This window comes from Allobosea sp. OK403 (assembly GCF_900113835.1).
Taxonomy (GTDB): Bacteria; Pseudomonadota; Alphaproteobacteria; order Rhizobiales; family Beijerinckiaceae; genus Allobosea.
In genome coordinates this window covers 278,757-332,943 of sequence record NZ_FOQV01000002.1, presented here as the reverse complement: position 1 = coordinate 332,943, position 54,187 = coordinate 278,757, and the positions used below count along the sequence as shown (strand labels likewise).

Annotated in this window: 59 protein-coding genes (2 of these 59 only partly in view); 28 read left to right on the top strand and 31 right to left on the bottom strand. The window is 66.0% G+C overall.

Annotation, left to right across the window (positions count from 1 at the left end):
* The 3 genes from BMZ97_RS07460 to BMZ97_RS07450 form a co-directional block, all read left to right on the top strand.
* Nucleotides 1–1,429, top strand: the 3' portion of a protein-coding gene (locus tag BMZ97_RS07460) for an elongation factor G (RefSeq protein WP_092167176.1). The gene continues 650 nt to the left of window position 1, outside the view; the window shows 1,429 of its 2,079 coding nt (coding positions 651–2,079); the start codon falls outside the window, past its left edge; its stop codon occupies nt 1,427–1,429.
* A gap of 152 nt (nt 1,430–1,581) precedes the next feature.
* Entirely contained in the window at nt 1,582–3,303 is a 1,722-nt protein-coding gene (locus BMZ97_RS07455) for an AMP-binding protein (RefSeq protein ID WP_092167175.1), read from the top strand.
* 110 nt (nt 3,304–3,413) lie between these two features.
* The gene (locus BMZ97_RS07450) at nt 3,414–4,520 is read left to right on the top strand and encodes a sulfite oxidase (protein ID WP_092167173.1); all 1,107 of its coding nucleotides are present in this window, start codon (nt 3,414–3,416) and stop codon (nt 4,518–4,520) included.
* An 8-nt stretch (nt 4,521–4,528) separates the two neighbouring features.
* Here the strand turns inward: BMZ97_RS07450 and mtaB are convergent, their stop codons facing one another.
* On the bottom strand, nt 4,529–5,803 hold the full coding sequence (gene mtaB / locus BMZ97_RS07445) for a tRNA (N(6)-L-threonylcarbamoyladenosine(37)-C(2))-methylthiotransferase MtaB (protein ID WP_092167171.1): 1,275 nt from the start codon (nt 5,801–5,803) through the stop codon (nt 4,529–4,531).
* Nucleotides 5,803–6,687 (bottom strand): diaminopimelate epimerase, encoded by an 885-nt coding sequence (gene dapF, locus BMZ97_RS07440; protein WP_092167170.1) that lies wholly within the window; start codon nt 6,685–6,687, stop codon nt 5,803–5,805. Before dapF ends, mtaB begins: the two co-directional genes overlap by 1 nt.
* 141 nt (nt 6,688–6,828) lie before the next feature.
* Between dapF and BMZ97_RS31185 the strand changes: the two genes are divergently transcribed.
* Entirely contained in the window at nt 6,829–7,692 is an 864-nt protein-coding gene (locus BMZ97_RS31185) for a GyrI-like domain-containing protein (RefSeq protein ID WP_175525465.1), read from the top strand.
* Nucleotides 7,693–7,936: 244 nt separating this feature from the next.
* Here BMZ97_RS31185 and BMZ97_RS07425 read toward each other — a convergent pair whose 3' ends face one another.
* The 5 genes from BMZ97_RS07425 to BMZ97_RS07405 form a co-directional block, all read right to left on the bottom strand.
* Nucleotides 7,937–8,995 (bottom strand): MBL fold metallo-hydrolase, encoded by a 1,059-nt coding sequence (locus BMZ97_RS07425; protein WP_092167166.1) that lies wholly within the window; start codon nt 8,993–8,995, stop codon nt 7,937–7,939.
* 90 nt (nt 8,996–9,085) lie between these two features.
* Nucleotides 9,086–9,685: a class I SAM-dependent methyltransferase gene (locus BMZ97_RS07420; protein ID WP_092167164.1), complete on the bottom strand. Its 600-nt coding sequence runs from the start codon at nt 9,683–9,685 to the stop codon at nt 9,086–9,088.
* A 10-nt stretch (nt 9,686–9,695) separates the two neighbouring features.
* Nucleotides 9,696–10,322 carry a LysE family translocator gene (locus tag BMZ97_RS07415; RefSeq protein ID WP_092167162.1) on the bottom strand — a complete coding sequence of 209 codons (627 nt, stop codon included), beginning with the start codon at nt 10,320–10,322 and terminating at the stop codon, nt 9,696–9,698.
* A gap of 63 nt (nt 10,323–10,385) precedes the next feature.
* Nucleotides 10,386–10,952: a CAP domain-containing protein gene (locus BMZ97_RS07410; RefSeq protein ID WP_175525464.1), complete on the bottom strand. Its 567-nt coding sequence runs from the start codon at nt 10,950–10,952 to the stop codon at nt 10,386–10,388.
* A gap of 71 nt (nt 10,953–11,023) precedes the next feature.
* Nucleotides 11,024–11,422 (bottom strand): hypothetical protein, encoded by a 399-nt coding sequence (locus BMZ97_RS07405; RefSeq protein ID WP_244546292.1) that lies wholly within the window; start codon nt 11,420–11,422, stop codon nt 11,024–11,026.
* 292 nt (nt 11,423–11,714) lie between these two features.
* On the opposite strand from BMZ97_RS07405, the gene ffh reads away from it, so the two are divergent.
* From ffh to trmD, 6 genes are all read left to right on the top strand, one after another.
* Nucleotides 11,715–13,301, top strand: a complete 1,587-nt coding sequence (gene ffh, locus BMZ97_RS07400) for a signal recognition particle protein (RefSeq protein ID WP_092167158.1) — start codon at nt 11,715–11,717, stop codon at nt 13,299–13,301.
* Nucleotides 13,298–13,561 (top strand): hypothetical protein, encoded by a 264-nt coding sequence (locus BMZ97_RS07395; RefSeq protein ID WP_069692704.1) that lies wholly within the window; start codon nt 13,298–13,300, stop codon nt 13,559–13,561. Before ffh ends, BMZ97_RS07395 begins: the two co-directional genes overlap by 4 nt.
* 43 nt (nt 13,562–13,604) lie before the next feature.
* Complete coding sequence (rpsP, locus tag BMZ97_RS07390; RefSeq protein ID WP_069692703.1) at nt 13,605–13,964, top strand: 30S ribosomal protein S16; 360 nt, start codon at nt 13,605–13,607, stop codon at nt 13,962–13,964.
* Between the two features lie 151 nt (nt 13,965–14,115).
* Nucleotides 14,116–14,640 carry a ribosome maturation factor RimM gene (gene rimM / locus BMZ97_RS07385; protein ID WP_092167157.1) on the top strand — a complete coding sequence of 175 codons (525 nt, stop codon included), beginning with the start codon at nt 14,116–14,118 and terminating at the stop codon, nt 14,638–14,640.
* Entirely contained in the window at nt 14,630–15,301 is a 672-nt protein-coding gene (locus BMZ97_RS07380) for an HAD family hydrolase (RefSeq protein WP_092167155.1), read from the top strand. Before rimM ends, BMZ97_RS07380 begins: the two co-directional genes overlap by 11 nt.
* Nucleotides 15,302–15,304: 3 nt before the next feature.
* Complete coding sequence (trmD, locus tag BMZ97_RS07375) at nt 15,305–15,991, top strand: tRNA (guanosine(37)-N1)-methyltransferase TrmD (protein WP_092167153.1); 687 nt, start codon at nt 15,305–15,307, stop codon at nt 15,989–15,991.
* 65 nt (nt 15,992–16,056) lie between these two features.
* On the opposite strand, the gene BMZ97_RS07370 is transcribed toward trmD, so the two are convergent.
* Nucleotides 16,057–16,275, bottom strand: coding sequence for a hypothetical protein (locus BMZ97_RS07370; RefSeq protein ID WP_092167151.1), 219 nt, complete (start codon nt 16,273–16,275; stop codon nt 16,057–16,059).
* Nucleotides 16,265–16,465 carry a hypothetical protein gene (locus BMZ97_RS07365; RefSeq protein WP_092167150.1) on the bottom strand — a complete coding sequence of 67 codons (201 nt, stop codon included), beginning with the start codon at nt 16,463–16,465 and terminating at the stop codon, nt 16,265–16,267. The genes BMZ97_RS07370 and BMZ97_RS07365 overlap by 11 nt, the downstream gene beginning before the upstream one ends.
* A 128-nt stretch (nt 16,466–16,593) precedes the next feature.
* Here BMZ97_RS07365 and BMZ97_RS07360 point away from each other — a divergent pair, with 128 nt between their 5' ends.
* On the top strand, nt 16,594–17,433 hold the full coding sequence (locus BMZ97_RS07360) for a DUF6502 family protein (protein WP_092167148.1): 840 nt from the start codon (nt 16,594–16,596) through the stop codon (nt 17,431–17,433).
* Nucleotides 17,430–18,602, top strand: a complete 1,173-nt coding sequence (locus BMZ97_RS31180) for a hypothetical protein (RefSeq protein WP_175525463.1) — start codon at nt 17,430–17,432, stop codon at nt 18,600–18,602. The genes BMZ97_RS07360 and BMZ97_RS31180 overlap by 4 nt, the downstream gene beginning before the upstream one ends.
* Nucleotides 18,603–18,649: 47 nt before the next feature.
* On the opposite strand, the gene BMZ97_RS07350 is transcribed toward BMZ97_RS31180, so the two are convergent.
* Nucleotides 18,650–19,777, bottom strand: coding sequence for a PQQ-dependent sugar dehydrogenase (locus BMZ97_RS07350; RefSeq protein ID WP_092168710.1), 1,128 nt, complete (start codon nt 19,775–19,777; stop codon nt 18,650–18,652).
* Nucleotides 19,778–19,876: 99 nt separating this feature from the next.
* Nucleotides 19,877–20,851: a Bug family tripartite tricarboxylate transporter substrate binding protein gene (locus BMZ97_RS07345; protein ID WP_092167147.1), complete on the bottom strand. Its 975-nt coding sequence runs from the start codon at nt 20,849–20,851 to the stop codon at nt 19,877–19,879.
* Nucleotides 20,852–21,010: 159 nt separating this feature from the next.
* Between BMZ97_RS07345 and BMZ97_RS07340 the strand changes: the two genes are divergently transcribed.
* Nucleotides 21,011–21,823, top strand: a complete 813-nt coding sequence (locus BMZ97_RS07340) for a crotonase/enoyl-CoA hydratase family protein (protein ID WP_092167145.1) — start codon at nt 21,011–21,013, stop codon at nt 21,821–21,823.
* 109 nt (nt 21,824–21,932) lie between these two features.
* On the opposite strand, the gene BMZ97_RS07335 is transcribed toward BMZ97_RS07340, so the two are convergent.
* A complete protein-coding gene (locus BMZ97_RS07335; RefSeq protein WP_092167143.1) occupies nt 21,933–22,412 on the bottom strand; it encodes a YaiI/YqxD family protein in 480 nt (159 codons plus the stop codon).
* A gap of 160 nt (nt 22,413–22,572) precedes the next feature.
* Between BMZ97_RS07335 and BMZ97_RS07330 the strand changes: the two genes are divergently transcribed.
* Nucleotides 22,573–22,932, top strand: a complete 360-nt coding sequence (locus BMZ97_RS07330) for a DMT family protein (protein WP_092167141.1) — start codon at nt 22,573–22,575, stop codon at nt 22,930–22,932.
* On the top strand, nt 22,929–23,690 hold the full coding sequence (locus tag BMZ97_RS07325) for a class I SAM-dependent methyltransferase (protein WP_092167140.1): 762 nt from the start codon (nt 22,929–22,931) through the stop codon (nt 23,688–23,690). Before BMZ97_RS07330 ends, BMZ97_RS07325 begins: the two co-directional genes overlap by 4 nt.
* A gap of 116 nt (nt 23,691–23,806) precedes the next feature.
* Here BMZ97_RS07325 and BMZ97_RS07320 read toward each other — a convergent pair whose 3' ends face one another.
* Together BMZ97_RS07320 and BMZ97_RS07315 are read right to left on the bottom strand one after the other, a co-directional pair.
* Nucleotides 23,807–24,253 carry a rhodanese-like domain-containing protein gene (locus tag BMZ97_RS07320; protein ID WP_092167138.1) on the bottom strand — a complete coding sequence of 149 codons (447 nt, stop codon included), beginning with the start codon at nt 24,251–24,253 and terminating at the stop codon, nt 23,807–23,809.
* Between the two features lie 6 nt (nt 24,254–24,259).
* Nucleotides 24,260–25,462: a pyridoxal phosphate-dependent aminotransferase gene (locus BMZ97_RS07315; protein ID WP_092167137.1), complete on the bottom strand. Its 1,203-nt coding sequence runs from the start codon at nt 25,460–25,462 to the stop codon at nt 24,260–24,262.
* A 236-nt stretch (nt 25,463–25,698) separates the two neighbouring features.
* On the opposite strand from BMZ97_RS07315, the gene BMZ97_RS07310 reads away from it, so the two are divergent.
* A complete protein-coding gene (locus BMZ97_RS07310; protein WP_092167135.1) occupies nt 25,699–26,514 on the top strand; it encodes a transglutaminase-like domain-containing protein in 816 nt (271 codons plus the stop codon).
* Nucleotides 26,515–26,529: 15 nt separating this feature from the next.
* Here the strand turns inward: BMZ97_RS07310 and BMZ97_RS07305 are convergent, their stop codons facing one another.
* The 4 genes from BMZ97_RS07305 to BMZ97_RS07295 form a co-directional block, all read right to left on the bottom strand.
* A complete protein-coding gene (locus tag BMZ97_RS07305; RefSeq protein ID WP_092167133.1) occupies nt 26,530–26,724 on the bottom strand; it encodes a hypothetical protein in 195 nt (64 codons plus the stop codon).
* Nucleotides 26,721–26,852: a hypothetical protein gene (locus tag BMZ97_RS31720; RefSeq protein WP_280141730.1), complete on the bottom strand. Its 132-nt coding sequence runs from the start codon at nt 26,850–26,852 to the stop codon at nt 26,721–26,723. Before BMZ97_RS31720 ends, BMZ97_RS07305 begins: the two co-directional genes overlap by 4 nt.
* 521 nt (nt 26,853–27,373) lie before the next feature.
* Nucleotides 27,374–27,607 (bottom strand): hypothetical protein, encoded by a 234-nt coding sequence (locus BMZ97_RS07300; protein WP_092167132.1) that lies wholly within the window; start codon nt 27,605–27,607, stop codon nt 27,374–27,376.
* A 10-nt stretch (nt 27,608–27,617) separates the two neighbouring features.
* Complete coding sequence (locus tag BMZ97_RS07295) at nt 27,618–27,803, bottom strand: hypothetical protein (RefSeq protein ID WP_139221170.1); 186 nt, start codon at nt 27,801–27,803, stop codon at nt 27,618–27,620.
* A gap of 453 nt (nt 27,804–28,256) precedes the next feature.
* Between BMZ97_RS07295 and BMZ97_RS07290 the strand changes: the two genes are divergently transcribed.
* The 6 genes from BMZ97_RS07290 to BMZ97_RS07265 all read left to right on the top strand — a co-directional run bounded on the left by BMZ97_RS07290 (nt 28,257) and on the right by BMZ97_RS07265 (nt 34,854).
* Nucleotides 28,257–29,435 (top strand): lytic murein transglycosylase, encoded by a 1,179-nt coding sequence (locus BMZ97_RS07290; protein ID WP_210188219.1) that lies wholly within the window; start codon nt 28,257–28,259, stop codon nt 29,433–29,435.
* Between the two features lie 99 nt (nt 29,436–29,534).
* Nucleotides 29,535–29,921, top strand: a complete 387-nt coding sequence (locus BMZ97_RS07285; RefSeq protein ID WP_092168708.1) for a RidA family protein — start codon at nt 29,535–29,537, stop codon at nt 29,919–29,921.
* A 121-nt stretch (nt 29,922–30,042) separates the two neighbouring features.
* Entirely contained in the window at nt 30,043–31,632 is a 1,590-nt protein-coding gene (locus BMZ97_RS07280) for an ABC transporter substrate-binding protein (protein ID WP_092167126.1), read from the top strand.
* 223 nt (nt 31,633–31,855) lie between these two features.
* Nucleotides 31,856–32,965: a 3-isopropylmalate dehydrogenase gene (gene leuB, locus BMZ97_RS07275; RefSeq protein ID WP_092167124.1), complete on the top strand. Its 1,110-nt coding sequence runs from the start codon at nt 31,856–31,858 to the stop codon at nt 32,963–32,965.
* A gap of 143 nt (nt 32,966–33,108) precedes the next feature.
* Nucleotides 33,109–34,065: a protein-methionine-sulfoxide reductase catalytic subunit MsrP gene (gene msrP / locus BMZ97_RS07270; RefSeq protein WP_092167123.1), complete on the top strand. Its 957-nt coding sequence runs from the start codon at nt 33,109–33,111 to the stop codon at nt 34,063–34,065.
* A gap of 225 nt (nt 34,066–34,290) precedes the next feature.
* Nucleotides 34,291–34,854 (top strand): methylated-DNA--[protein]-cysteine S-methyltransferase, encoded by a 564-nt coding sequence (locus BMZ97_RS07265; RefSeq protein ID WP_092168704.1) that lies wholly within the window; start codon nt 34,291–34,293, stop codon nt 34,852–34,854.
* A 681-nt stretch (nt 34,855–35,535) separates the two neighbouring features.
* Here BMZ97_RS07265 and BMZ97_RS07260 read toward each other — a convergent pair.
* The 3 genes from BMZ97_RS07260 to BMZ97_RS07250 all read right to left on the bottom strand — a co-directional run bounded on the left by BMZ97_RS07260 (nt 35,536) and on the right by BMZ97_RS07250 (nt 38,620).
* Nucleotides 35,536–36,426 (bottom strand): LysR family transcriptional regulator, encoded by an 891-nt coding sequence (locus tag BMZ97_RS07260; protein WP_092167121.1) that lies wholly within the window; start codon nt 36,424–36,426, stop codon nt 35,536–35,538.
* A 142-nt stretch (nt 36,427–36,568) separates the two neighbouring features.
* Complete coding sequence (trxB, locus tag BMZ97_RS07255) at nt 36,569–37,534, bottom strand: thioredoxin-disulfide reductase (RefSeq protein ID WP_092168701.1); 966 nt, start codon at nt 37,532–37,534, stop codon at nt 36,569–36,571.
* 87 nt (nt 37,535–37,621) lie between these two features.
* Entirely contained in the window at nt 37,622–38,620 is a 999-nt protein-coding gene (locus BMZ97_RS07250) for a mitochondrial fission ELM1 family protein (RefSeq protein ID WP_348272098.1), read from the bottom strand.
* A 150-nt stretch (nt 38,621–38,770) separates the two neighbouring features.
* Here BMZ97_RS07250 and BMZ97_RS07245 point away from each other — a divergent pair, with 150 nt between their 5' ends.
* Nucleotides 38,771–39,235: an Lrp/AsnC family transcriptional regulator gene (locus BMZ97_RS07245; protein ID WP_092168696.1), complete on the top strand. Its 465-nt coding sequence runs from the start codon at nt 38,771–38,773 to the stop codon at nt 39,233–39,235.
* A 7-nt stretch (nt 39,236–39,242) separates the two neighbouring features.
* The gene (locus BMZ97_RS07240; RefSeq protein WP_092167118.1) at nt 39,243–39,692 is read left to right on the top strand and encodes a GNAT family N-acetyltransferase; all 450 of its coding nucleotides are present in this window, start codon (nt 39,243–39,245) and stop codon (nt 39,690–39,692) included.
* Between the two features lie 122 nt (nt 39,693–39,814).
* Here the strand turns inward: BMZ97_RS07240 and BMZ97_RS07235 are convergent, their stop codons facing one another.
* The 7 genes from BMZ97_RS07235 to BMZ97_RS07205 form a co-directional block, all read right to left on the bottom strand.
* Nucleotides 39,815–40,294 carry a hypothetical protein gene (locus BMZ97_RS07235; RefSeq protein ID WP_092167116.1) on the bottom strand — a complete coding sequence of 160 codons (480 nt, stop codon included), beginning with the start codon at nt 40,292–40,294 and terminating at the stop codon, nt 39,815–39,817.
* Between the two features lie 115 nt (nt 40,295–40,409).
* A complete protein-coding gene (locus tag BMZ97_RS07230; protein WP_092167114.1) occupies nt 40,410–40,925 on the bottom strand; it encodes a hypothetical protein in 516 nt (171 codons plus the stop codon).
* Between the two features lie 163 nt (nt 40,926–41,088).
* Nucleotides 41,089–43,296: a xanthine dehydrogenase family protein molybdopterin-binding subunit gene (locus tag BMZ97_RS07225; protein ID WP_092167113.1), complete on the bottom strand. Its 2,208-nt coding sequence runs from the start codon at nt 43,294–43,296 to the stop codon at nt 41,089–41,091.
* The gene (locus BMZ97_RS07220; protein ID WP_092167111.1) at nt 43,293–43,760 is read right to left on the bottom strand and encodes a (2Fe-2S)-binding protein; all 468 of its coding nucleotides are present in this window, start codon (nt 43,758–43,760) and stop codon (nt 43,293–43,295) included. The genes BMZ97_RS07225 and BMZ97_RS07220 overlap by 4 nt, the downstream gene beginning before the upstream one ends.
* 194 nt (nt 43,761–43,954) lie before the next feature.
* Nucleotides 43,955–44,431 (bottom strand): transcription elongation factor GreA, encoded by a 477-nt coding sequence (gene greA, locus BMZ97_RS07215; protein WP_092167109.1) that lies wholly within the window; start codon nt 44,429–44,431, stop codon nt 43,955–43,957.
* Between the two features lie 114 nt (nt 44,432–44,545).
* On the bottom strand, nt 44,546–47,908 hold the full coding sequence (gene carB, locus BMZ97_RS07210; RefSeq protein WP_092167107.1) for a carbamoyl-phosphate synthase large subunit: 3,363 nt from the start codon (nt 47,906–47,908) through the stop codon (nt 44,546–44,548).
* 144 nt (nt 47,909–48,052) lie between these two features.
* Nucleotides 48,053–49,270 carry an MFS transporter gene (locus tag BMZ97_RS07205; RefSeq protein ID WP_175525462.1) on the bottom strand — a complete coding sequence of 406 codons (1,218 nt, stop codon included), beginning with the start codon at nt 49,268–49,270 and terminating at the stop codon, nt 48,053–48,055.
* Nucleotides 49,271–49,361: 91 nt separating this feature from the next.
* On the opposite strand from BMZ97_RS07205, the gene BMZ97_RS07200 reads away from it, so the two are divergent.
* The 3 genes from BMZ97_RS07200 to BMZ97_RS07190 all read left to right on the top strand — a co-directional run bounded on the left by BMZ97_RS07200 (nt 49,362) and on the right by BMZ97_RS07190 (nt 51,577).
* Nucleotides 49,362–49,766: an ArsR/SmtB family transcription factor gene (locus tag BMZ97_RS07200; protein ID WP_244546290.1), complete on the top strand. Its 405-nt coding sequence runs from the start codon at nt 49,362–49,364 to the stop codon at nt 49,764–49,766.
* A gap of 157 nt (nt 49,767–49,923) precedes the next feature.
* Nucleotides 49,924–50,985, top strand: a complete 1,062-nt coding sequence (locus BMZ97_RS07195; protein ID WP_092167104.1) for a class I SAM-dependent methyltransferase — start codon at nt 49,924–49,926, stop codon at nt 50,983–50,985.
* Nucleotides 50,986–51,154: 169 nt separating this feature from the next.
* Nucleotides 51,155–51,577, top strand: coding sequence for a GtrA family protein (locus tag BMZ97_RS07190; RefSeq protein ID WP_092167102.1), 423 nt, complete (start codon nt 51,155–51,157; stop codon nt 51,575–51,577).
* 107 nt (nt 51,578–51,684) lie between these two features.
* Here BMZ97_RS07190 and BMZ97_RS07185 read toward each other — a convergent pair whose 3' ends face one another.
* The 3 genes from BMZ97_RS07185 to BMZ97_RS07175 form a co-directional block, all read right to left on the bottom strand.
* Nucleotides 51,685–52,380, bottom strand: a complete 696-nt coding sequence (locus tag BMZ97_RS07185; RefSeq protein WP_092167101.1) for an aspartate/glutamate racemase family protein — start codon at nt 52,378–52,380, stop codon at nt 51,685–51,687.
* A 112-nt stretch (nt 52,381–52,492) separates the two neighbouring features.
* A complete protein-coding gene (locus tag BMZ97_RS07180) occupies nt 52,493–53,200 on the bottom strand; it encodes a class I SAM-dependent methyltransferase (protein ID WP_244546289.1) in 708 nt (235 codons plus the stop codon).
* Between the two features lie 169 nt (nt 53,201–53,369).
* Nucleotides 53,370–53,633 (bottom strand): PilZ domain-containing protein, encoded by a 264-nt coding sequence (locus BMZ97_RS07175; RefSeq protein WP_280141734.1) that lies wholly within the window; start codon nt 53,631–53,633, stop codon nt 53,370–53,372.
* A gap of 203 nt (nt 53,634–53,836) precedes the next feature.
* On the opposite strand from BMZ97_RS07175, the gene BMZ97_RS07170 reads away from it, so the two are divergent.
* Nucleotides 53,837–54,187: the start of an SAM-dependent methyltransferase gene (locus BMZ97_RS07170; RefSeq protein WP_092168687.1), read on the top strand. Its footprint extends 906 nt past the window's final position; the window shows 351 of its 1,257 coding nt (coding positions 1–351); the start codon lies at nt 53,837–53,839; the stop codon falls past the right edge of the window.

Here is a 54,187-nt window from a genome sequence, read left to right as displayed (position 1 = left end):
GCGCTTCTCGATGCTGGAGAAGCTCGCCGATTACGATGACGCGCTGATGGAGGATCTGCTCGGCGACATGGAGCCGCCGCGCGACCGCATCTTCGATGATCTCGCGCGGGAATTGCAGCACCGCCATGTCGTGCCCGTCCTGATCGGCTCGGCCGAGCGCGGCAATGGCGTGACGCGCCTACTCAAGGCGCTGCGGCACGAGGCTCCCAGCCTCGGCGAGACGCGCGGACGCATCGGCGTCGTGGCCGAGGGCGTTCCGCTCGCGCAGGTGATGAAGACCTGGCATTCCGGCCAGGGCGGTAAGGTCTCGCTTGCCCGCATGCTGCGCGGCAAGCTGGCCGAGGGCGATGTCGTGACCTCCTCGGGCGGCGTCGAGGCGCGGATCGCCGGCGTGCTCACGGTCAAGGGCATGGAGCAGACACGCAAGCCGGCGGCGGAGGAGGGCGAGATCGCAGCTTTCGCGCGGCTCGAAGGCGTGGTGACCGGGGACGCGCTGACGCTCGGCAAGCTGCGCGCGAGCTTAGTGAACTCGGTCGCGCCGCCCGAAGCGGTGCATGCGCTGGCGGTCTCGGTGAAGGACCGCAAGGACGATGTCAGGCTGGCGGCGGCGCTGGCGCGATTGGCGGAGGAGGATACCGCGCTTTCGATCACCCATCTGCCGGAGTTCGGCGAGATGCGCCTGTCCGGCCAGGGCGAGATGCATCTGCGCGTCACGCTGGAGCGGCTTGCCGGCCGCTATGGCGTGTCCGTCGAGAGCGGGCCGCCGCAGATCGGTCATCGCGAGACCATCCGGGGCAAGGCCGGCGCGCGCGGCCGGCACCGCAAGCAGAGCGGCGGGCATGGGCAATATGGCGATGTCGTGCTGGAGGTCGCATCGCTGCCGCGCGGCGAGGGTATTCGCTTCGTCGACCGGATCACCGGCGGCGTGGTGCCCCGGCAATATATCGCCTCTGTCGAGGCCGGCGTGCGCGACTTCTGCCAGAACGGGCCGCTCGGCTTTCCGCTGGTCGATATCGAGGTGACGCTGACCGACGGCTCCTATCACACGGTCGATTCCTCCGACATGGCGTTCAGACAGGCGGCGCGTATCGCCATGGGCGAGGCCGTGCCGCAGGCGAAACCCGTGCTGCTGGAGCCGATCCTGGCGGTCGAGGTGGTGATCCCCTCCGAGGCGATGTCGCGGGCCTCGGCCATCGTCTCGAGCCGGCGCGGACAGATCCTCGGCTATGATTCGCGGCCGGGATGGCGCGGCTGGGACCAGATCAATGCGCTGATCCCGGAGGCGGAGATGCCGGGGCTGATCGTCGAGCTGCGCTCGGCGACGGCGGGGGTCGGTTCGTTCAGCGCCCGCTTCGACCATCTTGCCGAACTCGCCGGCAAGCCGGCCGAGGCGATCGTTGCCTCGCATGCCCTGGCGCAGGCACGATGAAAGACCTGTGATCTGAAAGGTTCATATCTAAACCTTTTGGTGTATTCTTAGGGGCGGGCGCTTGCGCCCGCCCATTCGGTTCCGCACTGTATGGTCACGAAAAAGCTCTGGCACGACCGTTCCTGCGGTCGCAAAGCCGGCGAGGTGGGAGGATGACCATGAATGCGATGAGCGGCGCCGCGGCGAAGCCTGACCCGCGTCCCTGGCTGGCGCATTATCCCGCCGCCGTGCCGCCAGAGCTCGATCCGGCCAAGGTCGGCACATTGGCCGATCTCGTCCACACCGCCTGCATGACCTATGCCGCGCGCCCGGCCTTCGAGAGCTTCGGCAAGACGATCAGCTTCGCCGAGACCGGCCGCGCCGCACAGGCCTTCGCCGCCTGGCTGCAGGCGCAGGGCTTCAAGAAGGGCGACCGCATCGCGCTGATGATGCCCAACATCCTGGCCTATCCGGCGACGATCTTCGGGGCGCTCATCGGCGGCTTCACCGTCGTCAACATCAACCCGCTCTATACGGCACGCGAGCTGACCCATCAGCTCAACGATTCCGGCGCGCGCGTGGTGGTGGTGATCGAAAACTTCGCCCATGTCGTCGAGGAGGCCAAGCCCAACCTCAAGCTCGACACCATCGTCATCGCCACCGCCGGCGACCTGATGGGCTTCAAGGGCACGATCGTCAATTTCGTCGCCCGCAAGATCAAGAAGGTGGTCAAACCCTTCAATCTGCCGGGCTCGATCGCGCTCAAGGGCATCCTGGCCGGGCCGGGCGTGATGGCTCCGGTAACGGTTACTCCGGACGACGTCGCCTTCCTGCAATATACCGGCGGCACGACCGGCGTCGCGAAGGGCGCGACGCTGACGCATCGCAACGTCGCCTCCAATGTCGAGCAATGCGCCTTGTGGCTGGGCTGGGCGCTGGAGCCGCCGCTGGGCCGCAGCGACTACCAGCACGTCATGGTCACGGCCCTGCCACTCTACCACATCTTCGCGCTGACCTGCTGCTGCATGTTCATGCTGCGCATCGGTGCCAAGGGGCTGCTCATCGCCAATCCGCGCGACATCGCCGGCTTCGTCAAATTGCTGAAATCGAGCCGGATCACGCTCTTCTCCGGCGTCAACACGCTCTACAACGCATTGGCGAACCATCCCGAGATCCGCCAGGTGAATTTCGAGGAGCTGCGCTTCGCGGTTGCCGGCGGCATGGCGACGCAAGCCGCCGTCGCCCGGCGCTGGAAGGAAGTCACCGGCCGGCCGATCGTCGAGGGCTATGGCCTGTCGGAGACCTCGCCGGTGGCCTCGGCCAACCGGCCCGATATTTCCGAGTTCACCGGCACGATCGGCTATCCGCTGCCCTCGACCGATTTCGCCATCCGCGACGCCGAGGGCCACGACATGGCGCCCGGCGAGGCTGGCGAGATCTGTATCCGCGGGCCGCAGGTCATGGTCGGCTACTGGAATCGCCCCGACGAGACGCAGAAGGTGATGACCGCCGACGGCTATTTCCGCTCGGGCGATGTCGGCGTGCTGTTGCCCGATGGTCAAATCAAGATCGTCGACCGGATGAAGGACATGGTCCTGGTCTCGGGCTTCAACGTTTATCCCAATGAGGTCGAGGATGTGCTCGCCAGCCATCCCGGCGTGCTGGAGGCAGCCGTGATCGGCCTGCCCGACGAGCATTCCGGCGAGGCCGTCACCGCCTTCGTGGTCAAGAAGGACGAATCGCTGACGGCCGAGGCTCTGCGCGCCTTCTGCAAGGACAGCCTGACCGGCTACAAGGTGCCCAAGCAGATCGTCTTCCGCGACAGCCTGCCCAAGACCAATGTTGGCAAGGTGCTGCGTCGTGCGCTGCGCGAGGAGGTCGCCTCCCACAAATGAGATGGCCAGCGGCTTGATCGCGCGGAGGGCGATGGCTAGTTTGCCCCGCCAAGGCCGAAGGCCTGCGCCATCCGCCGCGCGCGTCCGCGCGCCGACGAAAAGGTTGCTGATTGCCCCGTCGCCTTCTCGAACTCCCGCTGCTGCGCCGGCTGAAGCCTGGGCTCTATGTCCATGACGAGGAGGCACTGAACGCGGAGCCGGCGCTCGATTTGCTGGCCGAGCCGATCACGCCGATCGACGCCTTCTTCATCCGCAACAATGGCGATTTGCCCGAGACAGGGCCGGCGGAAGCCTGGCGATTGACGATCGATGGCGAAGTCGAGCGGCCGCTGGTCTGGTCGATCGCCGAACTGCGTGCGCGCTTCGAAACCGTCACCGTCACCGCCGTGCTCGAATGCGCCGGCAATGGCCGCTCGCAATTCTCACCCGCGACCGACGGCTTGCCCTGGCGGCTTGGCGCCGTCGGCTGCGCGCGCTGGACCGGCGTCAGGCTGAAGGATGTGCTGGAGGCGTCCGGCGTGAAGGCGGGCGCCGTCTATACCGCGCATTACGCGCCCGACCGAAACTTGTCGGATCCATCGCGGCCGGCCTTGTCGCGCGGCTTGCCGATTGCCAAGGCGCTGGCGCCGGAGACGCTGGTCGCCTTCGCGATGAACGGCGAGCCTCTGCCGCCACTGCATGGTGGACCGCTGCGCATCGTCGCGCCCGGCTTTCCGGGCTCGGCCTGGCAGAAATGGCTCGACCGGATTTCGCTGCGCGATGTCGAACATGACGGCGAGAAGATGCGTGGCACGGATTATCGGATGCCCCTGACGCCGGTGAAGCTGGGCGAGGCGATCGATCCAGCCCGGTTTTCCGTGATCACCGACATGCCGGTGAAATCGCTGATCACGGCGCCGGCGCTGGGGTTCAGCGTCGCGGTGGGATCGATCCTCGTCGTCGAGGGCTTTGCCTGGAGCGGAGCGATCCCGCTGGCGGGCCTGCGTGCCTCTTGCAACGGCGGGGCAAGCTGGCTCGTGGCGGAGCTTGAGGAGGGGGAGGGGCCGTTCGCCTGGCGGCGCTTCCGGCTGGGTTTCCCGATCGAGCGGGCGGGACCGCTTGCGATCGTGACGCAAGCGCACGATGTCGAGGGGAATGTCCAGCCCTTCGAGACGCCATGGAATCCGCGCGGCTACTGCAACAATCAAGCGCAGCGGGTGAGCGGCACGGCGCGGTAGGGAGCCTGTTAAGCCGCAATTAGCGCCTTATCATCGGCCGCTTCCGTCGCCACCGCCACGATCTCGCCCGGCACGACGTCGCGTTGGAAGCGCACCAGCGTGAAATCTTCGGCGCGGCCGGTGTTGCCGCGTTCGGTCAAGACCGAGAGCGGCCGGCCGAGGCGGGCGTCGAGGTGCCGCTTATGCGCGTCGCGAGCGGCCTCGCGCAGGCGGCTCGCCCGTTCCGAGACGATACCGCCGGGCAATTGCGGCATGCGCGCGGCCGGCGTGCCCGGGCGCGGCGAATAGGGGAAGACGTGGACGAAGCTCAGGCCGCATTCCTCGACCAAGGCGAGCGAGCGCGAGAACATCGCCTCGTCCTCGGTCGGGAAACCGGCGATCAGATCAGCGCCGAAGACGATGTCGGGCCGCAAGGCCCGCATCTCCGCGCAGAAGCGGATCGCATCCTCGCGGCCGTGCCGGCGCTTCATCCGCTTCAGGATCAGATTGTCTCCGGCCTGCAGCGAGAGATGCAGATGCGGCATCAGGCGCGGTTCGGTCGCGATCGCCTCGCGGAGTTCATCATCGACCTCGACCGCATCGATCGAGGAGAGGCGCAGGCGCGGCAATTCGGGCAAGGCGCGCAGGATCGCCTGCACCAGCTGGCCCAAGGTCGGTGCGTCCCGCAGGTCGCGGCCATAGCTCGTCAGGTCGACGCCCGTCAGCACGATCTCGCGTGCGCCGGCTTCGCTCAGCCTGCGGCATTGCGCGACCGCCTCGCTCAGCGCAAGCGAACGCGAATTGCCCCGGCCGAACGGGATCACGCAGAAGGTACAGCGATGGTCGCAACCGTTCTGGACCTGGACGAAGCCGCGTGTATGGGCGGCAAAGCGGCCGGTCCGGGCATCGGACAGGACCGTCTGCGCCATGATGTCGGAGACGGCGATCTTGTCGTCGGCTGCGGCCTCGTCGTCGCCGAGCAGGCTGTTGGAGCGGGCAAGCGCCGCCCATGTCCCGGGCTTCATCTTCTCGGCATTGCCGAGAACGCGCGCGGTTTCCGGCATGGCGGCGAAGCGAGCGGGTTCGATCTGCGCGGCGCAGCCCGTCACCACCACCGGCCGGCCGGGCTGCTCGCGCTTCAACCGGCGGATCGCCTGCCTGGCCTGGCGCGTCGCCTCACTGGTGACGGCGCAGCTGTTGACGATGGCGAGATCGTCGAGGCCAGCCGCCTGCGCCCGCTCGCGGATCGCCTCGCTTTCGACGATATTGAGGCGGCAGCCGAAGGTGACGACCTCCAGCGCCATCAGGCGGCCCTCTCGAACCAGTCCGGCTCGAGCACGCCCTCCCATTCGAAGGCGACCGGGCCGGTCATCAGCACATGGCCGTCGCGCTCGCGCCATTCGATGGTGAGATCGCCGCCGGGCAGGCTGACGACTGCCTTGCGGGCGGATAATTCGCGCCGCACCGCCGCGACCAGGGCTGCGCAAGCGCCCGAGCCGCAGGCCTGGGTGATGCCGGCGCCGCGCTCCCAGACGCGCAGCACGATGTGATCGGGCGCCGTCACCGCCGCCAGTTCGATATTGGCGCGGTCTGGGAAGATCGGGTGGTTTTCCAGCAGCGGCCCGATCTGCTCCAGATTGAAGCGATAGGGATCGTCGACGAAGAAGACCGCATGCGGGTTGCCCATATTGACCGCGCAGGGCGTGTGCAGGATCGGGTCGTCGATCGGGCCGATCTGCAATTCGAAGTGGGCGGTGTCGTGGAACGGCTCGGCGAGCGGGATTTCGTCCCAGGCGAGACGGGGCGCGCCCATATCGACGGTGAAGATGAGCTCACTCTCGCGCACAGCCGGCAGGAGGCCGGCCTTGGTCTGGAGCGTCAGCCTGGTCTTGGACGGATCGCCCATCGCAGGGTCGGCCATCATCGCCCAGGCGACGCAGCGCGTGCCATTGCCGCAGGCGCCGGCTTCCGAGCCGTCAGTGTTGTAGATCCGGACATAGGCGTCGGTGCCGGGCGTCGCGGCGTCGTGCAGCACCATGAGCTGGTCGAACCGGGCGCCGGGTTGCGCCGCAATGGCGCGGGCGTCGGATTCACTGACGCGCAGCTGCGACCCGCGCAGGTCGAGCACGGTGATCTGGTTGCCCAGACCGTTCATCTTCAGGAACCGGCGGGTTGCCAGAGCGTTCATTCGGTCACACGTCCATAAACTACGGCGTCTATGAGGGAACCGACGCGAAAAAGCCACCCTTCGCCCGTTCCTGCGTGAAGGTGGACATTCTATGTTGCGCTGCAAGGGCGCGAATCGTTCTTTTTGGTCAGGACCATGATGATGCGGCATTCCCGGATTGGTGTTCTGGCGCTCGCAGCGCTGCTTGGTGCCGCCATGCCGGCCTTCGCGCAGACGCGCGTCGCGCCCCCGACGGCTGTCGATTCCGCGCCGCTCGCGCCGCCGCCGGGTGCGGCCGCTCCTGCGCAGGCGCAGGCCGCTCCCCCGGTGGCCGAGCCGCAGCCGGTTCAGCCGCCGCCTGTGCTGCAGGGGCCTGCCGCGCCGCAGCCCGTCCAGCCCCCGCCGGCCTCGCCGCTCCCGCCCGAGCCGCAACCGGTCCAGCCGCCCCCGACCCTGCCGGCTCCCGGCCCGGCGCTGCCGGTGCCGCCCGTGCCGCAGCAGCAGACGGGCCTGCCTGATCCGAATGCGACGCTCGCCGGCAAGAGGGGCGATTCGAGCGATGTCGATGCCGTCCTGCTTGTCTCCAAGCCGGTGCTGTCGCTTGCCGGCCAATCGAGCTGGGATCAAGGCTTTCAGCGCCTGAGCGAGAGCTTCAAGATCCTGCGCGAAGAGGCGGCCAAGGCCGGGCTGCCGATCGCCGGCCGGCCGCTGACGCTCTTCGTCGAAACCGACGACAACGGTTTCCGCTTTGAGGCGATGCTGCCGGTCGGGCAGGCGCCGGAAGGCTCGCGGACCTCGGAGTTCGCGCGCGGCGTCAAGGTTGGCCTGTCGCCGGCCGGCCCCTCGCTGCGCTTCGTCCATGTCGCGCCCTATGACGACATCGACTCGACCTATGAGACGATCACGGCCTATCTCGAGGCCAAGAGCATCGTGGTGAAGGACGCCTTCCTCGAGGAGTATGTCAGCGATCTGAACGATCCGGGCGATCCGAACCTCGAGATCAACGTCTACGTCCAGCCGAAGTGAGAGGCCTTACACAAGCGCCACGTCATCCCGGACAAGTCGCCCTCGGGTCCGGCCTTCGGCCGGCCCAAGGACAGGCTCCACGACGCAGATCCGGGATCCATCGGAGGGCTCTCATCTAAGAGTTAGAGCAGGATGCGAAAAACCGGTTCCCACTTTTTCGCATCCTGCTCTGGGATGGATTCCGGGTTTTCGCTGCGCGTCGCCCGGAATAACGGCGTGCTTTTCCTGGAAAGCGTTCCGGGCTTCAGGCCGTCCAGCTCAGCCCCGGCCGCATCGGCCTGAAGCGCTCTTCCGGCAGGCCGGCTTGCGCCAGGGCTGCCTTCAGCGCCTGCGGCGGGCGCTCGATGCCCTCGTCGGTGAGCTGGAACGTGCCCCAATGATGGCCGATTGCCTGGCGCGCCTTGAGTGAGGTCATCACCTTCACGGCCTCTTCCGGGTTCATGTGGTTGTCCGACATGAACCAGCGCGGCTCATACGCACCGATAGGCAGTACGGCGAGATCGAATGGGCCATGCTCTTGGCCGAGCCGCTCATAGAGCGAGCCGTCATGATAGCCGGTGTCGCCGATATGGAAGACCTTCGTTCCGTCGGTCTCGATGACGAAGGAGCACCACAGCGCCATGCGCCGATCGAGCGCGCCGCGCGCCGACCAGTGATAGGTCGGAACCAGTGTCGCCGAGATCGTATCCGACAGAGCAACGCGGTCACCCCAGTCATGAGCCTGCGTCAGCGCGTCGGGAATGCGCGCCTTGACGATGGTGTCGTTGCCGAGCGGCATGATCATGCGCGGCATGTCGCGGGCATGGATGCGGGCCAGCGTCGCGAGATCGAGATGGTCGTAATGATTGTGCGTGATCAGCACGATGTCGATCTTCGGCAGATCGTCGAAGGCCACGCCGGGTTCGTTCACGCGCTTGGGGCCGGCAAAGGAGAACGGGCTGGCACGCTGCGCATAGACCGGGTCGATCAGCAGGTTCAGCCCTGCAACCTGGTACAGGAAAGAGGCGTGGCCGAGATGGACGATGCGAACGCCCTCGACGCGCGCCGGCGGCTTGTCCTGCGGCGGGGCCGGGTAACGCTCGGGAAAGGCCTCGCGTCCGCGCTTGGAGGTCTGCCATCTCCAGATGTCGAGCAGCCCCTTGGTGACGGGGCGTCCGTCGCTGAAGCTCAAGCCATCGAAATGGGCGGTGACGGGGCCCTGGTAATAGGGATTGCGCGAGCGCGTGAGCGTCGCCCAGGCGGCACCCGTCGAGCCGAACAGAGCGGTGAGGCCGAGGAAGGAGAGGAGCTTGCGACGATTCATGGTGTCAGAAGTGGGGCGTGAGTGCGCTGGATCAAGTCCGGCGATCCTGAAGCATGCCGATGCCTCCGCCCAGAGGAGGATGGCCCATCGTCACGGCATCTTGAACGCAAACACATGCAGCCACCGGGTCGGCTCGCCATCATAGCCGCCGCCCATGTCTTCGTCGATGTCGAGTTTGCGCCAGCGGTCGGCATCGTATGCGCCGCGCAGCCAATCTGGCGACGGGTAGTTGTAATAGCGCCCGAAGCGATCACGGCCCTCAGCGGTACCGGCCTTGAAGCTGGCATAGAACACGCCGCCCGGTTTCAGCGCAGCTTGTACCTTGCCGATGATCGCTGGCAGCGCTTCGCGCGGCACATGCAACAGGCAGGCATTGGCCCAGATGCCGTCGAAGGCATCGGTTTCGTCCAAATCTTCGAACAGCAGCACTTCGACCGGCCGCCCGAGCCGCCGCGCGGCCTGGCTGGCCAGTTCCGGCGAGCCATCGGTCGGTGTCACCGCGAAGCCGCGCGCCAGCAGCGCCTCGCTGTCCTGCCCGCCGCCGCAGCCGAGTTCGAGAACGCTACCCCCGGCCGGGAGTGCGGCGGCGAATGCATCGAGGCGGCCGTATCTGACCTTGCGCGTCCGCCCGGCATAAGTCCCGGCCTCGACCGCGTAGAAGTCGAGGGTGGCGGTGTCCTTGCCGGGCATAGGTTGCGCCTCAGTTGCTGCCCGAGCGCACCGCAACCGTCGCGATGCCCGCCCCGACCAGCAGCGTGCCGCCGGCCTTGTTGAACAGCCCGATCGCGCGCGGATTGCCGATCAGCGAGCGGGCGCGCGAGGCGACCAGCGCGTAGCCGAAGGCATTCGCGAAGGCGAGGGTGATGAAGGTCGCCTCGAAGATCAGCATCTGCGTCCAGAAATCGCCCTTCGCATCCAAGAACTGCGGCAGGAAGGCGACGAAGAAGGTTATGCTCTTGGGGTTCAACGCCGTCACCAGCCAGGCGTGGGCGAGCATCTTCCAGGGCGAGACGGCGTCCTGGCGCGGCTTGGCGTCGAGCGTGCCGCCGGCGCGGAAGAGCTTGATTCCGAGATAGATGAGATAGGCCGCTCCGACCCATTTCAGCGCGGTGAAGATGGTGGCCGAGGCCGCCAGCAGCGCGCCGACGCCGAGCATGGAAAGCGTCATCGCGGTGAAATCGCCGAGCGCGACGCCCACCGCCATGGGGAAGGCCGTGCGCCAGCCCTGGCCGAGCGCATAGGAGATCACCAGCAGGATCGTCGGGCCGGGAATCACCAGCAGGACGGCGGTGGCGGCGGCAAAGGCGGCCCAGGCTTCGAAGGTCATGACGGCAGGCTCCAGTGGTAGAGGGGCGGAGCAATCCCCAAGCGCGGCGAGTTGTAAAGAGGGCTAGCGGATGGCCGGCGCGCTCGCGCCGAACGGCCCCGTGGTGATCTCTCGTCGCTTTTCCGGTTCGCCGGCAATCTCCAGCGCCCACCAGGCCCCGTATTGCGTCTGGGGGGCCTTGGCCAGCGCGATGCCGAAGCGCGTCGCTTCGGGCATGCGCAGATTGATGTCGTGGCCGGAAGACGCTTTCCAGCCCGCGAAGGCCTCCTCGGTCGAATAATAGCCGCCGCCGACGTTCTCCGCCGTACGCCCCGCGTTCAGGCCGGCGCCATGGACGCGGGAGACGAAGCTGCCGCCGGCATCATGGGAGAGCATGTTCGCCGCGGCCATCGCATTGGCCTGGTGCTGGGCCATGGCGGTCAGCGTCGGGTCGAGCCTGACCGGGCCGAGGCCTTGGCTGGCGCGATAGGCGTTGAAAATGCGAGTGGCGGCGGCTGTGTCGAGCTTCACAGCGGCCAAGCGCTCGGTGGCTGTGGCGCTGAGAGGCGCGGTGCTGCGCGGATCGCCGGCACAGCCGGCGGCGACCAGGGTCATGGCGAGCGTCGCCATGCGGAAGAGCTGCAGATCCATCGTCGCCTTTCGATCGGTCGGGTGCGCCATGCTTGTACCGGTACCGTAATTTCAGCGGTTATGCGACGATCTCAGCCGCGGCCGCCGGCGATGACACGGCAGAGCGCGTCGCGGACATAGCCTTCCGGCGCGACCTGGCCCTGCTGGACGACGAAGGCGGCGGTGACGCGCAGGGTCTGCGGCCGCCCCGAACCGGTGGTTTCCTGGATCGCGACGACGGAGCTCGTGGCCTTGTCGACGCGGATACCGGCGAAGCCCTCCGCTGCGACCGCGGCCGCCAGGTTCTTCAACACGGCCGCCGGTGCGCGATTCGTGACGAGATCCCAACTGCGATAGGTCAGGCCGGTCACCATCGGAACGCCATCGGTCTTGAAATTATTGCGGCAGGCCTGCTGGGCCTGGGCTTGCGACAGGCTGAGGAGCAAGGCAGTGAAGGCAAGGGCTGAAAGGGTCGTCGTCTGCGCGACCATGCCAGGTCCCTGATGAAAATTTGGGCGCGCCTTTAACCCTCAGGGTTGTGGCTGGGGCAAGTGTTCGCGCCTCCACGTGCCTCATCTGATGTGCCAATCTTGACTTTCGCCACAATCTTCGGCTTTAACCCGCGCATTCGTTTCGCCGACATCGTCGAGACCACATCAGCCGACCAGGCCGCTCATCAGAGCCTTGCGAGCCCGGAGGTCAACGCCCGACAGCGCGTCTGCGCCCTCGGGCGCGAAACCGTTTGGCGATAGGGCTTTTCGTTTCGGCTCGTTGAGGCACAGCATGTTCGGCACTTTGAGCGACAGGCTATCGGGCATCCTCTCGGGTCTCACCCGCAGGGGTTCGCTGACCGAGGAGGACGTCAACGCCGCGCTGCGCGAGGTGCGCAAGGCGTTGCTCGAGGCCGACGTCGCGCTCGAGGTCGTGCGCTCCTTCACCGAGAAGGTGCGCGAGCGGGCTGTCGGCGCGGAAGTGCTGAAATCGGTCACGCCCGGCCAGCAGGTCATCAAGATCGTCAATGACGCGCTGATCGACATGCTCGGCGGCGAAGGCGAAGGCATCACGCTCGATGCCGTGCCGCCGGTTCCGATCCTGATGGTCGGTCTTCAGGGCTCGGGCAAGACGACCTCGACGGCCAAGATCGCCAAGCGCCTGACCGACCGCAACAAGAAGCGCGTCCTGATGGCCTCGCTCGATACGCGGCGGCCTGCCGCGATGGAGCAGCTCGCCATCCTGGGCAAGCAGGTCGGCGTCGAGACCTTGCCGATCGTGGCCGGCCAGAGCGCCGTGCAGATTGCGCGCCGCGCGATCGAGGCCGGCAAGCTCGGCGGCTATGACGTCGTCATGCTCGACACCGCCGGCCGCGTCACGCTCGACGACACGCTGATGGCGGAAGTCGCCGAGGTGAAGGCTGCGACGAACCCGCATGAAGTGCTGCTCGTTGCCGACGCGCTGACCGGCCAGGACGCCGTCAACACGGCGCGGGCCTTCGATGCGCGCGTTGGCCTCACCGGCATCGTCCTGACCCGTATGGATGGCGACGGCCGCGGCGGCGCGGCGCTCTCGATGCGCGCTGTCACCGGCAAGCCGATCAAGCTCGTCGGCACCGGCGAGAAGGTCGATGCGCTCGAGGATTTCCATCCCTCGCGCGTCGCCAACCGCATCCTCGGCATGGGCGACATCGTCGGCCTGGTCGAGCGCGCGGCCGAGACGGTCGATGCCGACAAGGCTCAGGCGCTGGCGCAGCGTCTCGCCAAGGGTAGTTTCGACCTCTCCGACATGCGCATGCAATTGCAGCAGATGGAGAAGATGGGCGGACTTGGCGGCGTCATGGGCATGCTGCCCGGCATGAAGCAGATGCAGGGTCAGCTCGCCAATTCCGGCGTGAACGACAAGATGATCAAACGCCAGATCGCCATCATCGATTCGATGACGGCGGCCGAGCGCAAGAACCCCGATCTGCTCAAGAACAGCCGCAAGAAGCGCATCGCCGCGGGCTCGGGCACCTCGCCGGAGGCGATCAACAAGCTGCTCAAGATGCATCGCGGCATGGCCGACATGATGAAGGCGATGAGCAAGCAGAAGGGCGGCATGCTCGGCAAGCTCGGCCAGATGTTCGGGATTGGCGGCGGCGGCATGGGCGGATTGCCGGGCGGGCTCGACCCGTCAAAGATGGATCCGGCGCAACTCGCCGAACTGCAGAAGCAGATGGGCGCAGGCGGCGGCATGCCGGGCCTGCCGCCGGGCGGTTTCCCGGGGCTGCCCAAGGGCGTCACCCCGCCTGCCGGCATGATGCCGAAGCTGCCGGGACTGGGCAGCGGTCTCCCGGGGCTTGGGGGCAACAATCCCTTCGGAGGGAAGAAGAAATGACCAAACCGACCGATATGCGCGTCGGCATGTTCGACGTGTTCAAGCAGGTGAAGGCGCGTCTCGACGACGCCAACCTGTCCTACGAAACCTCATCCTACCGGGACGACGCCTTCTCCTTCTTCGTGCATGCGCCCGGAGAATATTGGGAGATCGACGTTCTCGAGGACGGCTCCATCGATCTCGAAGTCTTCACGTCGACCGGCATGAAGGACGATCCCTGGGCCATGATCGATCAACTGGTCGACGACAACAAAGCCTGAGTTAAACCCAACCCAAAACGATACCCAACCAAGGAAGACGCGAATGTCCCTCAAGATCCGCCTGACCCGTGGCGGCGCCAAGAAGCGCCCGTACTACCGCATCGTCGTCGCCGACGCCCGCTCGCCGCGCGATGGCCGCTTCATCGAGAAGATCGGCTCCTATGATCCGATGAAGGCCAAGGATTCGGCCGAGCGCGTCGTGCTCGATCTCGAGAAGGCCAAGGATTGGCTCGCCAAGGGCGCCCAGCCGACCGACCGCGTGCTGCGCTTCCTCGACGCCGCCGGCCTCGCCAAGCGTCCGGCCCGCAACAACCCGAACAAGGCCCTTCCCGGCGAGAAGGCCAAGGAGCGCGCCGAGAAGAACGCCGCCAAGAGCGCTGCCCCGGCTGAAGCCGAGGCGTGATGCAGCCCAAGGCTCGCGACGCGATTCGTCATGGTCGGGCTTGTCCCGACCATGCACGTCTTCGCTCGTCGCGTGCCGTGGCCAAGACGTGGATGCTCGCCACAAGGGCGAGCATGACGGAGGAGCCCGTTGTCGTGCGGTGTTTCACACTATGACGGCTGACAACCTCGTCCTGCTCGGCGTCATCGGCGCAGCTCATGGCATCAAGGGCGAGGTCCGGATCAAGGCCTTCACCGGCGATCCGCTGGCGATCGCCGATTACGGCCCACTCAGTGACGAGACGGGCCGGCGTTTCGAGATCGCCGATATCCGCCCGGCCAAGGAAGTGGTCGTCGCCCGGCTCAAGGGCGTGACCAGCCGCGAGGCAGCCGAGAGCCTGGCCGGGGTGAGGCTCTTCGTCGCCCGCGACAAGCTCCCGCCGGTCGAGGATGAGGACGAATTCCTGCAGGCCGATTTGATCGGCTGTGCCGTCGTCGGGCCCGATGGCGCGGTGCTCGGCACGGTGACGGCTGTCGCCAATTACGGCGCCGGTGATCTGCTCGACATCGCGACGCCCGATGGCCGCTCGGTGCTGATGCCCTTCACCGAGGCTTTCGCGCCGCGTATCGACGTCACGGCCCGTCGTATCGAGGCCGAGCCGCCCGAGGGCCTGTTCGAGGTCGATGATGACAAGTAACGGTCCCGTCCGCGCCCTGATCTTCGATATGGACGGTACCATCGTCGACAATATGCGCTTCCATGAGGATGCCTGGGAGCATCTGCATGTGACGCATGGATTGCCGTTCGACCGCGACAGCTTCTTTTCGCACACCGCCGGCATGGCGGTCGGCGAGATCATCAGCCCACTCTTTCCCAATGCCACTCCGGCCGAGATCGAGGCGATGGGCAAGGAGAAGGAACTCTTCTACCGGCGGAACTACGGCCCGCATGTCGTGCCGATGCCCGGCCTTCTCGACCTGATGGCGCGGGCCGATGCGGCCGGCGTGCCGATGGCTGTCGCCACGGCGGCTCCGCCCGGCAATATCGACATCGTGCTCGACACGCTGGGCCTGCGCTCGCGCTTCGCCACGATCATCGCGCCGTCCCAGGGATTTCGCGGCAAGCCGAATCCGGACCTGTTCCTTGGGGCTGCCGAACGCATGAAGGTCGCGCCCGATGCCTGCGTCGTCTTCGAGGACGCGCCCAACGGCGTCGAGGCCGCACGCCGCGCCGGCATGCGCGCAGTTGCGATCCTGAGCATGCTCGGCGCGAAGGATTTCGCCGGCTTTGACAATGTCATCGCCAGCGCGAAGGATTTCGCGGCACTGGACGGGCTGCCTGCGCTGCGCTTTGCTTGAGCGATGGCTTTTCGCGCCTCCATCCTGACGCTCTATCCCGAGATGTTTCCCGGCCCGCTTGGCGTCTCGCTGGCGGGCGAGGGGTTGCGCAAGGGCCTGTGGTCGCTGGAGACACACCAGATCCGCGATCATGGCATCGGCCGCCATCGCAATGTTGACGACAACCCGGCGGGCGGCGGGGCCGGCATGGTGCTGCGCTGCGACGTGCTGGCTGCGGCGATCGATGCGGCGGTTCCCGCTGACGACAGCCGGCCGCGCCTGCTGATGTCGCCGCGCGGCCGCAGGCTTGATCAGGGGCTGGTGCGAGAATGGGTGGCGGGCGAAGGCGTCGTCATCGTCTGTGGTCGTTTCGAGGGCGTCGACGAACGCGTCATCGAGGGGCGCGGCCTGACCGAGATCTCCGTCGGCGACTATATCCTCTCGGGCGGCGAAATGGCGGCGCTGCTGCTGCTCGATGCTTGTGTGCGCCTGATTCCCGGGGTGATGGGCAAGGAATTGTCGGGCCAGGACGAAAGCTTCGAGAACGGCCTGCTCGAATACCCGCACTATACGCGCCCGCGCGAATGGGAGGGCAGGGGCCTGCCCGAGGCGCTGCTCTCGGGCGATCATGCCCGCATCGCCAGATGGCGGCGCGAACAGGCGGAGATAATCACGCGCGAGCGGCGGCCGGATCTGATCGGCAAGGTCTGATCGGCAAGGCTTGACCAGCAAGCTAGCTCAGCCGGCGCCCTCGCGACCCGATTCCGTCCGGGCCGCTATTCCAGTCCGAGCATGAAGACCGCATAGGGCACGGCGAAGACGAAGCCGATGATCAGCCCGAGCATGAAGATGATCAGCCCGGTGTTGAGGTCGAAGGTTGCTGCCTCCTGCGTGCCCGCTTTCGCCTGGCGCGCAGGCTGAGCCTTGCGATTGGCCGGTTCGAACGCGTTCATCGAGAAGACCTGGTTGGCGGCAACGACACGTTCAGCGCGCATGGGTCTGCAACAAGAAATGGGTCTGCAACAAGAAATGGGTCTGCCACAGGAAGACGAGATAGGGCGTCGCGAAGGCGCAGCCGAGCCACAGGCAACGGCGAAGCCGGGCAAGCCCGGCGTGGTGGCTCCGTTGCGAGGCCGGGCGGTCGATCGTGAGGGGAGGCTCTGCGGTGAAGCTGGCGGCGACCATGTTTGTCTCGAAGGTTTCGTGTGGGTATATTTCCCACATATAAATCGGGGCGAGTTGCCCACGTCAAGAGTGCGGCGCAAAAATTTTGTGGGATTGTGTCCCACGTCATGATTGGGTAAGGGAGAGCGATGACATTCGTGCCGCCGCGTTCCGCCCCGGAAGCCGCCGCGCTGCAGGGGCCACTCGCTCGCCTGCTGCGGCCATTGGTGCGATTATGCATTCGCAGTGGCACGACCTTTCCGGCGCTGGCCCAGCTCCTGCGCGAGCTTTACGTCAATGTGGCCGAGCATGATTTCGGCCTGCCGGGCAAGGAACAGACGGATAGCCGCGTCAGTCTGCTGACGGGTATCCACCGCAAGGAGGTCAGCCGGTTGCGCGGTGCCGGGGCCCCGGTCGCGACCGTGCCGGCCTCTGTCTCGCGGACCTCGTCTATCGTCTCGCGCTGGCTGGCCGATCCGGCCTTCAGCGCGCCTGACGGCAAGCCATTGCCGCTGGCGCGCCTGGCGGGCGATGCCGAGCCCTCCTTCGAGGCTCTCGTCGCTTCGGTGACGCGTGATGTCCGGCCGCGCGCCGTACTCGACGAATGGCTCGACAGCGGCCTCGTCAGCCTTGATGGCGAGGGGCGGGTCGTACTCGCCGAGGCGGCCTTCATCCCGCGTGGGGACGATGAGCGGAAGCTCTATTATTTCGGCCGAAACCTGCACGATCATGTCGCTGCGGCAGTCTCCAACGTGCTCGCCGCCGAACCGCCCTTCCTGGAGCGCGCCGTGCATTATGACGGTCTCTCGCCGGAGCTGGCCCGCAAGCTTGAGCAGCGCGCCCGGGTGCTGGCCCTGGAGGCTCTGCAGACGGCTAATCGCGAGGCGCATGCTGCCTGCCTGACGGATTCGGGCGGCTCGGCGCGTTGGAATTTCGGTGTCTATGTCTATGGCGAGGCGACCGGCGCAGATGCCGGCGGGCCGAGGTGAGGCGCGTTTCCCTGCTCTCGCGCCGCCATTTGCTGGCCCTGCTCGCCGGCGGCCTTGTCTTGCCGGAAACGATGCAGCGCCTGCAGGCGCAGACGGCTGGAGACCGGGGCATTGGCGGCACGGGAGCTGCGCCCTCCACCGAGGCCAGCGGGGATCGCGGCATTGGCGGCACTGGCTTCGTCGGCACCATTCGCCGTTTCGGCAGCATCATCGTCAACGATGTCCGCATCGCCTATCCGCCGCGCGTCCCGGTGACGATCGACGGCAGATCCGCATCGCCGCGGGATCTGCGCCTCGGCCAGGTCGTGCGCGTGGCGACCAGGCCGGGGACGGCAGGGCCGGTCACCTCCCGGATCGCGGTGGTGCACGAGGTCGTCGGCCGGATCCGTGAGATCGCGGATGGGACGATGAATGTGCTCAACCAGCGCGTCGATGTGTCTGGGTTGGAGCCTGCGCCTTGGTGGCGCCCGGGCGCATATGTTGCGGTCAGCGGCCTGCGCCGGCCGGACGCTGTCATCGTGGCGAGCCTGGTCGAGCCGGCCAGGGTGGGGCGCGACCGCGTCACCGGTACGGTCGAAGCCGATGATGAAGGGCTTTGGATCGGCGGGCTGAAGCTCGCCGGGGCTGACCCCGCTTGGGTCGGGCAACGCCTCGTCGTGACCGGCCGGCCGACCGCTGCGGGCTTCGTCGTCGCGCATATGGCGCCCGAGGCGCTGCCGATTGAACAGGGCGTGACACGGCTGTCGCTCGAGGCCTTCCTGCGCCGCGAGGGTGCGAATCTGCGCTTCGGCAGCGGCCTCGCCTTTGCGGACGCTGCTGGCGTGGCATCGATCCCCGATCTGACGACGGCACGTGCAGTGGTCGAACTGATGGTCGATACACAGGGCGGGCTGAGCCTCGCCGCGATCCGGGTCGAGGGCGGCGGCAACGGCTCGGAAGGCGGTGGCGGCTCCGGCAGCGGTGCGCCCGGCCCCGGTGGTGCAGGGCCTGGTGGCCCGGGAGCCGGTGGTCCCGGAGGCGGACCGGGCGGAGGCCCGGGAGGCGCTAGTGGCGAGAGCGGCGGTGGCGGCCCCGGCGGTGCTGGTGGAAGTGGCGGCGGTCCCGGTGGCGGAGGCGGTGCCGGTGGAGGTGGTGGCGGCTCCGGTGGCGGAGGAGGGGGACCGCGCTGAGCTTTCGGGGCAGGACTGCCGCAGGCACCCGCCGAATAAGCGGCCGATCACCGTGTCGGGCGCACCCTCAGCACTTTCCCATTGGCATCGTCGCTGAGCAGATAGAGATAGCCGTCCGGTCCCTGGCGGACATCGCGGATGCGCTCGCCCAGCGTGGTCAGCAGCCGCTCCTCGCCGCTGACCGTCTCGCCGCTGGTTGAAAGCCGGATCAGCATCTGGCCGGCGAGCGCCCCGACGAAGAGCGAGTTCCTCCAGGCCGGCCAGACGCTGCCCGTATAGAAGGCTGCTCCCGAGGGCGCGATCGACGGGTCCCAATAGAACAGCGGCTGCTCCATGCCGGGCTTGGCGGTGCCCTCGCCGATCTTGGCACCGGAATAGTCGACGCCATAGGTGATGACGGGCCAGCCATAGTTCAGTCCGGCTTTGGGCGTGTTGACCTCGTCGCCGCCTCGCGCGCCGTGCTCGGCGGTCCAGAGTTGGCCGGTGTCGGGGTGGAGCGCTGCGCCCTGCACGTTCCGGTGGCCGATCGACCAGATCTCCGGCTGCCAGCCCGGCTTCTTCGGATTATCGGCGGGCGTGCCGCCTTCGGGACGGATGCGGATGATCTTGCCGAGATGGTTCCCCGGATTCTGGGCCTGGTCGCGCTCGCTGTAGCGGTCGCCGACCGTGACGAAGAGCGCGCCCGTGCGGTCGAAGACGAGCCGCGATCCGAAGTGCAAGGTGCTGTTGATCGCCGGCATCTGCCGGAAGATGACAGCGACATTCTCCAATCCCGTGCCGTTGGCGTTGAGCTGACCGCGCGCCACACTCGTGCCGTTGCCGCCGACGCGAGGCTCGGAGAAGGAGAGATAGATCAGCCGATTCTCGGCGAATTTCGGATCGAGCGCCACGTCGAGCAGGCCGCCCTGGCCTCGGCCTGCGACATTGGGCAGGCCGGTCAATGGCCGCGAGAGCGCGCCGTCACTGGAGACGATCCGCAGCCGGCCCGGGCGTTCCGTCACCAGCATGCGGCCATCGGGCAGGAAGGCGAGGCCCCAGGGATGCTCCAGCCCGCTCGCCACGGTCTCGACCAGAAGCTCGCCTGCGCTGGAGGGATAGCGCTGCTGGGCCTGGGCTGACGCGAAAGGCAAGGACAGGGCGGCCGCGAGCGCCAGAGCGAGGACGGGTCGATGCATCATGGCGCTCCTGATCCGACGTCAGACAGTCAGATAGGAACAACCGCGCTGATCACCACTCGGTTGCTTCCAACTCACGCTGACGTGAGTTGGCGTGCGTCATTCCGGCTTCACGCCGGCATCGGCGATGATCTGCTTCCAGGTCGCGATCTCCTGGAGATGATAGGGCCTGAAGGCGTTGGGATCGCGGACCTTCAGCGTGAAGCCGAGCTTCAGGATCGCCTCGGTGATCGCGGGCTTGGCGATCGCCGCCATCACCGCCTTGGAGAGCTGGTCGAGAATGGGGGCGGGCGTCGCCGCGGGGGCGAAGAACGCCGCCCAGCTATCGGCATCGGCATTGCTCACGCCCTGTTCGCGCAAGGTCGGGATGTCCTTGGCGCGCGGGTTGCGCTCGGGGCTCGCCAAGGCAAGCGCGCGCATCGTGCCGGCGTTGATCTGTTCAAGCACGCTCGGCAGCGTCGAATTGGCGATGTCGATGCGCCCGCCAACGATCTCCTGCACCAGGGGAGCTGCCCCGCGGAAGGGCACATGCGTCATCTTGATGCCGGTGCGCTGCATGAACAATTCCATCGCAAGATGCGAGCCCGAGCCGACGCCTGTCGAGCCGTAGTTCAGCTTGCCCGGATCGGCCTTGGCCAGCGCGATCAGCTCCGCGATGGTCTTTGCGGGTAGGTCGTTGCGCACGACGAAGGCATGCTCGAAGGCGCCGACGCCGCAGAGCGGCGCAAAATCCTTGACCGCGTCATAGCCCGGTTCCTTCAGCAGGAACATGTTGTTGCCATGCGTCTGGTTGTTGCCGAAGACGATGGTGTAGCCGTCGGCTGCACTATGGGCGACGGCGCGCGTCCCGACCGCGCCCGAGGCGCCGGCGCGGTTGTCGACCAGCACGTTCTGGCCAATCGAACTCGACATCTCCTGCGCCACGAAGCGGGCGATGGCGTCGGTGGGGCCACCTGCCGGATAGGGCACGACGAGACTGATCGGCCTGGCCGGGAAGCTCTGTGCCCGGACGATCGACGGAGCGAAGACGGCCCCGGCCATCAGGCCGAGCGCGGAACGGCGGGTCAACGACATGAATTTCCTCCCCGGCGCCCAATTTGGAGACGGGCTTTGGTTCTTGGTGATTTACGGACAAAGACGTCATGCGTCCAGCGGCTGCTGGATAGGTAGCCAAGGCCTGTAGCCTGCGTGAAAGGCAGACCAGCAACGACAAAAGACAAGGGAGGAGATCCAATGACCATCCGCATCGAACGCGCCGGCAAGGTCGCGACCGTGATCCACAGCCGGCCCGAGGCGCGCAATGCCATGGATCCAGAGAGCGCCGAAGCGTTGACCAAGGCATTTCTTGAACTCGATGCGGAGCCCTCTGTCTCGGCGATCGTGTTCTGGGGCGAGGGCGGGGCTTTTTGCGCTGGCTGGGATTTGAAATATGCGCAGGCCTTTACCGATGCGGCGCGATTCCAGGCCGAGATCGTCGAGGGGCTCGCTTTCTCCGCCGATGGAAGCACGTCGCCGCGCGGGCCGATGGGGCCGTCGCGACTGGAGATGAGCAAGCCGTTGATCGCGGCGATCGAAGGGCCGGCAGTGGCGGGCGGGATGGAACTGGCGCTCTGGTGCGATGTTCGTGTGATGGCGGAGAATGCCTATTTCGGGGTCTATTGCCGGCGCTGGGGCATCCCGCTGATCGATGGCGGCACGGTGCGGCTGCCGCGCCTCGTCGGGCAAGGTCGCGCGCTGGAGATCATCATGACCGGCCGCAAGGTAGAGGCGCAGGAGGCGCTGCGGATCGGGTTGTGCGAGCAGATAGCGCCGCGCGGCCAAGCACGGGCGGTGGCCGAAGCGATGGCGCAGCAGATCGCTCGCTTTCCGCAAGGCGCGATGCTCGCCGACCGCCGCAGCGCGATCGCCGGCTACGGTTTGCCCGTGCGCGAGGCCCTGGCGCGAGAGTGGGGCGGCGGCGTTGCTACGATTGCGACGGAGGGCGCCGCTGGAGCGGGACGGTTCGCCAGCGGCAAGGGGCGCGGCGGGGATTTCGGAGATATCTGAGACTGAACGTCATTCTCAGGCGGAGCGAAGCCTCGACTCGGGAGCCGTCTGGGCGCTTTCTTCGGGCAAAGGCGGTCGGCTCAAGGCCGGTCATGGCGATTTTGACGGGCTACCCTGCAAGCCCCGCCCGCTTCAAACGCTGGATCGCCAGGTCGAGCGCCTGCAGGAAGGCCGAGCGGTCCTTCGGCGAGAACGGCTTCGGTCCGCCGTTTGCCGCACCCATCGCCCGCAGATCCTCCATCATGTCGCGCGTTGCCAGCGCCATACCGATCGAGGCGTCGGTAAAGGGTTTTCCGGTCGAACCTATGACGTCGGCGCCGGCCTTGATGCAGCGATCGGCGAGCGGGATGTCGGAGGTGATGACGATAGACCCGCGCGATACGCGTTCGGCGATCCAGTTGTCGGCGGCGTCGAAACCGTCCGAGACGATCACGCGCTCGATCCAGGGCTCGCGCGGCACAGCCATGAAGCTGTTGGCGACGACGAAGACCTTCAGGCGATGGCGCTCGGCGACGCGGTAGATCTCCGGCTTTACCGGGCAGGCATCGGCATCGACATAGATGGCGATCGTTTTGGGATGATCCGTCATCGGTTCGCTATAGCAGGCCTGTCCTGCTGGTGAAGGGCGATTGCGCTCGACTAACGTCGGTGCCATCGCATCCCCGCGCTTTGGCTGGCCCCGACTCCGTCGGGAACAGTGCAGCCACCCTAGAGTTGTCCAGCGTCCCGCCAACGGAACCATTTTCTCCATGCCCGCAATCTCCGCCGCGCATATCCTGCCGATCGTCATGCTGATCGGCTCCAATGTCTTCATGACCTTCGCCTGGTACGGGCATCTCAGCTACAAGAGCACGGCGCTCTGGATCGCCATCCTGGTCAGCTGGTCGATCGCGCTGGCCGAATACATGCTGGCCGTGCCGGCCAACCGCATCGGCTCTGCGGTCTATTCCGCCGCCCAGCTCAAGACGATGCAGGAGGTCATCACCCTGACCGTCTTCGCGCTGTTTTCGGTGTTCTGGCTGAAGGAGCAGCTGAGCTGGAACCACGCCATTGGCTTCGCGCTGATCGCAGCCGGAGCCTTCTTCATCTTCCAGGGCAAGGTCGCGTGACGAGGATTCCCTCGCCCGGGCATCCTGCTGTCGCTGCCTATCTCGCGCAGGGCTATGACAGCGTCGTCGGCATGTCCTCGCGCTTTGCCGCCGCGACCTGCGCGCGGCTGCTGCGGCTCCAGACGGAAATGGGCATGGGCGGGCCGCTGGCGGAGATCGGCGCTTTTGAGGGCCGCTTCTTCATTGCGCTGGCGCACGCCTTGGAGCCCGGTGAGCTTGCGGTCGCGCTCGACATCTTCTCCTGGCCCGATGATGGGGTGAAGGGCCGCTTCGAGGCCAACTGCCTGAAGCATGGCATCGGGCCCGAGCGGCGCGTTACCGTAAAGGGCGACAGCGGCGCGATGATGCCAGCCGAGCTGATGGGCCATGCCGGCGGTTCGCGCTTCCGCTTGATCCATATCGACGGCGAGCATTCGCGTGCGGCGCTCGGCAAGGACCTCGCCCTCGCCACGGCCTGCCTCACTGAGGGCGGGCTGATCGTGCTCGACGACATGCTGCATCCGGGCTACCCGACATTGATGGTGACGGTGCAGGCCTATCTCGAGGCCAATCCGGAGATCGTGCCGCTCTGCGTGATCGACCGTGAGACCATCGTCGGCGCGACCAAGTTCGTGCTCTGCGAGAGGGCTTGGTTCGAGCGCTACCAGGAGCGGCTGCTCGCGATCTTCGAGGCTTTCATCTGGCCGCTGGGAGCCGATTTCGAGCCGCATTGGTGCCTAGTGCTATCACAGGACACAAGGCTGGCGGAGATCACCTGATCCACAGGGCGGTCAGAGCGTCTTCGAGCGAAGCGGACACAGATTAGCGTAAAGACAACGCGGCAAAACAAGGAGCTGGAGCTGTTGAACGACGCACAACTGGATCGGAAACGGCTCTAGGGCGCCACCGGCAGCTTCTCCGACAGCCATCCGCCCGGCCCCAGCATGCCACCGCGGACCATGACGAGATCGCGCCAGCCGCGGCCGGCGAGCTTCGCTTGAATGCTGGCTGCCAGCCCGCCGCTGCGGTCGATCAAGGCGATGCGCTTGCCGGGATGGTCGAGGCGTATGCCTGCGAGCCGGACCTCGAAGCCGGCCGACTCGGAGTCGAGCCTGAGCGCGCCTTGCGGGACGCCGGTGTCGGTCCATTCGTCGGGTGTGCGGATATCGATGACGAGCAGGGCGCCGGCCGTGAGGCCGTCATGGGCCTCGCGGGCCGACAGCGTGCCCGAGCTTTGCGCGCGGGCGGTTTCCGCCAGCACTATCGAGAACAGTGCCACCAGCAGATGGCGGCGGGGCAGGGGGCGAGCGGCAGCCTGCGGCCGGCTCTCGCCCCCTGACATTGAGTCTCAGCGCAGTTCGGCGCAGAAGCGCTGGATGCGGCGGCAGGCCTCTTCCAACTTCTCGTCGGAGGTCGCGTAGGAGATGCGGAAGTTGGGCCCGAGGCCGAAGGACGAGCCGTGCACGGCGGCGACGGCCTGATCTTCCAGCAGCCCCATCACCAGATCTTCATCGGTCTCGATCGTCTTGCCGTTGGGCAGCTTCTTGCCGATCAATGCCGAGCAGTCGGGATAGACGTAGAAGGCGCCTTCGGGCTTGGGGCAGACCAGTCCGCGCGTCTGGTTCAGCATGGAGACGACGAGGTCACGCCGACGCTCGAAGGCCTTGCGGAACACCGGAATGTGCTCCTGCGTGCCGTCCAACGCCTCGACCGCGGCCCATTGCGAGATCGCCGAAGTGCCCGAGGTCTGCTGGCCCTGGACGAGGTCCATGGCGTTCATCAGATGCTGCGGGCCTGCCGCGTAGCCGATACGCCAGCCGGTCATGGCGTAGGACTTCGAGACGCCGTTCATGGTCAGCGTGCGCTCGTAGAGGCCGGGCTCGACCTGGGCGGGCGTGACGAATTTGAAGTCGCCATAGACGAGGTGCTCATACATATCGTCCGTCAGCACCCAGACATGGGGGTGGCGCATCAGCACATCGGTCAGCTTCTTCATCTCGGCATGGCTGTAGGCCGCGCCGGAGGGGTTCGAAGGCGAGTTGAGGATGACCCACTTGGTCTGGGGCGTGATGGCGCGCTCAAGTTCCTCCGGCTGGAGCTTGAACTCGTTCTCGATCTTGGTCTCGGCGAAGGTCGGCGTTCCCCCGCAGAGCGCCACCATCTCGGGATAGCTGACCCAATAGGGCGAGACGCAGACGACCTCGTCGCCCGGGTTCAGCGTGGCGAGCAGGGCGTTGTAGATGACGTGCTTGCCGCCGGTGGAGACGATGGTCTGACTCGGCTTGTAATCGAGGCCGTTCTCGCGCTTGAGCTTGCGCGTGATCGCCTCGCGCAATTGCGGGATGCCGGAGACCGGCGTGTATTTGGTCTCGCCGCGGCGGATGGCGGCGATGGCGGCTTCCTTGATGTGGTCGGGCGTGTCGAAATCCGGTTCGCCAACGGAAAGCGAGATCACGTCCTTGCCCTGCGCTTTCAGGTCGCGGGCCTTCTGCGTGATGGTGATGGTCGCAGACGGCTTCACGCGCTTCAGGGCGTCGGCAAGAAAGGCCATGGGACTGATCTCCGGGGAGCGGACAAGGTAGCGCCGATGCTGGCGCGCGCGTGGTTTAGGACTCAAGCGCTGCCACCGCAAGCAAGAGTGCTTGATCATTCGCAGAAGCAATATGAATTCGCCCGGTGTCTTGGCTGGTGGTGGCCATATCGCGTTGGCCGGAAACGTGCATGGTGGCTGGATCGGCTGAGGGGCCACTCATCACCAGCGCGCAATCGTCGTGCGGAAGGCATCGCGTGAAACTCAGGATCGGCTACGAGCTCGACTACGACTTCCCGCAACCGACCCCGATTATCCTGATGCTGCATGTGCATTTCAGCCGGGTCTCCGATCTCACCGCGCCCGACCATATGCGCATCAGCCCCTCCGTCCCCGTCAGCGCCTATCGCGACGTGTTCGGCAATTGGTGCAGCCGGCTGCTCGCGCCGCAGGGCCATATGCGGATCACGGCCGATGCCGTGATCTCCGATACGGGCCTGCCTGAATCCTTCAATCGCAATGCGGGGCAGGTTCCAGTCGAGCAATTGCCGGAGGAGTGCCTCACCTTCCTGATCGCGAGCCGATTTTGCGACTCCGACCGCCTGCTCGATCTTGCCTGGCAGCTCTTCGGGCACACGCAGCCCGGCGCGCCGCGCGTTCAGGCGATCTGCGATTTCGTCAACCGGCGCATCGCCTTCAACTACAACGACGCCAGCGTAACGCGCACCGCGTCGGACGCCTATCGCGAGGGGCGCGGCGTCTGCCGTGACTATGCCCATCTCGCCATCGCCTTCTGCCGGGCGATGAACATCCCGGCGCGCTACTGCACCTGCTATCTCGGCGATATCGGCACGCCGAAGCCCTGGCCGCCGGGCGATTTCGCGGCGTCCTTCGAGGCTTATCTCGAGGGCGGCTGGCAGATGTTCGATCCGCGCAACAATGTCGCGCGCATCGGCCGGGTGCTGATCGCGCGCGGCCGCGACGCTGCCGACGTTGCCATCGCAACCACCTTTGGCCCCAACGTGCTGACGAGCTTCAAGGTCTGGACCGACGAGGTGGCGGAGGCGGCGTAGGGCCTGCCGCCGCCGCTACTTGTCGAAAAGCGGTGCCGCTTCCGGCCTCTTCGCCCGTAGCGGCGTCTTGCGGGTCATGCCCTTGGGCTTGGCAGCCGGCTCTTCGTCGTCAGTTGCCGGCTCCGGTGCCGTGACCGCTGGCGTCGGTGCGACAGGCTTGTCCGCCGGCTTTTCGGCCTTCTCGGGCTCGATCGTCTTGAAGCGGATCATTTCTTCTTCGGTCCGCCTGCCGCTTTGGCGACGACGGCCGCGAAGGTCGATGGCGCTGCGGCCGCGACCTTCGGTTTGTCCTGCTTCGGTTTCTTGGCTTCGCGATTGCCGCGCTGTTCTTTGGACATCGTCAGGCTCCTGGGCTCGAGGTTGTTAGGGACTATGGGGTTCGCGCGCTGCGAACCTTGGGATGCGCACGCCAAGGCGCACCCAAGTCGAGACGACTCGGCTGGCGCGCCGGGCGGCGAGGGGGGATCGCTATATCCTGGGATCGCCACGTCATGGCTGGCCGGCTTTCGCCTGCCGCGGCCGAGCCTGGCGGAACGCCAAGCTTCGTCATGTCGAAGCAGATGATGAGTCTAGGACAGTGGCGCGGGCAGCGCACGCTGTTTCTTCATGCCGCCAATTCTTCACGCAGCTTCGTCCCAGGCGAGCTTGCGCCGTAGCACGGACTTCACCGCGCCCGCGGTCCAGCGGGCGCGGCCATGGCAGGGGAAGCCGCGCCGGTTGAGCCGGCGCGCGATATCGGCGGGATCGGTGATACCGACACCGACGAGTTGCTCGATAATCTCGCCGGCTGCGCGGAGCAGGATGGCGGCGAGGTCGCGGTCCAGGCGGCGCGCCTGCCTGGCCGCCTGCTCGGCGTCGCTCAGCGGACACCCATGCCGAAGCTGGGCTCGACCGCGTTGGGCGAGAGCATCACGGCGTTGGGATGGCCGCCCTCGAACAATGCGAAGCGGACTGCGTCCTTCTTGTCGCGGAAAATCCCTTCCGAGCGGCCTTCGAGATCGCGTGCGACCCAGAAACCGGCTGTCGAGCGGCCGACCAGAAAGAGATGGCTGGCGGTGTCGAGTTCGGGATGGAACGGCTTGGCTTGGCCCATCGTGATGCCCTCAGCTCGCCAATGTGAGCCAAGCGCGCAGGCCGATGAAGCCGGCGGCAGCAAGGGCGATCAAACCCAGCATGCAGAGCTCTGCCGCAAACAAGCCGACCATCGGTCGCTTGGTGCGCAGCGTGCCGTAGACGGCTTTCGCGCGGCGCTGCTGACTGGGGTTGGGGTAGTGCGAATGCGTGGTCATCTCGATCTCCATCGATGCAGGAGATGTAGGTCCGATGCCGGTAAGCTTGCGATGTGGAAGACGCCGGCGCGCATAAAGCGGGCATAAAGACGGAACGACCGACCTCCGTCAGGGTTAACCCCCGTTAACCGGGTGGTCCTAGAGGTTGTTAGGGACTATGGGGGTGATTTGATGCTGGCGATTTTGCGCGAATGCCAGGAGTTCGAGGACGCAAACCTTTCGGTTTGCTACGAAGAACGACACCGCAGTCGCGCAAAAGCGCCGCGCCCTGCGGGTGAGGTGAAAACGACGGAGCTGCAGCGTCGCATCGCTTGCCGATACCGATGGTATCGCCGGTGCAATGCTCCTCCCATCTCCGCCGTTTTGACCTCATCAAATCGTCCCCATAGTCCCTAACAACCTCTAAATTCGCGCCAAGCTTGTGATTCGGTGGACCCAGTTTTCGGTGAGATGATGCGCGCATTGACCTTGGCCCTGCCTCTGATCCTCGTCGCCTCGGCAGCGCAGGCGGATTTCCAGTCTTGCGTGGCGGGCCTGCGTTCGGAGGCGGGCGCGAAGGGCGTCTCAGGCGCCACCTTCGACCGCGCCATGGCGGGCGTTCAGCCCGACATGAAGGTGATCGAGGCGATGAACAATCAGCCGGAGTTCAAGACGCCGATCTGGGACTATCTCGGCACGCTGGTCGATGACGAGAAGGTCGCGGAAGGCCGCGCCATGCTGCGCCAGCATGCTTCGACGCTTGCCGCCGCCGAAAGCCGCTTCGGCGTCGACCGCCACACCATCGTCGCGGTTTGGGGCGTCGAGAGCGATTTCGGCAAGGCGCGGGGCAAGATGCCGCTCGTCCAGGCGCTCTCGACCGGAGCCTGTCTCGCGCCGCGCCGCAACGCCTTCTTCAAGGGCGAGCTGATCGCGACGCTGCAGATCATCCAGCGCGGCGATCTGCGGCCGGAGCAATTGATGGGCTCCTGGGCCGGCGCCTTCGGCCACACGCAGTTCATCCCCTCGACCTATCTGCGCCTGGCTGTCGATGGCGATGGCGATGGCCGGCGCGACCTCGTCGATTCCATCCCCGACGCGCTGCATTCGACCGCAAACTTCATGGCCAAGGCGGGCTGGGTCACCGGCGCGCCCTGGGGCTATGAGGTGCGTGTGCCATCAGGTTACTCCGGCTCGACGGGGCGCAATCCCAAGCAGCCGGTTTCGTCCTGGGCGGCGCGCGGCATCGTCAAATTCGACGGCTCGGCGCTGACCGGCTCCGGCAATGCCGGGCTTTTGATGCCGGCGGGGCGCGAGGGGCCGGCCTTCCTCGTCTTCAAGAACTATGACGCGGCCTACAGCTACAATGGCGCGGACTCCTACGCTTTGGCGATCTCCCTTCTGTCCGATCGCCTGCGCGGCCGGCCCGGCGTGCAGGGTCAGTGGCCGACCGACGATCTGCCGCTCTCGCGCGAACAGCGCCGCGAGCTCCAGCGCCTGCTGATCGCGCGCGGCTATGATGTCGGCGAGCCGGACGGCGCGGTCGGCGCGCTGACGCGGGCGGCGATCAAGCAGATCGAGGCCAAGATCGGCATGGCGCAGACCGGTCGGCCGGGCGAAAAGGTGCTGCGGGCGCTGAAGAGTGGGCGGGTGTGAGGGACCGGCTCCAGTGCTTTTCATCGCGCGCAGAAATCGGGTGGCATGGCGCGCCGCCCGGTTTCAGACAGCGCGGGTGACCTCATCGGAGCCTATCGCATGACCCGCCGCCTCATCTCCACCGGTTCGCCCTTCGAGACCGCCTTCGGCTATTCCCGCGCCGTGATCGACGGCGATCTCGTCTTCGTCTCCGGCACGACCGGCTATGACTACGCCAGCATGACGCTGCCGGAGGATGCAGCCGAACAGGCACGCAATATTTTCCGCACGATCCAGACCGTGCTGGCGGAGGCCGGCTCGTCGCTTTCGCAGGTGGTGCGGGCGCAGTATTTCGTCACTGACCGGAGCTATTGCGAGCCGGTGCTGGGCGTCTGCGGCGAGGTCTTCGGGCAGATCCGCCCGGCTGCCGGCATCTATGTCGTCGCCGGCCTGCTCAAGCCCGAGATGAAGGTCGAGATCGAGGTCACCGCGCGGCTCGTGCCGTGATCTCGCCTGCCGCTGCGGCAGAGCCCGTGCGGCGATGGCCGATGAGTGATTGACGTCTGGTATATCTCTTGCTTGAGTTGGGCAGATCATCGAGCTGACCCGGACAGCAGGAGGAGATGCCATGCCGATCAATCGCCGCAATGCCTTGAAGGGAGCGGCTGCGCTCGCCGCTTCCGGTTTCATGCCGAATCGGGCTTTTTCGCAAAGCCGCGCCAATATCCTGCGCTTTATCCCGTCGACGCCACTGCCGTCGCTCGATCCGATCACGGCCACGAGCTATGTCATCCGCAATCATGGCTATCTGATATATGATACCCTCTTCGCGACGGACGCCCAGTTCGGCATCAAGCCGCAGATGGTCGAAGCCTGGGAGACCGCGCCGGACGGGTTGAAATGGACCTTCCGGCTGCGCGACGGGCTGCTCTTCCATGACGATCAGCCGGTCCGGGCACAGGATTGCATCGCCTCGATCGCGCGCTGGTCGAAGCGCGACGCTTTCGGCCAGACTTTCGCGACTTTCGTTGAAGGTTACGACGCGCTCGATCAGCGGACCTTCGCGATCCGGCTGAAGAAGCCGTTCCCGATGCTGCCGGCGGCGCTCGGCAAGCTGTCGTCGAACGTGCCGTTCATCATGCCCGAGCGGGTCGCGACGACCGACCACATGAAGAACATCACCGAGGCAGTCGGCTCCGGTCCCTGGCGCTTCATGGACAAGCAATGGGTGCCCGGCCAGAACGCGATCTATGAGCGCTTCGCCAAGTACAAGCCGCGCGAAGAAGCGCCGTCCTGGGCGGCGGGCGGCAAGATCGCTAGGATCGACCGCATCGAATGGCTGGCCCTGACCGAAGCCTCCGCGGCGGTCGGCGCGCTGATGCAGGGCGAAGTCGACTGGTACGAGCAGCCGCCGGTCGATCTCCTGCCCGTGCTCAAGGCCAACAAGGACATCGCCATCGAGAACGTGCCGCTCGGCCTGTTCCTGCTGATGCGATTCAACCAGATGCAGCCGCCCTTCAACAACCCCGGCATCCGCCGCGCCGTGATGATGGCGGTCAACCAGACCGACTACATGGAAGCCGTGGTCGGCGACAAGGCGTACTATCAGGAGGCCAAGACCTTCCTCACGCCGGGTTCGCCGATGTCGACCGGGGCGGGTGGCACGGAAGCGATGCAGGCCAATCTCGAGAAGGCCAAGGCCATGCTCAAGGAGGCCGGCTACAAGGGTGAGAAGGTCGTGCTGCTCGCACCGGCCGACCAGCCGATCGCCTACCAGCAATGCCTGGTGACCGAGGATCTGTTCAAGAAGCTCGGCATCAATGCGGAGCTCGTTGCCACCGATTGGGCGAGCTTCATCGGCCGGCGCGCCAATCGCGGCGCGCCCGAGCAGGGCGGCTGGTCGGCTTTCCACACGCTCTGGTCCTGCGCCGATACGCTCAACCCCGCGCTGCACCCGCTGATGCGCGCCAATGGCGGCGCCGCCTGGTTCGGCTGGCCGGACGACCCGACGATGGAAGGCCTGCGCGATCAGTGGATCGCCGAGCCGGATGCCGGAAAGCAGAAGGAGATCGCGGCTTCGCTGGAGCGGCGCGCCTTCGAGTTCGTGCCCTATGTTCCCGCCGGGCTGGTGCAGCAGCCGATGGCTTTCCGCAAGAGCCTGACCGGCATGGTGCTCTCGCCGGCACAGTTCTTCTGGAACATCGAGAAGAAGGCCTGAGGGGCTTCTCGTCGCCCTTGCAAGCGCAGCGAAGCAATCCAGGAGGTCCCGCTCTGGTCTCCCTGGGTTGCTTCGTCGCCGCGCTCTTCGCAAGGACGGGTCTGCGTGCGCCGCGAGGCTGCCCGCAACGTGATGCGCTTGCCTCCGCACGCTTCCGCTCGTAATCACGCCCCGCTGGGCCTTCGGGCCGGAGCGAGACGAAGAACCACGCGCGAGGCGACCCATGGCGACCCATAAGCTCCTGCTCCTGCCCGGCGACGGCATCGGCCCCGAGGTGATGGCCCAGGTCGAGACCGTGGTCTCCTGGTTCGAGAAGCGAGGCCTTGCCGGCTTCGCGATCGAGAAGGGGCTCGTCGGCGGCTGCGCCTATGACGCGCATAAGCAGGCGATCTCCGAAGGCGACATGAAGCTGGCCCAGGACGCGGACGCCGTGCTGTTCGGCGCGGTCGGCGGGCCGAAATGGGCCGATGTGCCCTATCAGCACCGCCCCGAGGCCGGCCTGCTGCGCTTGCGCAAGGATTTGGGGCTCTTCGCCAATCTGCGTCCCGCCATCTGCTATCCGGCGCTGGCCTCGGCCTCCTCGCTCAAGCCCGAGGTTGTCGAAGGCCTCGACATCCTGATCGTGCGCGAGCTCACCGGCGGCGTCTATTTCGGTGAGCCCAAGGAGATCGTCACGCTGGAGGACGGCTCCAGGCGCGGTGTCGACACGCAGGTCTACACCACCCCCGAGATCGAGCGGATCTGCCGCGTCGCCTTCGAGCTGGCGCGCACGCGCCGCAACAAGGTCTCCTCGGCCGAGAAGAACAATGTCATGAAGACCGGCGTGCTCTGGAAGCAGACGGTCACGGCGCTGCACGCCAAGGACTATGCCGATGTCGAGCTCGAGCATGTGCTCGCCGACAACTGCGCCATGCAGCTCGTGCGCTGGCCCAAGCAGTACGACGTCATCGTCACCGACAACCTCTTCGGCGATATCCTGTCGGATGTGGCGGCGATGCTGACCGGCTCGCTCGGCATGCTGCCCTCGGCTTCGCTGGGCGCGGAAGACCCCGTCACCGGCAAGCGCAAGGCGCTTTACGAGCCCGTCCATGGCTCGGCCCCGGACATCGCCGGCAAGGGCCTGGCCAATCCGATCGCGATGATCGGCTCCTTTGCCATGGCGCTGCGCTATTCCTTCGGGGCGATCGAGGCCGCCGACAGGCTCGAAGGCGCGATCGCCGACGTGCTCGACTCCGGCACGCGCACCAAGGACATCGCCGCGCCCGGCACGAACGCCGTCTCGACCAGTGAGATGGGGGCTGCGATCGTCAAGGCGCTGGAGACAAGGGGCTGAGACTGTTGCGTAGGCAGTAGGAACGGTCCGACTGCCTACTGCCCATTGCCTACTGCCCCTTCCACCTCTCCCCCTCGTGAGTTGCGTGTGACCTCGGAGCGTGCGCTAGACTGATTGCATCTGAAACGGAGCATGTCCGTCCGATGTTGATCAAACGCCGCGCTGGCTGGGAAATGCCCGAAAGCCAGGCCACGCCCGAGGCCGTCTTCATGAATCGCCGCGGCCTGCTCGGTGCGGGCGCGGGGCTGATTGCGAGCGCGGCCCTGCCGAAGCTGGCCGCCGCGCAAGGCGCCGACCCGACGCTCGATCTCTACCCCGCCAAGAAGAACGCCGCCTACACGCTCGACCGGCCGGTGACGGAGGAGGATCTGGCGGCGAACTACAATAATTTCTACGAGTTCGGCACGTCCAAGGATGTCGCCAGCGCCTCCAAGCGGCTGGCGACGCGGCCCTGGATGATCGCGATCGACGGCCTGGTCGAGAAGCCGATGGAGATCGGCATTGACGATCTGGTCCGCAAGATGACGCTGGAAGAGCGGCTCTATCGCTTCCGCTGTGTCGAGACCTGGTCGATGGCGGTGCCCTGGACGGGTTTCACCGTGAAATCGCTGGTCGAATTCGCCAAGCCGCTCTCATCAGCGAAATATGTGAAGTTCGAGACCTTCATGAACCCGAAGGTCGCGCCCGGCCAGTCGCAGCGCTGGTATCCCTGGCCCTATACGGAGGGGCTGACCATCGCCGAGGCGACCAGCGATCTGCCCTTGATGGTGACGGGGATCTACGGCAAGCCGACCCCGCCCCAACATGGCGCGCCGCTGCGCCTGATCACACCGTGGAAATACGGCTTCAAATCGGTGAAGTCGATCAGCAAGATCTCCTTCGTCACTGAGCGTCCCAAGACCTTCTGGGAGGGGCTGCAGGCTTCCGAGTATGGCTTCTGGGCCAATGTGAACCCGGAGGTTCCACACCCCCGCTGGAGCCAGGCGAGCGAGCAGGTGCTGGGCACGCGCGAGCGCCGCCCGACGCTGCTGTTCAACGGCTATGCCGAGCAGGTCGCAGGGCTCTACAAAGGGCTGGAGGGCGAGCGGCTCTATGTCTGAGCGCGAATTCTAGCGTCGCGGCCGTCTGGCGCGGCTTTCGGCGCTTCCGATGCTCACGGACTTATGTCCGCTCTGGTTCTCGAAAGCCACGCAAGAGCGGGATGCGAGAAAGTGGAAACCGGTTTTTCGCATTTATCCTGCTCGCGCTTTTTGATGAGAGCCGGCGTGTGCCGATGAATTCGCGAGAGCCTTCTGCGGCTACCGCCATTGGGCTATAAGGCAGGCATGCAGCATTTCGTTCTCTTCGACACGGCGATCGGCTCCTGCGCGCTGGCCTGGCAGGGTGAGCGCATCATCGGCGCGCAATTGCCCGAGCGAGACGAGGAGACGGCGCGCCGGCGTCTGACGCGGCGCTTCCCGGAGGCGAGCGAGGCCGCGCCTGTCGCCTTCATCGCGAGCGCCATGAACGAGGTCCGGGCGCTTCTCCAGGGTGAGCCGCGCGATCTTGCGCATCTGCCGATCGACCTCGACAGCGCACCGGCCTTCAACCGCAAGGTCTATGACGTTGCACTGACGATCCTGCCGGGCGAGACATTGACCTATGGCGAGGTCGCCGCCCGTATCGGCGAGCCGGGCGCAGCTCGCGCCGTCGGCATGGCGCTGGGCTCAAATCCGTGGCCGATCATCGTGCCCTGCCATCGCGTGCTGGCGGCCGGCGGCAAGACCGGTGGCTTCTCCGCCGATGGCGGCGTCGAAACCAAATTGCGCATGCTGACGATCGAGAAGGCGCGCACCAGCGCCGAGCCCAGCCTGTTCGGGGCATTGCCGCTGGAAGCGCGACGGCGGTAGCGGGCGGCTTTCGGAGCGGCTCAGCCGTCATGCTCGCCCTTGTGGCGAGCATTCGCGTCTTGGACACAGGTCTCGATCAGCGAAGACGGGGATGATTGGGACAAGCCCGGTCATGACGGGGATTGTCTCGCCGCGCTTCCGGCATGCCGAAAACACATGAAAAAAAGGCCGACCCCCGAGGGAGCCGGCCTTTGAAGTTTGAAACATCCAGCGCAAGCGCCAAACATCTCAGAGGGGAACGGCTGCAACGAACTCAACGCCGGGAGGAGGTAGCGGAGCCCGTTGCGAACAACCGTGTTTGCTATATCGGGCAGCAGCTGCCTTTTTGCAATGCAGCATAGATTGTATCAGCTATGCGCCTTGCGCATGGTGAGTCGTAAATAGTTGTAAATTGTCACGAAATTGTCGGAGGCTTATGCGCCTGACGCAGAAAAGCCGCCTTGCGGGATGCGCAAGGCGGCTTTTGTCTGAGAACCGGGCTCGGATCACGTCGCATTCGGACGGCATCGACAGGATGCCCTGCGAAAATCGGAAACCGCGCTTTTTCGCAACGCTCCAGAGCGGTCTCCAATCCAGTTGGATCGTTCAACAGCTCCAGCTTTTTGTTTTAACGCGTTTTCTCCACGCAAACGCTTCGCGTTTGTCGTGGGGGAACCGTTATCCGCTTCGCTCGAAAACGCTCTAGTAGGTCCAGCGCTGCGCCTTCTGGATCAGGAAGTCGCGGAACACCTGCACGCGGGCGACCGACTTCATTTCTTCCGGATAGACCAGATAGCTTTCGAGCTGCGGCATTTCGGTCTCCCGCAGCAACTGCATCAGGGGCGAACCGGTCTCGATCAGATAATCCGGCAGCACGGCGATGCCGGCCCCCGAATCGACTGCGCGCTTCATCGCGGTGATGTTGTTCACGGTCAGATGGATCGGGCGCGGGTTGCGCTGGTCGCGGCCCAGCGTACCGAGCCAGTGCACGGCCGTGAGGTAGGATGGCGAGGTGCCGCCGAAGGAGAGGATGCGGTGGTTGTCCAACTCCTCATAGCTCTTGGGCTCGCCGAAGCGCTTCACATAGGCCGGCGATCCGTAGACGTGGAAATGCACGGTGAAGAGCTTGCGCTGGATCAGGTCGGGCTGTTGCGGCTGGCGCAGCCGGATCGCGATGTCGGCCTCGCGCATCGAGAGATCGAGTTCCTCGTCGGTGAGGATGAGCTCGACCTTGATGTCGGGGTAGAGGTCCAGGAACTCGGCGAGGCGGGGTGTCAGCCAGTGCCCGCCGAGGCCGCGTGTCGCGGTGACCTTGAGCTCGCCGGAGGGGTGCTCGCGCGTCTCCGAAAGCTGGGCGCGGGTTCGCTCCAGGCGCTGCGTCATCTCGCGCGCAGCGCGCCAGAGCAATTCGCCCTGCTCGGTCAGGATCAGCCCGCGCGTATGCCGATGGAACAAGGGCGCACGCAATTCGCGCTCCAGCGCGCCGATCTGGCGGCTAACCGCAGATTGGCTCAGGCCCAGAACGTCTCCCGCCTTGGTAAAACTGCCGGATTCAGCGACGGTATAAAAAATCCTGATGCGGTCCCAATCCACCGCGGTCCCCCCGTTATGCGTTTCGTGCATGTTGGGGGGCAAAACCATTGCAGGTCAATGTCTGCGCGACATTGATGTTCTTTTTTCGCACTGAATCTAGTGACGAGATCCATCACAATTGGTGATATATCGGGCTGAGGTCTTACTCCGCCGCCTGGCGCTGCTCCAATTCGCTCGCCTGCAACCAGCGTTCGGCATCGAGCGCGGCCATGCAACCGAGGCCCGCTGCCGTCACGGCCTGGCGGTAATGCTCGTCGGTGACGTCGCCGGCGGCGAAAACGCCCGGGATATTGGTCTGGGCGGTGCCGGGGACGACGTCGAGATAGCCCGAATCACGCATGGTGAGCTGGCCGACGAAAAGTTCGGTCGCTGGCTTATGGCCGATCGCGATGAAGACGCCGTCGGTCTTGAGTTCGCTTTCCGCACCGGTTTTGAGGTTGCGCAGGCGCAGATGCGTGACGTTGGGCGGCTGTGTGCCGCCGCAGATCTCGGCGATCTCGCTATCCCAGACCACCGCGACCTTGGGGTGCTTGAACAGCCGGTCCTGCATCACCTTCTCGGCACGCAGCGAATCGCGCCGATGAACCAGCGTGACCTTGCTGGCGAGGTTGGCGAGGTAGAGCGCCTCCTCGACTGCCGTATTGCCGCCGCCGACGACCACAACCTCCTTGTTGCGGAAGAAGAAGCCGTCGCAGGTGGCGCAAGCCGAGACGCCAAAGCCCTGGAAGGTCTGTTCGGAGGGCAGGCCGAGCCATTTGGCCTGCGCGCCGGTGGCGACGATCAGCGCATCGCAGGAATAGGTCTCGCCGCCATCGCCCCAGAGCCGGAAGGGCCGCTGGGAGAGATCGACCTTCGAGATATGGTCGGAGACCATCCTGGTGCCCATATGCTCGGCTTGTGCGCGCATCTGCTCCATCAGCCAGGGGCCCTGGATCACATCGGCGAAGCCGGGATAGTTCTCGACATCGGTGGTGATCATCAGCTGGCCGCCAGCCTGCATGCCGGAGATCAGCACCGGCTCGAGCATGGCGCGGGCGGCATAGATCGCGGCGGTGTAGCCGGCGGGGCCGGAGCCGACGATCATGACGCGGGCATGGGTATGGGCCATCGTCTCATATTCCTGTTCGCGCGGCCGATGCCGCGACTTCATTCAGTCAGATACGGTCTCGATCGGCCGGTGCAAGGCTGCTCCGGCTCAAGGTTCGGCAAGCCCGAGTTCCGCCCTATGCCTGAGCCAGCCCTGGCGGACCGCCTCTGCAATCTCGGCCGTCGAGTCTAGCGGTTCATAGCGCGCGCCAGCAAGATGCCCCTCGAAGTGATGCACAGCGCCTTGCCGCTTCAGCGCCTCCAGGAATTTCGCCAGCTTGCCGTGGCCGCCATGTGGTTCGAAGACCAGGATAGGCACCCCGGTCGCGGTCGCCTCGCCGATCATGTTGGTCGAATCGGCCGTCGTGACGATCACGTCGGCATTGGCGAGCAGCGCGACGTAAGGGTTCTCGCCCGTGCCGTCCCACCACCAGCCCTTATGGCGGGCGAAGATCTCCGCGACCGCCGCGTCGAGCGCCGCCGATGTGCGCCGCGAGCGCGAACCCATCAGCGCCACGCCTGATGTCGCGAGCAGGTCGAGCAGGCCGGCGAAGCGCGCGGTGTCCTCTGGCTGGAAGCGATGGTGCCGGCTGTCGCCGCCGACGATGACCGCTGCACGTGGCGAGGGCAGGGCCGCGATCGCGGCGGGCGGATGCGCGCGGGCTTGCGCCAGTTGCTCCGGCGCGAGCCGGTGCGGCGAGGTCGTGGTGACGAGCACGTTCCGTCCGCGCAGGCGGTCGTGCTCGGCGACCCAGATGAAGTCTGCTGCGCCGGTCCCTGTGCGGGGGTCCTTCAGGATGGCGGTGAAGCTGTGGCCGTTCGAGGCCTTCTTGACCGCGCGCAGATAGGCGACCGCACGCCGGCCCGAGGCGATGACGATGTCGGGGAAGGGGGGGCGAATCGGGCTGCCTTCCCGCTCCGGCCCTTCGCGGGGGTCAATCGGCCCGCGCGGCATCAACCAGACAAAAGGCGCGCGCGGCGCGACGCGCCTGATCTCGGGTACGACGCCGAGACGCTCGGCCACGCCGAGGCATTGCACCTCGTCGCCGGCCTTGCCGTCGGTCAGGACCCAGATCGTCGGGAGCGGGTGGGCAGGCAAGGCGGGCACACTCCTTGAGCAGGATGCGAAAAAGTGGGAACCGGTTTTTCGCATTGATCCGGCTCTCGGCTGACATGGTCGATTGGGCTGGCACGGTCGATGCCTTGTATCGCGTCTATGCTGCGTCTACACCAGCGCGACCTTCTTTCGGGGCCTTTCGTGCGTTCAAAACTCGACGACATCGACCTGCGCATCCTGCGCGAGCTCCAGGCCGATGGGCGCATGACCAATGTCGAGCTGGCGAGCCGCGTCGGGATCTCGCCGCCGCCTTGCCTGCGCCGCGTCCGCGCGCTGGAGGAGGCCGGGCTGATCACCGGCTATCGCGCCCTCCTCGACGAGCGCAAGCTCGGGCTCGATGTGGTGTGTTTCGCCTTCGTGCATCTCGCCAGCCAGGCGGAGCCCGACCTCGAAGCCTTCCAGGCTCGCATCCGGGCCTGGGATGCGGTGCGCGAATGCTGGAAGCTCTCGGGCGACATTGATTTCATGCTGAAATGCGTCGCGCCCGACCTCAAGGCCTTCCAGGATTTCGTCGGCGACCTGACGGCGCTGCCCAATGTTCGCAATGTCCGTACCGCGCTCGCCTTCGACCGGGTCAAGGACGAGCCGATCGTGCCTTTCGGCTGAGGCGGCGATGCGGGGCATCCTTCGCAAGGCCGTTCCCGACGATCTTCCGGCGCTTCTGGCGCTCTATGCCGAACTCAGCACCGATGACGAGCTGCCACGGCCGGAGGATGCCGCGGAGACTTGGGCTGCGATTCTTGCCAACGAGATGGTCACTGTCCATGTCGCCGAAGTCGATGGGCGCGCCGTCTCGACTTGCGTCCTCGTGATCGTGCCCAATCTGACGCGTAATCAGAGCCCCTTCGCCATGATCGAGAACGTGGTGACACTGGCAGAGATGCGCGGGCATGGCCTGGGCAAGCGCGTGATCCAGGCGGCTTTCGCTCAGGCCTGGGCGGCCGGCTGCTACAAGGTCATGCTGATAACCGGACGCTCAGACCCCGCCGTCCTGGCGTTCTATGAATCCTGCGGCTTCGTGCGCGGCAAGACCGCCTTCCAGATCAGGCGGCCTCTCGATTAGAGCGTTTTCGAGCGAAGTGGACACCGGTTCCCCCGCGACAAACGCGAAGCGTTTGCGCGGAGAAAACGCGTTAAAACAAAGAGCTAGAGCTGTTGAACGATCCAATCGGATCGGAAACTGCTCTAGCCGCCGACATAGCGCCTGATCCAGCCCGCATTGGTGCGCACCATGCTGTCGATGCGCGCCGTGTCGATGCCGGGCGTGTACCAGTTCCCCGCCATGCCGGCCGAGGAGGAGGACAGTACCGGATAGGTCGCGATGACGCGGCCGTCGGACCCGATTACCGTCGCTTCCGATTCCATGCCGTCATCGGCTCCCGCCCCGCCAAAGCCGGTCGCTCCGCCGGAATAGCTCGGCATGCTGATGCCCAGCACCCTGACGACGAGGGAAGCGCCGCGGCCTTGCAGGCTGGGGCCGAGCGCGCCCGCGAGCTCACGCTCCATCGTGAACTTGATGCGCGCTGCATTGGGGCCGAGCCCTTGCGTGGTGAGGCGCGAGACATCGACCTGGACGGCGCCGGCGGCAAGGGCGGAGCGCCCGGTCGTGGCCAGGATAACTGGTGTGGCAAGGGCGGCGGAGAGAAGGGCGCGACGGTTCAGCATGATCTGCTCCTGTCATCCCGACATTCCCGTCGCGACGCGACAGCGATGCCGGCTGCGGAGACTCTAGATCAGGCGCAGGCGCCTCGCCATGGCGGTAGCGCGGTCGTGATCGGGCTCAGCCGGAGACGTAGCGCTTGATCCAGGCGGCGTTGGTCTGGATCAGCCCGGTCAGGCGGCGCTGGTCGATATCGGGCAGATACCAGGGGCCGGCCGCGCTCGCCGGCACGGTGGTGAGCACCGGATAGGTCGCGATGATCCGGTTTCCGCGCCCGACCAGCGTGGCCTCGCTGTCGAAGGAATCGGAGCTTTGGCTCGCGCCGCTGCCAACATGTCCGCCGCCACCGCCGCCGCCGGCATAGCTGTTCAGGAAGACGCCGCGTACGGCGACGTTCAGGGTCGGGCCGGCGCCGCGTCGCAAGGTCGATCCGAGCGCTGCCGTGAGCTCCTGCTCCAGCCCGATCTTGATTGCGAGCGCGTTGGAGCCCCAGCCCTGCGCCGCCAACCTGGAGACATCGACATGAATCGCGCCGATCGACGGAACCTGTGCCTGGGCCTCGGCGTGGCGCAGGGACGCCAGAACCAAGGCAGGCGCCGCCAAAGAGGCGGCAAGGATGGTGCGGCGGGTGGTCATGAGCCTGTCTCCAGCTACTGGGCGGGAGGATAGCGCGCCGATCCGACGATTCCCATCCCCGGATAGTGTCTGCGTCACTTTTCGCGGAAACATTGGCGCGCCCCGGACATGAACGCGGAGCGCGCGTACAAGTTCAGATCGACCCCATGGTTCATAACAGCCTCTAGGCGAAACCGCGCGCGATGGCGGCCTTGACGCGCTCGGGTGTGAAGGGGACGGTACGCAGCCGCGCCCCGACCGCATCGAAAATGGCGTTGGCCAGCGCCGCCGGCACTGGCGCACAGGCGGCCTCGCCGGCGCCCAAGGGCGGCTCGTTTGGCCGATCGATGACATCGATCAGGAGTTCGGGCACATCGGGCATGGTCAGGATCGGATAACTCATCCAGTCGACGCTGGTCACGTGCCCCCGGTCGAACGTCACCTCCTCGAACAGGGTCCGGCTCAGCGTCTGCAGGATGTTGCCCTCGATTTGCTGTCTGAGCGCATCGGGATTGATGACCAGTCCGCAATCATGGGCGCAGGCCACGCGCTGAACCCGGATGGCGCCCGTGGCGCGATCAACCTGCGCCTCCATGCCAATCGCGACATAGGTCTCGTTGAACTTGTAGTGGACATAGGCGATGCCGCGTCCAAGCCCGCCCCCCTGAGGCGAAGGCCGGGCCTGCCAGCCCATCAGCGCGGCCATGCGCGTCAGCACCTCGATCCCCCTTGGATCGGAGAGCCCGTCGAGGCGGAACGCAACCGGATCTCGCCGTGCGGCCGTCGCCAGATCGTCGATGAAGCTTTCGACGGCGAAGCTGTTGGCGACCTTGCCGGGCGCCCGGATATTGCTGGGGCGCAGCGGCGAATCCTTCAGCCAATGCACCAGCACCTGGACATTCGGCACGGCATAGGGCGGCTCGGCGTTCTGGGTGATCAGCCCTGTCGAGAGGCCTTGCATCTGCGGGATATTGGCGGCCTCTGGCCCGAGCAGGGGCGGGTTCGGCAGGTTGGCTGTCGCCCGCGGCAGCCACATTTCGGTGCGCCAGGCGGCGATCCGACCATCGGAGTCCAACCCGCCTTCGAGCGACAGGAGCTGCGGCGGGCCTTTCGGATCCCAGCCATGCTCGTCCTCGCGCATCCATTGCAAGCGCACAGGCTGGCCGATCGCCTTGGAGATCATAGCGGCATCGACGGAGGCGTCGTCATGCCCATTCATGCCGTAGCAGCCGGCACCGTCGAGATAGACGACCCGCACATTGGCTGGCTGCAGATCGAGGATCCGGGCGCAGATCTGCTGGAGGCGATGCGTCCCCTGCGAGGCGCTCCAGATCGTCGCCTTGCCGTCGCGCACATCCGCGACGGAGCAGGAGGGGCCCATCGAGCCATGCGTCTGCAACGGCCAGTAATACGTGCCGGAAAGCTTTTGGCCCGAGGCGGCGAGACTCGCGCCGGCATCGCCCTTCTTGGAGAGCACCTCATCGGCCATGAAGGGGCCGGCGCGCATCCAGTCCTGAACGCGCTCATGGCCGATGAGCGTGGTGCTTTCCGTCCAGCGCACCTTGAGCGCCCGCATTGCGCGCACCGCATCCCATTCATCCCCAGCCACCACGGCGAGGAAATCATTGATGCGAACGATCCGCGCACCGGGGATGTCGCGGATCGAGGCTTCGTCCACCTCGAGTAGCTTTGCCCCGACCGAAGCCGTGCGAATCACGCGCGCATGGAGCATGCCGGGCAGCTTGAAATCATGGACGTAGACATGTCGCCCGGTCACCTTGGCCGGGACGTCGGGGCGCGCGATTGGCTGTCCGACGATCTTGTAGCTGGCGGGTGTCCGCAAGGGTGCCTTGGCGTCGAGCTTCAGGTTGAAGCGTCGATCGCCGACGAGCGTGCCAAAGCCGATGCCGGGCCCACCCGCCTTGGGCCTGATCTGCCCGTCCGTGGCATCGAGCTCCGCCGCTGGCCGGCCGAGACGCTCTGCGCCCATGCGGATGAGCGCTTCGCGTGCCGTCGCCGCCGCCTGGCGGATCTGCACGCCGCCGCGCACGATGCCGGTGGAGCCGGCGGTCGAGCCCTGATTGGGGGTCAGTGCGCTGTCCCCTTCGACCATGGCGATGCGGTCGAGACCGATGCCGAGTTCCTCGGCCGCCATCTGGGGGATGGCGATGCGCAGACCGGTGCCGAGATCGACCTTGCCGCAGAACAGCGTGACCGAGCCGTCGGCATGGATGGCGATGAAGCCGTCCACTTCGTTCAGGTCGAGGGTCTTGCCGAGCGCAGCCTCCGCTTCAGGTGCGAGCTGAGCAAGAGCGCGGCCCGCGGGGCCGAGCCCGATCACCATGGCGCCGCCGGCCTTGAGCACGCTCCGGCGCGAGAGAAGGGCGGTCATGGCGTCCTCCCGGCGGCGCGCATGACCGCGCGCAGGATGCGGTGATGCGTGCCGCAGCGGCAGAGATTGCCTGCCAGGGCCAGCTTGGCGTCGTTGAGCGTGGCATCGGGCTGGCGCGCGAGCAGCGCCGCGCTGGTCATCACCATGCCGTTGGTGCAGTAGCCGCATTGAGCTGCCTGCTCGGCGATGAAGGCTGCCTGCACGGGATGGGGCGTGTCGGGCGTGCCGAGCCCCTCGAGCGTGGTGACGCTCCGGCCGGCGATCGCCGAGATGGGTGTGATGCAGGAGCGCACCGCATCGCCATCGATGATCACGGTGCAGGCGCCGCATTGACCGAGCCCGCAGCCGAATTTGGTGCCGGTCAGTCCCAGCGCGTTGCGCAGGACATAGAGCAGCGGCTGGTCAGGGTCGCTGCTGTCCACCGTGCGCGCGGCGCCGTTCACGGAAAAACGATAGGACGCCATGGAGACCCCTCGCGGCAGCGCCGGCACTATCGCCTGCTCCGGCGCGCCGGACAAGGCGCGGCGCTGCTGCTATTGGGGGCATTCCCGGTTTTCCGAGAGGCGGTTTCGTCGTTTCCGCGTCATGGCTTGCGAGGTCATGGCTCGCGAGGCTTGTCCGGCCCGAAAAACCGAGCCGGACAATCGTGCGGTATCCGTCAGCGATACAGGATGCTGACGACTTCGTAGGACTTGCCGCCGCCGGGCGTGTTGACCTGCACGGAATCGCCGACCTTCTTGCCGATCAGCGCGCGCGCGATCGGCGAGCCGATCGAGACCTTGCCGGACTTCACGTCCGATTCCGGCTCACCGACGATCTGGTAGACCTTCTTTTCCTCGGTGTCGTCGTCGATCAACTGCACGGTCGCGCCGAATTTGATCGTGTCGCCGCCGGCGAGCTTGGCGACGTCGATGATGTCGGCGCGGCCGATCAGCGATTCGAGCTCCTGGACGCGGCCTTCATTGAGAGCCTGCGATTCCTTGGCCGCGTGATACTCGGCGTTCTCCGAGAGATCGCCATGGGCGCGGGCCTCCGAGATCGCCTGGATGATGCGCTGACGTTGCACCTGCTGGCGATCCTTCAACTCCGCCTCAAGGGCAGCGAAGCCGCCTGCGGTCATGGGAACCTTTTCCATAGTCTCATCCCGAATTGCGAAAGCCAGAAGCCGCCGGCCGCCTGTTTCGCGGCCTGCGTCCGTGGCATTCGATCGTTTTTTAAGGTGCCGAACTCTATATCCCGCGCGCCGCCCTCAGGCTGCGCGCACGAAATAGGATTGCAGCGATCTAACCTCGAGATCGCCGCTGCAATAGGCCTTGATGCCTTCCGCCGCTGCGATCGCTCCGGCCAAGGTGGTATAATAGGGCACCTTGTGCAAGAGGGCCGTTCGGCGAAGAGAGCGCGAATCCGCCAGCGCCTGCGGGCCGTCGGTGGTGTTGAAAACGAGCTGGATTTCGCCGTTCTTGATGGCGTCGACCACATGCGGGCGGCCTTCCAGCACCTTGTTGATCTTGTTGGCGGCGATGCCTTCCTCCTGCAGCAGGCGCAGCGTGCCGCCCGTCGCGAGGATGCGGAAGCCGAGATCGGCGAGGATACGCACGCTGGGCACGATGCGCGGCTTGTCCTCGTCGCGCACGGAGACGAAGACCGTGCCCTTGACCGGCACCTTGGAGCCAGCGCCGAGCTGGCTCTTGGCGAAGGCGATGTCGAAGGAGCGGTCGAGCCCGATGACCTCGCCGGTCGAGCGCATTTCCGGCCCGAGCAGCACGTCGACGCCCGGGAAGCGCGCGAAGGGGAAGACTGCCTCCTTGACGCCGACATGGTCGAGCTTCTCCGCCTTCAGCGCGAAGCTCGCCAGGCTCTCGCCGGCCATGATGCGGGCCGCGATCTTGGCGACGGGAATGCCGATGACCTTGGCGACGAAGGGCACGGTGCGAGAGGCGCGGGGGTTCACTTCGAGCACGTAGATGACGCCGTTCTGGATGGCGTACTGCACGTTCATCAGCCCGCCGACATCGAGCGCCAATGCCATCGCCTTGGTCTGGCGCTCCAGCTCGGCGATGATTTCGGGCGAAAGCGAGCGCGGTGGCAAAGAGCAGGCCGAATCGCCGGAATGAATGCCGGCCTCCTCGATATGCTCCATGATGCCGGCGATAAACGCCTCCTTGCCGTCGCTGAGGCAATCGACATCGACCTCGATGGCATCCGACAGATAGCGGTCGAACAGCAGTGGGTTCTTGCCGAGCACGGTGTTGATCTGCCCGGTCTTGTCATTGGGGTATTTCGCCTTGACCTCGGAGGGGATCAGGCTGGGCAGCGTGCCGAGCAGGTAGTTCTCGAACTGGGTCTCGTCATGGATGATCGCCATGGCGCGGCCGCCGAGCACATAGGACGGGCGCACGACGAAGGGCAGGCCGAGCTCGGCGACGATCATGCGGGCCTGTTCGACCGAATAGGCGATGCCGTTCTTGGGCTGCTTGAGGTGCAGCTTGTCGAGCAGGCGCTTGAAGCGGTCACGATCCTCGGCGAGGTCGATCATGTCGGGCGAGGTGCCCAGGATCGGGATGCCGGCCTCTTCCAGCGCGTTCGCCAGCTTCAGCGGGGTCTGCCCGCCGAACTGGACGATGACGCCGTGCAGCGTGCCGTTCTGCTTCTCCGTGTCGAGGATCTCGAGCACGTCCTCGGCAGTCAGCGGCTCGAAATAAAGTCGGTCCGAGGTGTCGTAATCGGTCGAGACGGTCTCGGGATTGCAGTTGACCATGATGGTCTCGTAGCCGGCGTCGCGCAGCGCGTAGCAGGCATGGCAGCAGCAATAGTCGAACTCGATGCCCTGGCCGATGCGGTTGGGGCCGCCGCCGAGGATGACGACCTTCTTGCGGTCGGAGGGACGCGCCTCGTCATCGGCCTTGCCGGCGAAGGGCATGGCATAGGTCGAGTACATATAGGCCGTGGGGGAGGCGAATTCGGCGGCGCAGGTATCGATGCGCTTGTAGACGGGCCTGACGTCGAGCGAGCGGCGCAGCGCCTTGACCTCGGCCTCGGTCTTTCCGGCGACCGCGGCGAGGCGCTTGTCGGAGAAGCCCATCGCCTTGACCTCGCGGAAGGCGCCGGGCGTCTGCGGCAAGCCGTGGGCGCGCACCTTCTCCTCGATGTCGACGATCTCGCGCATCTGGGCGAGGAACCAGGGGTCGATCTTGCAGCTCTCATGGATCTGCTCGTCGGTGAAACCGAAGCGCATGGCCTGGGCGACATGCAGGATGCGGTCGGGCGTCGGCGTCGAGAGCGCGGCCTTGATCGCGTTCTTGTCGTCGCCATGGCCCATGCCGTCGACCTCGATCTCGTCGAGGCCGTCGAGACCGGTCTCCAGCGAGCGCAGCGCCTTCTGGAGCGATTCCTGGAAGGTCCGGCCGATCGCCATCGCCTCGCCGACCGATTTCATCGCGGTGGTCAGCGTCGGCTCGGCGCCGGGGAATTTCTCGAAGGCGAAGCGCGGAATCTTGGTGACGACATAGTCGATCGTCGGCTCGAAGGAGGCGGGCGTCGCGCCGCCGGTGATGTCGTTCTCGATCTCGTCGAGCGTGTAGCCCACCGCCAGGCGCGCCGCGACCTTGGCGATCGGGAAGCCGGTCGCCTTGGAGGCAAGCGCCGAGGAGCGCGAGACGCGCGGGTTCATCTCGATGACGATCATGCGCCCTGTTGCCGGGTCGACGGCGAACTGAACATTGCTCCCGCCGGTCTCGACGCCGATCTCGCGCAGCACCGCCAGCGAGGCGTCGCGCATGATCTGATATTCCTTGTCAGTCAGCGTCAGCGCCGGGGCGACCGTGATCGAATCGCCGGTATGGACGCCCATCGGGTCGATGTTCTCGATCGAGCAGACGATGATGCAGTTGTCCTTCTTATCGCGGACGACCTCCATCTCGTACTCTTTCCAGCCGAGCACGCTCTCCTCGATCAGGACCTCGCTGGTCGGCGAGGCATCGATGCCGCGCTCGACGATGTCGATGAACTCGCTCTTGTTGTAGGCGATGCCGCCGCCAGTGCCGCCCATGGTGAAGGACGGGCGGATGATCGCGGGAAGGCCGATGTCGTCGAGGGCATCCAGCGCCTGACCGATCGTCTTGATCTGGTGCGAGCGCGGCGTGTCGAGGCCGATCTTGGTCATCGCGTCGCGGAAGAGCTCGCGGTCCTCGGCCTTGTCGATGGCTTCGGCGGTGGCGCCGATCATCTCGACGTCGAATTTCTCCAGCACGCTGATCGAGCGACCCGAGGCATCCGTCAGCGACTTCTTGTTGAGCGAGAGCGCGCAGTTCAGCGCGGTCTGGCCGCCCATGGTCGGCAGTAGGGCAAAGCCGCCGGGCAGGACGTGCCGCTCCTTCTCGATGATCTTGGCGACGACCTCGGGCGTGATCGGCTCGACATAGGTCGCGTCCGCCAGGTCCGGATCGGTCATGATCGTGGCCGGATTCGAATTGACCAGGACGATGCGGTAGCCCTCGGCCTTGAGCGTCTTGCAGGCCTGGGTGCCGGAATAGTCGAACTCGCAGGCCTGGCCGATAATGATGGGGCCGGCGCCGATGATCAGGATTGTCTTGATGTCTGTGCGCTTGGGCATGGTCTCTGGCCAAATGTTCGCGGGCGCGCGCTGCCCCGGTCCGATCGAGCGAGCGGAGACCAAGCGAGCGCCTGAATGAATGCTAGGCGCTCGCTATAGAGGTGAGGAGCCGCTGGGGGAAGCGGAAACCGCTTCCCCCAGCGGCTAGCGCACAGGAGGCGCGGCGATGACGATCTCGGTGATGTCGCTGTCGTTGCGTCCGACGGTGCGCTTGCGGCGCAATGCGAACCAGAGCACGGCGAGTGCTGCGACCTCGCAGACAGCCCCGACGAAGCCTAGCGGCCAGGTGCCGAGATGGTGCAATGTCAGCTGGCCGAGCGTCGAACCCGCTGCGATCCCGACATAGAGCGCGGAGGCATTGAGCGAGAGCGCGATCACGGCCGTATCGGGCGCCATCGCGGCGAGCCTGGACATCTGCGAGGGGTGCCCGGCCCAGCCCGCAGCGCTCCAGACCAGCAGGATCGCGGGGATGACGAAGATGGCGACGGAGGGAGGCAGCGTCACCGCCACCAGCGAGGCGGCGACGAGCGTGGCCGCCAGCACGGTGAGAACGACGATGAGCGTGCGTTCCGGCCCGTAGCGGTCGCTGGCGATGCCGCCAAGCTGGTTGCCGAGCGCCGAGCCGATGCCTGAGACGACCAGCACTGCGCCGAGCCAGGGGCCAGTGATGCCGGCATGGTTGGCGAGGAAGGGCGCGATGTAGCCGTAAAGCGTGAAGGCGCCGGTGGTCCATAGCATCGTCGTCGCCAGCGCCAGCAGGATGTCGCCGCGGCGCGCCACGGCGAGCCGCTCTGCCATGGTGTTGGCGCCGCGCGGCAGGCCGACAGGCAGCCTCCACAGGATCCCGACGAGCGCCAGCGCGCCGAAGAGGCCGACGAGCAGGAAGGCGAGGTGCCAGCCGCCGGCAGCGGCAGCCGCCGTACCGAGCGGCACGCCGAGAATCAGCGCGACCGTCATGCCGCCGGTCACGAGCGCGATCGCTCGCGCCCGCCGCTCTGGAGAGACCAGCGCAACGGCTACGGCGTTAGCTGCGGGCATGTAGACGCCGGCGGCGAGTGCCATCACGACGCGCGCCGCCATCAGATGCGAGAAATCAGCGGCCAGGGTCGCGCCGAGATTGGCGAGGGTGAAGACGGCCAGCGATCCGGCCAGGACGTGCTTGCGCTCGACATTGCCGAAAACGGTCGAGAGCACCGGGGAGCCGATTGCATAAGCGATCGCGAAAGCGGTGAGCAGCAGGCCGGCGGTATCGACCGAGACGCCGAAGCCGGTGGCGAGATTGGGCAGGATCCCAGTGATGATCAGGGTGCCGGTGCCGATGGCGAAAGCGCCACCGGCGAGCCAGAGAAGACGTGCGTCCATCGGACAGTCCTTCCATATCCGGTTTCCCGGAAATTCAATGATCATTGAACTTACGTTCGCAGATGCGAGATCGCAAGGGTAACTTCAATGAATGTTGAATATTGTCAGGAGCGTCGCGATCTCCTATCTCGGCAAGGTCATGAAACCGGTGTCCCATCCCGATATCGACGATATCGCCGCCGCCGACGTCTTCGCGGCGCTGGCCGATCCGATCAGGCTCGGCATCCTGGTCGCGCTCGCCGACGTGCCCGAGGTCGACAAGGCGCGTTGCAACAGCTTCACCGAATTCGCCTCGCCGTCGCTCTTGTCCTATCACTTCGCCAAGCTGCGCGAGGCCGGCATCACGCGTTTTCGCGTTGAAGGCACCTCGCGCTATCTTTCGATCAGGCGCGAGGATCTCGACCGCCGCTTCCCGGGCCTGCTCGACAGCGTGCTGGAGACGGCGCGGCGCGACCCCAACCTCCCGCGCCTGTCGGGCCCGCTGACGGTTTGCTGAGCGGATTCGGTCCGGGCTCCGCCGGAGCGCTGCGCTTTCCGGTACCCATTCCGGTTCATTGACTCGGTCCGTGGGGGGTATAGCGTCGCAGCTTCCGCGATGGCGTCGAGCCGGTTCGCGTCAGACCCGGCTGCGCCCTATCCAGAGGAGCATGGCCATGCGTGAAGCCGACCCTCAGAAACTCGATGCGCTTGTCGGACGTCTGGTTGGTGATGTCGGCGCGTCGGTAACCGGCGCGCTCGTCGTCCTCGGCGACCAGCTCGGCCTCTATAAGGCGATGGCGGACGGCAAGCCGATGACCGCCGAGGGCCTCGCTGCCAAGACCGGCTTCAAGGAGCGCTATGTCCGGGAGTGGCTCTCGGCGCAGGCGGCTGCCGAATATATCGACTACGACGCCGACACCGACAGCTTCAGCCTCTCCGCCGAACAGGCGATGGCGTTTGCGGAGGAGGGCAGCCCCGCCTTCTTCGCTGGCGCCTTCGAGATCGTTCGGGCGATGTGGCTCGACGAGCCAAAAATCGCCGATGCCTTTCGGACCGGCGCCGGCGTGGGCTGGCACGAGCACAGCACATGCCTGTTCCGCGGCACGGAGCGCTTTTTCCGGCCCGGCTACAACAGCAACCTCAACAACAGCTGGATCCCGGCGCTCGACGGGGTCAAGGCCAAGCTCGAAAAGGGTGCCCGCGTCGCCGATGTCGGCTGCGGCCATGGCGCTTCGACCGTGCTGATGGCGCAGGCCTATCCGAATTCGTATTTCTTCGGCTTCGATTACCACGGGCCGTCGATCGACCGGGCACGGGAGGCTGCGACCAAGGCGGGGGTCGAGGATCGGGTCGTCTTCGAGCAGGCCTCGGCCAAGACCTATCCGGCGCGGGGCTACGATCTCGTCGCGATGTTCGATTGCCTGCACGACATGGGCGACCCGGCTGGGGCTGGCCGTCACGTCAAGGAAACGCTTGCCGATGATGGCACCTGGATGATCGTCGAGCCCTTCGCGCATGACCAGCTCAAGGACAACCTCAATCCGGTCGGGCGGATCTTCTACGGGGCATCGACGATGATCTGCACACCGGCTTCGCTGTCGCAGGAGGTCGGCCTCGGGCTCGGCGCCCAGGCCGGCGAGATGCGGCTGCGGAGGGTTGCGCTCGACGCTGGCTTCACCCGCTTCCGCCGCGCAACCGAGACGCCGTTCAACATGGTCTTCGAGGTCCGGGCCTGAGAATGTGAGGCCAAACACTTGGCGGGCTCGTAAACTCGCCTTCGGCATGCCGGGCGACCGCATCGGATGAGATATACCATCCGGCCCGATGCGGTTGCTCCTCGATGAGGCATCGGCATTTTTCGAAAACCGCATCCCACTTTTCGAGCCGATGCTTTAAAGGCCCGGCATGTCTTTCAAGCAGTACCCGCCTTTCAAGCAGTACCCGCGCCAGTCCCGCCAACTCCTGGCCTATGTCTTCGCCGGCGGCATCACGGCCGTGGTGCATTACGCGCTATTGATCGGCCTCGTCGAACTCGGCCATGTCGATCCGGTGCCGGCGACGCTGGCCGGTTTCACTCTGGGGGCAGTGGTGTCCTACACGCTGAATCGCTGGCTGACCTTTGACGCGACCCACAGCCACGCCCAGGCGACCTGGCGTTTCGCATTGATCGCAGCCGGAGGCTTCGTCCTCACCGGCGTGCTGATGCATCTCTTCGTCGGCAAGCTGGGCTTGCCCTATCTGCTGATGCAATTCGTCACCACGGGGATCGTGATGGTGTTCTCCTTCCTCGGCCACAAGTTCTTCAGCTTCGCCGACCGGGCGGAGTAAGGCCCGAAAGGTGCTTCGACCCATCTCGGCCTACGAGCCGCCAAGTCCGTCACGGCTGGCAAGTCCGTCACGGCTGGGCATATTCGGAAGCGCGAATGCCCTTGGCGCTATGATGGAATATCGCTCAAGGACTTACGCCCCGAAGCCAAATCCGCGAGCAGCGCGACATGGATATTCAGCGCGTCGATGACCGTATACCCTGGGTTCTGCCCATCGAAAGCCAGATTGAGATCGGTTCCTGCGAGAACGATCGCGTCAGCTCCGGCCGCGGTCATGCGCCTGCCTGCGTCGAGGAACAGCTCGCGCTGCGCGGCTGAGCATGTGCCGGCGACCGCGACGTCCTGGTAGGTTTGACCGAGAAGCTCTATCTCGTCGTCCAATGCGATCGCGTCCGTGCGAGCGAGCTGGCCGTAAAGGCGCGTGCGCATGACGACCCGCGTTCCGAGAAGGCCGATCCGCTTGATGCCCTGTTCAACGAAATAGGCGTCGAGCGGAGCGACGGCGGAGACGATCGGCAAGGGCGACAGGGCCGCCAGCTCATCCAGACAGAAATGTGCACCGAGCGATGACAGAGCGACGCAATCGCAACCGGCATCCTTCAAGCGTGTGACGAGCGGAAGGAACGCCTGTGCCTGCTCGGCCCTGCGGTCGGCGAGATTATTGCGGATCAGTTCCTGAATCTCGCCGTGGACGATCGTAAGCTCAAGCTTTGCTACGCCGCGCTCTGCGGCAGCAGCCGTCAAGCGCTGGTAATAGACCACCGTCGCCGCAACGCCGATGCCCCCGATCAAGCCGATATGCATGGGATATGTCCTTACAAGCGTGCCGACGGCGACCATGCCGGTTTAATGCGCCGTGCGGTAGAGCAAAACCCGGCCCAGCCGGGCCGCTGCCATGAAGGGCCATCGGCCATCATCACGCCGGTTTCGTCCCCGCAAAGGTCATCCGATCCGGGTTGTGGCCGAAATTAGGCTGCCGCTGCACGGCATCGTAGCCGGCGGCCCGGATAAGCCCGACGATGTCAGCTTCCGCATAGGTCGAGAGCCCGTATTGCGCCCTGAGCTTGCGGTAGTCGGAAAAGGCGGTGCGCACGAGTCCGGCCAGCGCTGCCGCCAGGAAGCCGCCGCGCCAGGCGAAAGCCAGGAGTTGCGAGGCGTCGGTGAGCGGGCTGACATCGGGCGGGATCACATCGGCGATGACGAGCTTGCCGCCCGGCCTGAGCTTGGCGAGCCAGGTGCGCAGCAGGGCTGCGAGCTCCTCGCGGCTGAGATACTGGATCAGCGAATTCGCCACGACGAGGTCAAGCGTTGCCTCCGGCAGGGCCTCGACCTCCTCCGGCGAGACCACGGCGACGTGAGCGATGCGTCCAAACATCGCGCGCAGCCGTTCGCGAACGTTCGGCGCCGCCTCGCAGAGATAGAGCTTGCCGCAAGCGGCGGCGACAAGGTCGGCGCTCAAGGCCTCGCCACAGCCGTGGTCGAGCACGACGGCGTCGGACGCGGGGATCTGGCCGGCCAGATCCCTGGCGATCTGCCGGTAATGCAGCGCCTTGTGGCGCGGCGAAACGTAGATGGAATGCTCGCCGTTCCAGAAATCGCGCCAGGACATGGTCTCGCCGTTCACCGCTTGCCGGCAGCCTCCTGCGGCCGGTCCCGCCACGACTAGAGCAGGACGCGGAAAAGTGGAAACCGGTTTTTCGCATCGATCGTGCTCTCACTCTGAGATGAGAGACGGATTCAGATGTCAGATGGGATCACTTTGTGAGCTCACCTGACGTCATCCGGCTCTCGGCCTATGGAGAGCCGTTGCGCAACTCCGCATCCAGGGGCTCGGGGGCTGCGGCATCTCCCTCGGCTGCGGTCTCGTCGAGGAAGCGGATGCCGATCTCGCGCTTCTTGATCCAGATGAGGGCAGCCGGCGCGAAGACCTTGTCGTCGTCGTGATAGAAAAGCTCGAGCGGCAGCGGCCGGTCGCTCTCCGGCTTCAGCCGGGCGCCGCTCGGCGACAGGTCCATGATGCGACACTCGACGAGGAAACGCTGCGACGTGTCGAACAGCTTCGCCGAGCGCAGGGCGAGCGCCAGCGCTTCGAGCTTCGTTTTTCCATGCGCGTCGCCTTCTTACCGTTGCGCTTCGACCTGAGAACCTGATCCAGTGGGGTTGCGCGGGGCTGGAGACAGCACCTCCGCGAGGCGGCGAGGGCGTGCGGCTTGCCAAGCGCGGCGCCGGCTCTAAGCTTCGCGCGAATCCGAGGGCGACGATGTTTTTGCTACCCAAGCTGTTGAAGCGCTTCGTCCGGCACGGCCGGCTGACCGTGATCACCCCTGACAACCAGCGCCATGTCTTCGGCTCCGGGCCGGCCGAGATCCTGTTCGCCGGCCAGATGAAGACGGCGCCGGCCGTCACCGTGCGCTTCCATGACGACAAGATCGAACGCGAGATCTTCCTCAATCCGGAGATGGCGCTGGCCGAAGGCTATATGGACGGCCGGATCGATTTCGAGGACGGCTCGTCGATCCACGATCTGCTGAGCCTCTTCTGGATGCAGCGCAAGGAGTTGCGCAAGCACCCGATCCAGAAGGTCGTCCGCAATATCCGCTTCCGCATCCGG

Excerpts from the sequence above, each read along its gene's own strand:
- BMZ97_RS07185 (WP_092167101.1), bottom strand. The coding sequence starts at position 52,380 with ATGCATATCGGCTTGATCGGGGGCATCGGCGTTGCGGCGACGGTGGTC.
- BMZ97_RS07200 (WP_244546290.1), top strand. The coding sequence starts at position 49,362 with ATGTTGAATATTGTCAGGAGCGTCGCGATCTCCTATCTCGGCAAGGTC.
- BMZ97_RS07330 (WP_092167141.1), top strand. The coding sequence starts at position 22,573 with ATGCCCGCAATCTCCGCCGCGCATATCCTGCCGATCGTCATGCTGATC.
- BMZ97_RS07300 (WP_092167132.1), bottom strand. The coding sequence starts at position 27,607 with ATGGGCCAAGCCAAGCCGTTCCATCCCGAACTCGACACCGCCAGCCAT.
- mtaB (WP_092167171.1), bottom strand. The coding sequence starts at position 5,803 with ATGGCGCTGGAGGTCGTCACCTTCGGCTGCCGCCTCAATATCGTCGAA.
- BMZ97_RS07425 (WP_092167166.1), bottom strand. The coding sequence starts at position 8,995 with ATGAATCGTCGCAAGCTCCTCTCCTTCCTCGGCCTCACCGCTCTGTTC.
- trxB (WP_092168701.1), bottom strand. The coding sequence starts at position 37,534 with ATGGCCCATACCCATGCCCGCGTCATGATCGTCGGCTCCGGCCCCGCC.
- BMZ97_RS07285 (WP_092168708.1), top strand. The coding sequence starts at position 29,535 with ATGACCCGCCGCCTCATCTCCACCGGTTCGCCCTTCGAGACCGCCTTC.
- BMZ97_RS07295 (WP_139221170.1), bottom strand. The coding sequence starts at position 27,803 with ATGACCACGCATTCGCACTACCCCAACCCCAGTCAGCAGCGCCGCGCG.
- trmD (WP_092167153.1), top strand. The coding sequence starts at position 15,305 with ATGGCTTTTCGCGCCTCCATCCTGACGCTCTATCCCGAGATGTTTCCC.
- BMZ97_RS07315 (WP_092167137.1), bottom strand. The coding sequence starts at position 25,462 with ATGGCCTTTCTTGCCGACGCCCTGAAGCGCGTGAAGCCGTCTGCGACC.
- BMZ97_RS07335 (WP_092167143.1), bottom strand. The coding sequence starts at position 22,412 with ATGACGGATCATCCCAAAACGATCGCCATCTATGTCGATGCCGATGCC.
- BMZ97_RS07205 (WP_175525462.1), bottom strand. The coding sequence starts at position 49,270 with ATGGACGCACGTCTTCTCTGGCTCGCCGGTGGCGCTTTCGCCATCGGC.
- BMZ97_RS07320 (WP_092167138.1), bottom strand. The coding sequence starts at position 24,253 with ATGTCAGGGGGCGAGAGCCGGCCGCAGGCTGCCGCTCGCCCCCTGCCC.
- BMZ97_RS07395 (WP_069692704.1), top strand. The coding sequence starts at position 13,298 with ATGACCAAACCGACCGATATGCGCGTCGGCATGTTCGACGTGTTCAAG.
- BMZ97_RS07265 (WP_092168704.1), top strand. The coding sequence starts at position 34,291 with ATGCAGCATTTCGTTCTCTTCGACACGGCGATCGGCTCCTGCGCGCTG.
- BMZ97_RS07195 (WP_092167104.1), top strand. The coding sequence starts at position 49,924 with ATGCGTGAAGCCGACCCTCAGAAACTCGATGCGCTTGTCGGACGTCTG.
- carB (WP_092167107.1), bottom strand. The coding sequence starts at position 47,908 with ATGCCCAAGCGCACAGACATCAAGACAATCCTGATCATCGGCGCCGGC.
- BMZ97_RS07405 (WP_244546292.1), bottom strand. The coding sequence starts at position 11,422 with ATGGTCGCGCAGACGACGACCCTTTCAGCCCTTGCCTTCACTGCCTTG.
- BMZ97_RS07235 (WP_092167116.1), bottom strand. The coding sequence starts at position 40,294 with ATGCTGAACCGTCGCGCCCTTCTCTCCGCCGCCCTTGCCACACCAGTT.
- BMZ97_RS07240 (WP_092167118.1), top strand. The coding sequence starts at position 39,243 with ATGCGGGGCATCCTTCGCAAGGCCGTTCCCGACGATCTTCCGGCGCTT.
- BMZ97_RS07225 (WP_092167113.1), bottom strand. The coding sequence starts at position 43,296 with ATGACCGCCCTTCTCTCGCGCCGGAGCGTGCTCAAGGCCGGCGGCGCC.
- BMZ97_RS07305 (WP_092167133.1), bottom strand. The coding sequence starts at position 26,724 with ATGATCCGCTTCAAGACGATCGAGCCCGAGAAGGCCGAAAAGCCGGCG.
- ffh (WP_092167158.1), top strand. The coding sequence starts at position 11,715 with ATGTTCGGCACTTTGAGCGACAGGCTATCGGGCATCCTCTCGGGTCTC.
- BMZ97_RS31720 (WP_280141730.1), bottom strand. The coding sequence starts at position 26,852 with ATGTCCAAAGAACAGCGCGGCAATCGCGAAGCCAAGAAACCGAAGCAG.
- BMZ97_RS07280 (WP_092167126.1), top strand. The coding sequence starts at position 30,043 with ATGCCGATCAATCGCCGCAATGCCTTGAAGGGAGCGGCTGCGCTCGCC.
- BMZ97_RS07365 (WP_092167150.1), bottom strand. The coding sequence starts at position 16,465 with ATGGTCGCCGCCAGCTTCACCGCAGAGCCTCCCCTCACGATCGACCGC.
- BMZ97_RS07455 (WP_092167175.1), top strand. The coding sequence starts at position 1,582 with ATGACCATGAATGCGATGAGCGGCGCCGCGGCGAAGCCTGACCCGCGT.
- BMZ97_RS07360 (WP_092167148.1), top strand. The coding sequence starts at position 16,594 with ATGACATTCGTGCCGCCGCGTTCCGCCCCGGAAGCCGCCGCGCTGCAG.
- BMZ97_RS07290 (WP_210188219.1), top strand. The coding sequence starts at position 28,257 with ATGCGCGCATTGACCTTGGCCCTGCCTCTGATCCTCGTCGCCTCGGCA.
- BMZ97_RS07410 (WP_175525464.1), bottom strand. The coding sequence starts at position 10,952 with ATGGATCTGCAGCTCTTCCGCATGGCGACGCTCGCCATGACCCTGGTC.
- BMZ97_RS07190 (WP_092167102.1), top strand. The coding sequence starts at position 51,155 with ATGTCTTTCAAGCAGTACCCGCCTTTCAAGCAGTACCCGCGCCAGTCC.
- rpsP (WP_069692703.1), top strand. The coding sequence starts at position 13,605 with ATGTCCCTCAAGATCCGCCTGACCCGTGGCGGCGCCAAGAAGCGCCCG.
- BMZ97_RS07350 (WP_092168710.1), bottom strand. The coding sequence starts at position 19,777 with ATGCATCGACCCGTCCTCGCTCTGGCGCTCGCGGCCGCCCTGTCCTTG.
- BMZ97_RS07370 (WP_092167151.1), bottom strand. The coding sequence starts at position 16,275 with ATGCGCGCTGAACGTGTCGTTGCCGCCAACCAGGTCTTCTCGATGAAC.
- rimM (WP_092167157.1), top strand. The coding sequence starts at position 14,116 with ATGACGGCTGACAACCTCGTCCTGCTCGGCGTCATCGGCGCAGCTCAT.
- BMZ97_RS07220 (WP_092167111.1), bottom strand. The coding sequence starts at position 43,760 with ATGGCGTCCTATCGTTTTTCCGTGAACGGCGCCGCGCGCACGGTGGAC.
- BMZ97_RS07345 (WP_092167147.1), bottom strand. The coding sequence starts at position 20,851 with ATGTCGTTGACCCGCCGTTCCGCGCTCGGCCTGATGGCCGGGGCCGTC.
- greA (WP_092167109.1), bottom strand. The coding sequence starts at position 44,431 with ATGGAAAAGGTTCCCATGACCGCAGGCGGCTTCGCTGCCCTTGAGGCG.
- BMZ97_RS07380 (WP_092167155.1), top strand. The coding sequence starts at position 14,630 with ATGACAAGTAACGGTCCCGTCCGCGCCCTGATCTTCGATATGGACGGT.
- msrP (WP_092167123.1), top strand. The coding sequence starts at position 33,109 with ATGTTGATCAAACGCCGCGCTGGCTGGGAAATGCCCGAAAGCCAGGCC.
- BMZ97_RS07230 (WP_092167114.1), bottom strand. The coding sequence starts at position 40,925 with ATGACCACCCGCCGCACCATCCTTGCCGCCTCTTTGGCGGCGCCTGCC.
- dapF (WP_092167170.1), bottom strand. The coding sequence starts at position 6,687 with ATGAACGCTCTGGCAACCCGCCGGTTCCTGAAGATGAACGGTCTGGGC.
- BMZ97_RS07340 (WP_092167145.1), top strand. The coding sequence starts at position 21,011 with ATGACCATCCGCATCGAACGCGCCGGCAAGGTCGCGACCGTGATCCAC.
- BMZ97_RS07415 (WP_092167162.1), bottom strand. The coding sequence starts at position 10,322 with ATGACCTTCGAAGCCTGGGCCGCCTTTGCCGCCGCCACCGCCGTCCTG.
- BMZ97_RS07420 (WP_092167164.1), bottom strand. The coding sequence starts at position 9,685 with ATGCCCGGCAAGGACACCGCCACCCTCGACTTCTACGCGGTCGAGGCC.
- BMZ97_RS31185 (WP_175525465.1), top strand. The coding sequence starts at position 6,829 with ATGCGGCATTCCCGGATTGGTGTTCTGGCGCTCGCAGCGCTGCTTGGT.
- leuB (WP_092167124.1), top strand. The coding sequence starts at position 31,856 with ATGGCGACCCATAAGCTCCTGCTCCTGCCCGGCGACGGCATCGGCCCC.